Source organism: Kroppenstedtia sanguinis, from assembly GCF_050433445.1.
In the GTDB taxonomy this organism is placed as follows: domain Bacteria; phylum Bacillota; class Bacilli; order Thermoactinomycetales; family DSM-45169; genus Kroppenstedtia; species Kroppenstedtia sanguinis.
On the sequence record NZ_JBNPXF010000021.1, the window covers coordinates 1 to 57,671 of the forward strand.

Below are 57,671 nucleotides of genomic sequence, written 5' to 3' on the forward strand. Positions count from 1 at the left end.
AAAAATTGGGCGACCTTTCCCCTGTAGAGCATCGGGAAAAAGTCGCCGCATAACCGTTCTTTTTTTCATTGTCTACTTGACGGGGTCAAGACCAAAGAGCCGGTCTTTCCCCGGCTTTTTTTATTTCACTTATGGGCAGAATCTCCCCATGGCCTCGGCAACGATCCCAGCCATGATCAGGCCAAGAAAACTCCATCCCCATACTCCCTCTCTGTTGGGGGCTAAGCACCACGCAATGCTTCTAGGGGAAGCCTTTTATGCGCAGATTATACCAATTACTGCTTCCGACCGGCAAAAACCAGGCGTGTTGATTAGCCGTACTTTAGGTAGGAAATCAGGTCGGGATGGTGGGACGGCTACGATCTCTTGCAAAGAGCGCAAAGGCTCTTCACCGGCCCACCATCCCCGTCCCCTCAAGCGATATTTTACAACGGGGGCAATGGGAAGAGCGAAAGGATCCTTTCGTTCTCATCATCCACTTTAGGGTTCACCAACAGCCCTGACAAAAACCTTTTGCAACGATATTCTTGCAAACAAATGAAATAATGCCTCGCCGCCTGATGTGTCATAATAAACGAGTAACACAGATGCCTAAAAAGGGGGTGCAACGGCTGTGAATCGTCGCCAAAAAAAATTAATCCTTTTACTTTTAAATGAAACCGATTACAAAAGAGCCAAATATTATGCGGATGCGTTGGGTTATTCTGAGCGTACCATCTATAGCGATTTACAGGAAATCGAGCACATTGTACAATCCATGGGGTTTAAATTAGATCGCAAACCGGGTGTTGGCACAAAATTGATCGTCGATCGTCAAGACCGCTTGAATATCTTAAGCCGAGTCAATATGAAGCCGGAGACTTTTGATCCATATTCAACCGAAGAGCGCCAAAAACGGATCGCACTTCGGTTACTCCATCAAAATCATCCTCTATCCATGCAGAAATTTGCGGAGGAATATTTTGTAAGCAAAACAGCAATCGCAAAGGATATGGACAAAATTGGGCAAAATTTGCTGAACTATCATCTAAAGTTGGTCCGCAACCATCAAGGGGTTTACGTCGAGGGGCTTGAAAGAAACCGACGACAAGCCATTGCCGCATTTATTGCAACCATACTGGATCTTCAACAAACCCAGCCTCTTTCAAAAAAAAGGGACCGTTTGGACACCACCACCAAGCAGCGTCTAAGTGAATTTTTTTCAACTGAAATGGTCGCGGGCGTTCTACAACTCATTAACGACATTGAACGGGAAAATAACCTCGCTATCAACGATCTTTACTATCAAAACGTTGTCACGCATATGTTGATTTTAATTAAACGGGTCATGCAAGATCGACATGCCGATTTTTCCTTTCTGGAACAACAATCTGTTGAACCAAAGGTTGAGAATATCGCAGGACAACTAATCCGTAACATCCATCGTATCTTTAACTATTCCATCACAGCAGCTGAAGCGAAGTACCTCGCGCTTTATCTCTTCCATTGCAGCGAACGGAACAGATATCTTACAAGTGAAGTGGAACTGAATTCGCTTACCATCCATCAAACCATTCGAGAGATGATTGATGCTTTTTCGAAAGTGATGGAGATCGACTTACGCGAGGATACTGAGTTACAAAATGGCTTGAAATTGCATATAGAGCCGATGTTGCAACGCTTGAAAATTGGATTGAATTTAAATAATCCCATGCTCATGGCCATTAAATCGCGTTACCACTCTATTTTCGGTATGACTTGGTTGATTTCGATTTTTATAGAAAACCAATTTCATGTCCAATTAAATGAGGATGAAGTTGGATTCATTACCCTGCACTTTTTGGCAGCCATTGAACGTCGGATTTACGATCAACCTAAACGGGTGGTGATTGTTTGTTACGATGGGATTGGCACATCGCAATTTTTAGCAAACCGAATGAAAAATCGTATCCCTGAAATACAAGTTGTCGATGTCATTCCTTTAACCCAGTTGGGAAAAATCGATTTGAGGGAAATCGATTTTATTATTACGACAGTGCCCATGGAATCTGAACAAAAACCCATTGTAACCGTTTCACCGATTTTAGATGAACAAGACATCGTTAAAATCAATCAAACCATTTTCGGGTTAAAAAACAAGCCTAATGAACGACGATCGATCGACACCCAGGCACCTTCCATATTATCGCAAATGCTGGATCCTGATTTAATCTTTGCTCAAGAGAAAACTCGTAACAAACGGGAGATTCTACATTTTATTTGTGAAGCCCTTCATACCAGGGCTTTTGTCGATCCGGACTATGAGGATTCCGTTTTTGAGCGGGAGGCGCGTGCCCCCACTTCAGTCGGGAATGGCATTGCAATTCCACACGGTACGGAAACCTATATTCATAAGCCGCACCTTGTGATCTATACAAGCAAACACCCAGTAGATTGGGGGTCTGAAGATGTTTCACTCATTTTTCTTATTGCAGTAAAAACGACAGGCAGCATCGACTTTCGACTTGCACTGAGGGAACTGTATCGTATTTTTGAAAATACGGATCTCCTTCAGGCGCTGAAGAAAGCACAGGATCCGCATCACATTTATCAACTGATCCACCATTCAACTGGTTAAATCATGGGTTCATCCCTACCTGTCACTTGGGTTGGACTCTTACTGATTGGCACACAGAAAAAGGGAGGAAATGGACCATGGAACTATCTGAAGACCATATTTTTCTGAACATCGAGGCCCGCAATAAAAAAAATGCATTGAAAAATATTGCGGAATTCGCGGAACAGGCGGGGGTTGTTACAAGTAAAAAAGCCTACTTCACAGGCTTATGGCAACGAGAAAAGGAAGCCACAACCGGTTTTGGAAACGGCTTTGCGATTCCACACGCAAAGATTAAAGAAGTGGTTAAACCAGCGGTTTTTGTTGTGAAATTTACGGATGGTATTGATTGGAAGGCTTTAGATGATCAGTTCGTTCATGTTGCGATCGCATTAGCCGTGCCGGAACAGGAGGCGGGGACTGAACATCTGAAGCTACTCTCACAAATCTCGCGGCGCTTAATCCATGATGACTTTCGTGACAGATTAATGAATAGTACCACCAAGCGAGAAATAGCGGCATTGTTTCAAAGGGCATAGACCACGACAAAACAAGACAAGGGGAGACCATCATGGGAAGAAATCTGGTTGCCATCACGAACTGTCCGGCGGGGATCGCCCACACCTATATGTCGGCAGAGGCCTTGCAAACGGAGGCTTCAAAACGGGGAGATACGATTAAAGTAGAAACACAAGGATCCATCGGGATCGAAAATGAGTTAACAAAAGAAGATATCGCTCAAGCCGATTTTGTCATCGTCGCCACTGGCCGGGGAGTGTCAGCGGATGATATGAAACGTTTTGACGGTAAAAGGGTTTTAATTGTCGACGTATCCGATGTTTTAAAAAACGTCGCAAACATCTTGGATCGGCTTCAGCAGGATGTTCCAGTTTATCATGCGACAGGTGACGGCCAACAAACCGACCCCTCTTCAGATACGGGAAAAAGGGGAATCTCAGGGGTCTTCCAACATTTAATGAATGGCGTTTCCTTCATGATTCCTTTTGTCACCGCAGCTGGGATCTTAATGGCGATATCAGCGGCATTGGTTGGCGGGGGCAAAACCGTACCGGGGTCTTTTCCCTATTTACTTGAGCAAGTCGGCGTGATTGGCTTTGCCTTAATGATCCCGATCCTCGCCGGCTATACCGCTTATTCAATTGCCGATAAACCCGCTCTGGCACCGGCCATGATCGGCGCGTGGCTCGCTAATCAGGCGGATATACTTGGCACAAAAGGCGGCGCTGGATTTTTAGGAGCTATCTTGGTCGGCCTACTCGTCGGTTACTTTGTCAAATACTTTAAGCGACTAAAATTGCCAAAGTCTCTCCATCCATTAATGTCGTTCTTAATTATACCTGCCGTCACCACTTTACTGATCTCGATTGTCGTTTTTTATGTCGTCGGACCGGTCATTTCTGGGCTGATGCTGGGACTTACGCACTTTTTAAGTTCTATTCCTTCTTCCAGTCTGGCAGTGATCTGCGCAGTAATCGGTATGATGATTGCCTTTGATATGGGCGGACCCATTAACAAAACCGCTTACCTGTTCGCCTTAGGATTAATTCCGGAAGGGAATGCCTACTTGTTTGGTACGGTTGCTTTAGTAACGGTGATTCCCCCTGCCGCCCTGGGAATCGCGACATTCATCGCTCCAAAGCTTTTTAAAACCGATGAAATCGCAAATGGAAAATCCGCCGGCATCGTTGGGCTTTTCGGCATCACGGAACCGGCCATCCCGTACGCAGTCAATGATCCGATCCCTGTCATCAGTGCCCAGATGATTGCAGGTGCGCTTACCGGTGCTTTAGGTGCAATGGCTCATATCACCAGAATCGCGCCAGGGGCGGGTATTCTTGATCCTATTGTCGGGATTGTCAAACCTCCTTTTACCTATTATCTCGTATTAATCATCGGCATTGTGATCAATCTGATCCTCGTTATTCTATTTAAAAAGATGCGCAAGAACCGTATGGAAAGAAAGGCGGCCCAAGCCAATGAACTATAATTTTGATGAACTGATTGACCGTTCGAAAACCAATGCGCGTAAATGGTCCAAGGATATCCTGATCAAGGAATTTCAAACTACTGATATACTCCCAATGTGGATCGCTGATATGGATTTTGCCTGCCCACCACCGGTTATAGAGGCAATGCAAGCGGTAGTGGACCAGCGTATTTATGGGTACACCTATGTCCCGGATACGTATTACCAGGCAATTACGGATTGGAATTTACGTCGTCATCAATGGACCATCGAAAAAGATTGGATTACACTCACACATGGCACCGTCAGCACACTCCACTATATCGTTCAAGCGTTTTGTCAACCGGGTGACAAAGTTATCGTCCAAACGCCAGGTTATCAACCTTTTCAACGTGCTGTTGAACGGCATCGATGTGAATTGGTCACCAATCCATTGATGCTAGAAAATGGTCGGTATACATTAGACTTGAATGATTTAGAGGCAAAGGCTAAGGATCCCGCGGTCAAATTAATGATATTCTGCAATCCGCACAACCCGACCGGCCGCGTCTGGACAGCAGAGGAGTTATTAGAGGTGGGCCGGATTTGTTTGGAAAACGATGTATTGATCGTATCCGATGAAATTCATAAAGACCTCTGTTTATATGGCCATCAACCGACTTCTTTTGCCAGCCTGTCCCATTCGATTGCGGATCATTGTCTGATATGTGTCTCACCGAACAAAGCATTTAATTTTGGCGGCTTAAAATCATCTTATACCGTGATCCCAAACGCTGATCTTCGCGCACGACTGCAAAAACAGCTGGCCACTCATTCCATTACCTCACCCAATGTGTTTGCGGTTCCCGCGCTCATCGCTGCCTATACACGTTGTGATGATTGGCTTGATCAGTTAACTGCCTATATCGAGAAAAATATTGATCTGGTTCGTAACTTTATAAACACCTCTCTGCCCAACGTTACCCTGATCCATCCAGAGGCCACCTATCTCGCCTGGCTCGATTTTAGGGCGGTTGGATTAAGCCATCATCAATTACAAAAGCTCCTTATTCATGAAGGAAGGCTCGCTCTCGAAAGTGGCAATGATTTTATTGCCGACGGCGAAGGGTTTGCTCGAATGAATCTTGGCTGTCCACGCGCGATTGTCGAAGAAGCTTTACAGAGATTATCCCAGTGTCTGTCAAAAATCTAGAGTGTGTCTGGTAATTCGCGTTTAAGGAAAGACGGTCCCCTCCGGTTTTGAAAAGCAAGATCCCTCTCAAAAGCGGGGAGGAAGCATCGGAGGAAGGGTGGGGTTTCACATGGAATGACTTGGTCTCGCAGAAATCCTAATCTGGTGAGGGGAAGTCTCGTTAAAATAACGAAGAACCATCCAGATGAAGTTGAAGATTCCTTAGATGATAATCAAGAGAGACGGATGGATAATAACCTCTTTGCCACAACAAAAGGACCGTCCCGGTTGGGAACGGACCTTTTTAATAAGGAGTTAGCGCTTGTTCATTTCATTGGGATGCGCACCTCTGCGAGCGTTGCGGTCGAGAGCATCGATCGCCTTCATTTCCGTTGCGGTCAGCTCAAAATCGAAGACATTAAAGTTTTCTTCGATCCGGGAGGGTGTCACCGACTTCGGAATGACAATCGTGTTGTTTTGCAGATGCCAACGCAAAATCACCTGGGCATTGGTTTTGCCATGGGCGGCGGCGATCTTTTGAATCTCTTCGTCTTGAAGCACCTCGCCCCCCTGATCCAGCGGGCTCCACGCCTCTACAAAGATATCGTGCTCAGCACAAAACTTCTTCAACTCCTTTTGCGCCAAGTAGGGATGACATTCCACCTGGTTGAGCACCGGCTTGACCTCACACTCATCCAGCAGCCGCTGCAAATGCTCCACTTCAAAGTTACAAACCCCGATCGCTTTCACCCGACCCTCTTTATAAAGCTTTTCCATCGCTTTATATGTATCCACATATTCATCATATTGGGGAGTCGGCCAGTGGATCAAATACAGGTCCGCATAGTCGATTCCCAGACGATTTAAGCTTTCATCATATGCCTTCAAGGTATTCTCATAACCTTGATCGCTGTTCCAAACCTTCGTCGTGACAAAGAGGTTTTCCCGGGGAATACCGGATTCTTTGATCGCCTTGCCGACACCGGTCTCATTTTTATAAATCATGGCCGTATCGATGGAGGTATAGCCCACTTCCAGTGCTTTGGCCACGGCTGCGGTCACTTGCTCGTCTTCCACTTGCCAAACGCCGAAGCCGAGTTGGGGCATTTTCAAACCATTGTTCAGTGTAACCAGATTCACCATCAAACAGCTCCTTTTTAAAAACTTCGACCCAAAAACAGTATATCACACCCCCCCTTCCCAGATTCAATCCTCTTTTGATACAGTTCAGGCCTCCCATTTTAGCCGGAAAACCCTGCGCTAATCCACGAATTGATGTCCACTCTCAGAGAAGTAACGGACCACTCAAGAATCTTACGAAGTGGGCCCCGTCGCCACCGGATTCTGCTCATAGCTGATCCAGTCACTCCAGCTGCCGGCGTAGAGGCGTGCCTCCGGGATGCCGGCGGCGTAGAGAGCCAGCAGGTTGGCACAGGCGGTGACACCGGAACCACAATAGACGATAGGCTGCTTCCCCGAGGCGAAGGCCCACTCTTTTTTCAACTCGGCAGGAGTTTTCCAACGCCCATCCTTCCCCAAATTCTCCTTCCAGAAACGGTTGACCGCACCTGGGATGTGACCCGCCTGGGCATCGATCGGTTCCGTTTTCCCTTCATAACGGGCGGGTTCACGGGAGTCGATCAACAGACCCTTCCACGCTTTCACTTCCTCCATTCCGACCTGAAACTGTTCTTGCCGATGTGGGACAAAGCGTGTGGGTTCCCGCCGGGGGACTTCGTCACTCACGGGATACCCCAACTCGGTCCACGCCCCATAGCCGCCGTTAAGGACGAACACTTCCCCATGCCCGAGATATCGCAACATCCACCAGAGGCGGGCTGCCATCATCCCTCCTTGGTCATCATAGGCGATGACGGTCCGGCGGTGATCGATCCCCAAGGCTCCCAGTCGCTCCGCCAATCGCTCCTCATCAGGTAGAGGGTGACGTCCCCCATGAGTCCCCACGGGAGCGGATAAATCCTGTTCCAGGTGCAAATACAGCGCCCCTGGTATATGACCCTTTCGATACGCCTCTTCCCCGGCTTCTGGGCGGGCCAAGTCGAACCGGCAGTCCACCACCACCAGCCCGGAATCCTGTAGATGTTCAACTAACCATTCAGGAGTGACCAACGGATTCCTGTTCATATCATGCACCTCCAAGATGGGTTTACGAATTCCCCTTCACTCTCTCCACCTGAAGCAAGATCAGATTCTCTTACAATGACTACTACCCTTTACCTTTATCTCAGCTTATCATCGTCTTCGCCTTAAATCTTTCCCTCTCTAACTCTTACTCAACTCAATTCCTTCCTAGTTTTTTAGCTGTGTGCAAAAAAAGTTCTCCACCCTCTCCGTACTTCTTAGAGGGAAGGAACTCCTCCTTTCTTATCTCTTTTTGATGAATATAGCCATAAAACTAAGGCACAACATAGTAATTAATAAGTACAGCCAAATATAATCTATCGGAACTGATTCATGGCCCATCATCGTATAAATTGCCAGAATAACAACACCGATGATTGCACTCACCGTAATGATTCGCAACGCAAAAACTTGAAACAACTGAATCACCCGTTCGTCCACTTCAGGCAATTGAGATTTCTTCATCTTTCTCTGTTTCACAAAAAAAGTGATCAGCGCAACACCAATGATTAAAACAAAAAGACTCAAAGGAGGATCCATATTATTCGTTCTCCTCGGTCAAATGAAAAATTTCCTCTACCGGCTGACCGAAATAGTTAGCAAACTTTAAGGCTAATTCTAAGCTGGGATTATATCGGTTTCGTTCGATGGCAATTATTGTTTGCCGTGTCACCTGTAGCTCCTTCGCCAATTGATCTTGAGTTATCCCCCGTTTTTTACGGATCTCTCGAACTAAGTTAGTAACCATTATCGTCTCCTTAAGTGTAAAGGTCACTTTACAAAAAAGGATACTATATATTCACACGGTTGTAAAGATAACTTTACATTTCAGTTCAAAAAAAGCGGGGATCTGCCCCACTTGTCCTTTCATTCCGCCTTTTCTTCCCCTCCTCATCCAAAACAAACTACGATTCCCAAAGTCGGTACACCATATATTTCTATTTACTTCAGATCTTATCCACCAATTGTTACAGCGCCTCCAAACATTTTCGCTGTTTCCAATTGCCATCACTCAACTTACTATGTAGCAGAACAGGGCAGCTGCTCCTGCAAACAGCCAACTGCTAAGAATCAATACCCGGGCTGTCTCCTGGATGTGGCGCGGCTTCTTTGGATACAAGGGATCCCCCAGGGTAGCTATGTGGGAGAGCACTCCACGATATCGGTTCTCCCCTCCCAGCTGAATCCCCAACCCCCCTGCCAGCAAGGACTCTGTGATGCCACTGTTGGGACTGGGGTGCTTTGAGGCATCCCGTCGCCACATGTGCCAGGCTTGTCGGGGGGAGTGACCTGTCAGGGCGAGGGCTAATAGCACAGGTGGAATCGTGAGGCGGGCCGGCACCCAGTTGGCCAGGTCGTCCAGCCGAGCAGAAGCCCAGCCCAGATCCCGGTACCGTTCATCCTTGTATCCCACCATGGAGTCCAGGGTGTTGACCGCCCGGTAGGCCAATGCCAACGGCGCCCCACCCAAAGCAGCAAAGAAAAGAGGCGATGTGACAGCGTCCACGATATTTTCTGCTACCGTCTCCACCGCTCCCCGCACCACTTCCGGTTCCTCTAAATGGTCGGTATCTCGTCCGACCACGAAGGAGAGTGCTCTGCGGGCCCCCGGCAAATCCCCTGCTTCCAATGCGTGAAGAATCTCTCGACCTGCCTCCGCTAACCCCTTGACAGCGATCGTGGTGGAGATCAGCCACACCTCCAATACGCGGGCCGCCCACCAGGAGAAAGATTCCACTGTAGCCAATAGAAAATAAGAGACCCCATAGACCGTTCCCACTACCACCAAGGGCAGGAGACAACCCAGCAGGCGGATTCGCCACCCTTCCCGAAGTTCCGCCATTCCCCGGCGCAGGATTCTTTCCACCTGGGTGATCCCCCATCCCATCCCTACCACCGGATGAGGAAAATGTCGCGGGTCCCCCACCCAACGGTCCACGACGCAAGCCAACAGTAAAATGAGCGCCGGGATCATCTCCGCTGACGCTCCCGAAGCACCGTTTCTCGAATCGCTTCCCGAACTGCCTGCCCCACGACCTGTCCCAGAGGACTGACCGCTCCGGCATAGGCATGTACGTATTTCTCTCTTCTCCGTTGGGTGGAAGCAATCATCACCGCATCCGTCGTGGTCCCCGTGGCAGACCGCCCCTCCCCGTCCCTTACATCCAGTTCTTGAAGCGCCGCTGCTTTCGCCTCGGTAACGGTGATCACCGTATTCACCAGCGCTCCCTCTGTCAATTCGCCATCCACTACCAGGAGGATATTGATCGTCCCTGGGTCTGGATGATCCATGAAAACTGGACCCGGCCATCCCATCCTCGCTGCATTGCTGACACCGGCGGTCACGATGGCTGCCACCTGTACCAGGGGATCCCCCATTTGAATCACGGAGGCGTTCTCCATCCGGGCGGCGGTCAGCAGGGTGGGCGTCTGTTCCGGGTCATATCCATTAGCCACCAACCAACCGCGGGTCTCCTCCACTGGGTCCCCTTCCCGATAATCCTTATCCACATGGCGATTTACCAGGGTTCGCCAGCATCCCCTCCCCCCTCCCACGGAGGCGCTGGAGAGCACTGCCAGCGGTGTGGTAGAGGAAAGGCTGAGATGGCTATCTTCGATATGAAGAAACAGATTCCCTTCGTTAAACAGATGGCGCCTGACCGCCTTCATCTCTTTTCCCCCTTTCTTCGGTTCCCCTTTTTTTCTTCAGTTCCCTTAGGAAAACCTCCCGCCACTTCGGCGGTTCCCAGGTGACCGCCAGGATGCCGCCGTGGGGGAGGGAACGCTCCCAGAACCTGCTGGGATCCCCCTCCAAATGGTGGGAGATAAACCAACGAATCGGCCCCCCGTGGCTGACGGCCACCGTCACATCCCCAGAGCCCAATTCCAAGGGGATGCGGTCCAACCAACGTTGCAACCGGGACTCCATCTCAGCCCCTGTTTCTCCTCCTGGTGGGGAAACCCGGTGTGGATGAGCCAGCCAACGCTGTAACTGCTCTGGAGCCTGGGCGTGGATTTCATCATAGGTGAAACCCTCCCACTCGCCAAAGGAAAGCTCCCGCAAATGGGAGGTCGGTTCCACCTCCGCTTCGGGAAATTGGGTCAGCAACGGCTCTGCTGTCTGACGGCAGCGGAGCAGGTCACTGGTCCAGATCCGTCGGACCTGCAGGCCGGACAAGGCTTCCGCCGCCTCTTCCGCTTGTTCTCTACCCACCTGATTCAGAGCCGGATCTGACCAGCCACAATAACGCCGCTCCCGGTTAGCCTGGGTTTCCCCATGGCGAAGCCAGACTAAAATCAACTCGACACCCCCGTCAGCAATAACCACAGCAAAAGAATTCCTGCCTCTGTTGCCTCCACCAAAGCTCCATAAAGATCTCCTGTCCATCCTCCCAGCCGTTTCCAGGCCAGTCGGGCCCAGAGGAGAACCCACACCAGCGGGATCACAAAAAACCACAATCCCTGGAATCCAGCGATCCCCACGGCCACCAAGAGAGTCAACAGCGTGGCTCCCGCTAGGGAGATCAGAGTAAGTCCCTCTCGCAAGCCCTTTCCGATCCCATCCTGGGTCAGGTAAGGAAAAAAGCGGATCGCAAGCAATAGCGCCCACCGTCCAAACATTGGAGCCATCAACAGAGGAATCCACAGTGGATCGGGAGTCGAAGCTAGTACCGACGCCTTTAGCAATAAGAGGAGGATCGCAGCGATCACTCCCATGGCACCCACCCGGCTGTCTTTCATAATTTCCAGGGTGCGTTCCCGTGAGCGGTAAGAACCGAATCCGTCCGCCACGTCCATCCACCCGTCCAGATGTAGACCCCCAGTCAGCCAGACCCAGAGTCCAAGGAGCAACACGCCTCGCACCCCGGCAGGAAACCAAGACGCCACCGCCAGATCGAAACCCGCCAGCACACCGCCGATCACCAGGCCCACGACGGGATAATAACGGACACTGCGAGACCACCCACCCGGATGAGACCCCCGCGGTACAGGAATGCGGGTCAGAAAGGAGAGAGCTGTAAAAAAAGCGTTCATCCCTTCACCTTCCAGGGCACCCCGGACACCACCATCCAGACTTCCTCCGCCCGTCGCGCCGTCTGTTGATTGATACTTCCCAGTGTATCCTGGAAAAGCCGGCCCAAGGGAGTCATCGCCACTCCACCCAGACCTGTTTCAGAGGTAACCAGCACCGCCTCTCCTTCCTTCAACACTTCCAAAACTCTCTCCATCTCCTCTTCCATTTCTTTTACCACCGCGTCCCGCCTTTCTTCGCCATCTTCTTCTGGAAGTTGCATCAGACGATTGGCCACCCAGGTGGAAAGGCAGTCCACCAGGATTCCATCCCTTTCTGGCCCCTTGCTGAGAGCCTGGGTCAGATGCAACGGCTCCTCCACCAGTCCCCATTCCCTCGGCCGACGTTCCCGGTGACGTTGCACCCGCGCCTGCATTTCTTTATCAGTCACGACCCCTGTGGCCACATACAGAACCCGCTGGCCCATTTCTTTTGCCAAATCCTCGGCAAAACGACTCTTCCCGGAACGTACGCCCCCTGTCACCAGCCGGATCATCGCGGGGCCCTCCCTGGAGAGGAAAGGATCTCCGCCAAAGCAGTCAACAACTGCTGATTCTCCTCCCGACTGCGCAGGGCCACCCGGACATAGCAACCGTCCAACCCAGGGAAAGTGGAGGCATCCCGGATCATGATTCCCCGCTTCCCCAATTCTCCCTGCAACCAAAGGGACGGCGATTCCGCCCCCGCCAGGGATCCCTCCAAACGGAGCAAAAAGTAATTAACCTTTCCCGGGAGCACCTCTACCTGCGGGAACAAACGAAGTCCCTCTAGCAAAAAAGGGCGTTCCCTCGCTAGCCAGGCCCAGGTTTTCTCCTCAAATTCCCGGTCCTGAAGTGCTGCCTCCCCCGCCAGCTGAGCCAGACCATTCACACTCCAAGGGGTCTGCCAGCGCCGCAATCGGTGGATCCACTCCTCAGAGGCCACAGCATAGCCCAACCGCAACCCTGGCAATGCATAAAATTTGGTCATAGACCGAAACAAGATCGTCGTCGGAAACTTCCGCAACTGCGGAAGCAGGCTGATCTCCCCCGACTCCATCAGAAAATCGAGGAAGGCCTCATCCACCGCCAACACCGTTTTCCACCGAGCGGCTTCTTCGGCGGCAGTAGCCAGATCCTCCAGCGATAACAGGGTGCCTGAGGGATTATTGGGATAGCCCACCCAAGCCAGATCCACCTCCCGAATCCAGTCCAACAGCTCTTCCCGCCCAGGGAGAAACCCTCTTTTCCAATCGGTCTGCAACGGGGAGATCTGCAGACCCCGTTTGCGAGCCGCCTGTTCGTATTCAGTGAAGGAGGGATGGATCACCCCCACTCGCCGGGGAGCAGCCGCGGAATAAATGTTGTGGATCAACTCCGCGCCGCCATTTCCAACCAAGACTTCCTCTGGCCTCACCTGTAACCGCTGGGCCAGCAGATGGGTCAGCCGTCGACAGGCGGGGTCAGGATACCGGGAGATCAACGGCAGCTCCGTCTCCGACACCGCTTTTTGCAAGGACTCCACCACGCTAGGCGGCGGGCCGAGAGGATTGATATTGGCACTGAAATCCAGAAAGGAGTCCGGCTCTTTGCCAAACCGCTCCCCGGCAGTCCACCGATCCCCTCCGTGACCGTAGCGTTCTAGTCCGTCCATCACATCACTTCCTCTCCTCCCTAATAAAAAGACACTCCACCTGGAAAAGTGTTCGAGGGGTGAACGTCGAACTTTCCCGCCTCCCCCCTCACTCCATTTTTCACAATCCCAACTCGGAAAAGGTGGCCATCTCCTGAGCCGCCGTCACAGCCGCATCAAACAGGGGAAAAGCGAGTACCGCGCCGCTTCCTTCTCCCAGCCGCATCCCGGCAGTGATCAGCGGTTGCAGACCCAGCTCTTCCAGCAATAGACCGTGGGCAGGTTCCACCGACAGATGGGAGGCAAACAGATAGGGCTGTACTTGTGGAGCTATCCGAATAGCCACCAAAGCAGCTACAGTGGAGATCACCCCGTCCAACACCACCGGCAGGCGTTGGCGGGCCGCTCCCAGCATCAAACCCGCCATCGCCCCCACTTCCAGTCCCCCTACCTTAGCCAAGACATCCAGGGGATCCCTTGGATCTGGACGATTCACCTCCAGACTGCGGCGGATCACTTCTTGCTTTCGCTTCAGACCGGTATCATCCAGACCCGTCCCTCGACCGGTCACCCGCTCCACCGACTCCCCAGTCAAAACGCTGGCCACCGCAGCGGCAGCAGTGGTATTACCGATCCCCATCTCTCCTGTGGCTACCAGTTGCATTCCTTCTTTCTTCAAGCCTTCGGCGGTTTCCAAGCCGATATGTATGGATTTCAAAGCCTCTTCCTGGCTCATCGCAGGCCCTTGGGTCATATTGACCGTTCCCCGACGCACCTTCCGCTCGATCACTCCATCGGGCACACCTTCCAAGCGGCTACCCACATCCACCACGATCACTCGGGCTCCGAAACGACGGGCCCACACGTGAACCGCCGCCTTGCCCCAGCTGAAATTCTGCATCATGAGTCCAGTCACTTCTACCGGATAAGCACTGACTCCCTCTGCAGTCACCCCGTGATCCCCGCAGAAGACCACCACCCCCTTATTCTCGATGGAAGGCTGGGCTTGACCTGTAATCCCTGCCAGTCGTACTAGAATCGTCTCCAGCTCTCCCAGTGCACCCTGGGGCTTCGTCAGCTGATCGATATGCTCCCTGGCTTTCTGCTCTTCCTCGACATTCACTGATGGAATCCCTTCTGTCCACTCTTTCAACTTCTCAAATCCCGACAACGGAATTCTCCTTTCTCGATCCACACTCTTCCTTATTGTACCTCTTCCGCTCCTCCCCGGACAGGCAAGGGTTACATTTCCCTCACTAATGCCCCTCTAAGCAACCTTGATCCTGTTTTTCAGCAAGGGGGGGCTGGATGGTGGGGCGGCTCCGATCTCTTGCAAAGAGCGCAAAGGCGAATCAAATCCCACCATCCTAGCCCATCTGTGGTTTTCCACACAATGTTCGCAGAGGGGTAGATCACACAAAAGACACGTGCTTCTGCAGAAGCCACGTGCCATGATAGACCATCTTTTGTATGTAATCCACCACCACAGTTGATAATTAAATCGCGTAATTGGAAAACTCTCCATCCATGATTCCACAAAATCATGGAGCGGAATCAAAGCATTTTTCGAAACACATGGCTGACCCGGTCATACCCCATCCGCTCCTCATAGAATCGGTGGGCATCCCGGCGGGCCAGGCCGGAGGTGAGTGCCACCGATCCGCATCCTTGACTGCGACCCCAATCTTCCACATAAGTAAGCAGACGTTCCCCACAGCCCTGGGACCGCTGGTCCGAGCGAGTCACCAGATCATGAACGAACAGATGCTTTCCATAGTAGAGAGTGGCCCGAATCGTCACACCCGTCACGGCCAGGATTTCCCCGGCTTCTTCCAGGGCGAATAGACGGTAACCCTCCCTCCTCATCTCTTGTACCAGATGGAGAAAAGACTCCAGCTCCAGATGGGTCCGAAGTTCCTTCATGACCGGATATGCCCGGCGCCATTCCACTTCTGTCGTCAGTTCCTTGATGCTCATTCGATCTCCTTCTCTGAGTTTTTTGAGAATCATGCATAGAACCCCTGCATCAGGAAATCCTTTCCTTCAAGGAGGGATTCCAGATGGATGCAAAGAAAACGGGCAAGCCTAAACCCGATACCCAGAGGTTAGACGGACCGGACCTTGAGGGCTCCTTGTCCGCCATTAAAAATCAACACAAAACCCGGGTGACAAAACATCCTCACACGGTGGATGAAGACTCACTTCCCCCTGGTGCACAAGATCTGCGCGATTTCAAGGAATGACCTCGGAGGTGTCGTAAAACCCTTGCCGAGGGGGCGGGCCTGTGTGACCCTCCCCGATCTCTTACCAAAAACACCAAGGCAGGCGTGTTGATTAGCTATATTGTAGGAAATCAGGTCGGGATGGTGGGACGATGGAGAGCCTTTGCGCTCTTTGCAAGAGATCGGAGCCGCCCCACTATCCCCGTCCCCTCAAGCCATATTTTACGATGGAGACAATGGAAGAACGAAAGGATCGTTTCGTTCCCATCATCCACTTTATGGTTCATCAACAGCCCTGACACCAAGGATCTTTGCCCGTCACACAGGCCTTCCCTTTTTTTTCACATGAGTGGACCCCCGGTGATCGTGGTTGAATCCCACTCCGAGAAAAAGGCCCTTCTTCTGAAGGGGCCTGTTCGTTTACAGAGTCAAATCCGTATTATTGGCCTGTTTCAGCAGGTGTAACCACTCTTTCTTTTCCGAGTCATTCAGAGTGTAAGCGTTCAGATACATCACCATGTAAATTCCGTCATCTGTAGCAAAAAAGCGGGCTAATCCTTCGATATCCTCTTCAGCCGGATCACTGATCTTCAATCCTACCAACTGATCTTCCCGGTCTTGGGAGAGGACCTCCCACTCCAGAGATCCCTCACTCTCCTCTTCCATGCCCTCTTTCATCAACATGGCCGTTTGGGAGACGGTGGCTTCCTCCTGCAATCCTGGAAAATAATGGACACCTAACATTTCCTCAGCTTGATCCGGAGATTCCCCATCCGGTGTAAACGCTGTAAACTCATGTTCCTCATCTTCGCTTTCATAGCTCGCCTTTTTCCAGTCTTGATCATCTGCCAGGATCGTGATCTTACTGACTTCCAACTCTTTTCCTTTAATCAGAGGATCCGTCCCCTCCGCATTGGTGGGAGCTTGCGGCTCAGGTTCTACCTCAGTAGAATCATCTTCATCCGGCTGTTTCTCTTTTTTCTCTTTCTTTTGCTGTTCAGCCAACTGCTCTTGGCTAAGATCCATCCATTCCTTGGCCACCAGAGAACAACCGCTACTGAGAAGCAGTGCGGAGACCGAGATCATCACAGCGAACCATCTGAATGGCAATCCAAACACCTCTTTAGCATAATAAGAATTCCCATCTCTATCCTATTGATTTTTCCTTCATCCGTCACTAGGAAGAAAGGTCTATATCAGCTTACCATCAGCCAAGTAAAAACCGCCACCCCTATGGAGTGGCGGTTGATCCTGTAGATCATCATTGGGTGGCAGTAAACTGTTCTTCTTCCGTCGATCCCTTGAGTGCGGTGGTGGAAGAGGTGCCACCGGAGATCACCATGGAGACGGCATCGAAATATCCAGTTCCCACTTCCCGCTGGTGACGGGTGGCGGTATAACCGATGGCTTCATTGGAGAATTCCCGCTCCTGAAGTTGGGAGTAGGCCGCCATCCCCTGATCTTTGTAGCCGTGGGCCAATTCAAACATGCTGTGGTTGAGGGAGTGAAAGCCAGCCAGCGTGATGAACTGGAATTTATAGCCCATCTCACCCAGCTGATGTTGAAAACTGGCGATCGTATCGTCATCCAAATGTTTCTTCCAGTTGAAGGAGGGAGAGCAGTTGTAGGCCAACATCTTACCTGGGAATTTCTCGTGGATCGCTTCTGCGAAACGGCGGGCTTCCTCCAAGTCTGGAGTGGAGGTCTCGCACCAGATCAGATCGGCATGAGGGGCATAAGCCAGCCCTCTGGCGATCGCCGTCTCCAGACCGGCTCGCTGCCGGAAGAATCCTTCCGCAGTCCGCTCTCCAGTGAGGAATTTGTGATCCCGTGGATCGACGTCACTGGTGATCATTTCTGCGGCATTGGCATCGGTGCGGGCCACCAGGAGAGTGGGGACGCCCATCACATCCGCTGCCAGGCGAGCGGAAACCAGGTTGCGAATCGCTTGCGAGGTGGGAATCAGTACTTTCCCCCCCAAATGGCCGCACTTTTTCTCCGAAGCGAGTTGATCTTCAAAATGAACCCCTGCCGCCCCGGCTTCGATCATGGCTTTCATCAGTTCAAATACATTGAGCGTTCCGCCAAATCCAGCCTCGGCGTCAGCCACGATCGGTGCAAACCAATCCCGTTGGGCGCCGCCTTCCGCATGTTCGACCTGATCCGCCCGTTGCAAGGCTTGGTTGATGCGTTTCACCACATGGGGCACACTGTTAGCCGGATACAAACTTTGGTCCGGATACATCTGTCCCGCCAGGTTGGCATCGGCGGCTACTTGCCAGCCCGAGAGATAGATCGCCTTCAGACCGGCTCTCACTTGTTGCACTGCTTGGTTTCCGGTCAGAGCACCCAAGGCTTTCACATGGTGCTCTTCATGAAGCAACTTCCACAGTTTTTCCGCACCGCGACGGGCCAGCGTATGCTCAATCTGAAGCGATCCTCTGAGCTTCAGCACATCCTCTGCACTGTAGGGGCGTTCAATCCCTTGCCAGCGAGATTCCTTCTCCCAGACTTCCTTCAGCTTTTTAACTTCTTCCTGGTAGCTCATACTCCATCTCTCCTTTTCTCAGTTATCATCAGATTGTTCTGCTAGATCAGATCCGTTCGTACCCTGGCAAAGTCAAAAACTCAACGAATTCTTCCGAAACGATCAGCTTATCAAAAAGTTCTTTCGCCTCTTGGAAGCGGCCAGCAGCAAATTGCTCTTCACCGATTTCTGCCTCGATTTTGGTCAGCTCTTCCTCCACGGTTTGTCGGAACAGTTCCACCGTTACCTGGCGGCCATCTGTCAACTTTCCTTCAGGGTGGCGAATCCATTGCCAGATCTGGGCACGGGAGATCTCCGCTGTCGCCGCGTCCTCCATCAGATGGTTGATCCCTACGGCACCGTATCCCCGCAGCCAAGCTTCGATGTACTTCAGCCCGACATTCACATTTTGGCGTAATCCCCCTTCGGTGATCGGTCCTTTGGGAACCTCCTGGAGATCGGCGGCAGTCACTTCTACATCCTCGCGCTTTTTGCCGATCTGATTTTTCTGCAACATGTGTCTATCATAGACTTCCATGGCGACTGGCACCAGGGCCGGATGAGCCACCCAGCTCCCGTCATGACCATCCAACGCCTCCCGCTCTTTGTCTGCTCGAACCTGGGCGAGAGCGGCTTCATTCTTTTCCGGATCGTTCTTCACCGGAATTTGCGCCGCCATCCCACCGATACAGGGAGCCTCCCGCTTGTGACAGGTCTTCACCGCCAACAAAGTGTATGCTCGCATAAAAGGCACCGTCATTGTCACCAAGGATCGATCAGGCAGAATCACTTCCGGATGACGGGAGAAACGCTTGATAAAGCTGAAAATGTAATCCCAGCGACCACAGTTGAGACCTGCTGAGTGTGTCCGCAGTTCATACAAAATTTCCTCCATCTCAAAGGCGGCAGTGATCGTTTCAACCAATACCGTCGCCTTGATGCTTCCCTGGGCGATCTTCAGCTCTTTCTGCGCAAAGACGAAAAGATCATTCCACAGACGGGCTTCCAGATGGCTTTCCAATTTCGGAAGATAGAAATAAGGTCCGGATCCTTTTTTCAACAAGTTTTTTGCGTTGTGATAGAAGTAGAGTCCAAAATCGAAAAAGCCTCCTGGAACCCGTCGGCCATCCACTGTGACATGCTTCTCATCCAAGTGAAGTCCTCTAGGGCGAATCATCAGCACCGCCGTCTTTTCCTTCAACTCATACCTTTTTCCCCGCGGATCTGAAAAATCGATGTCTCTGTTGATCGCATCCCTCATATAAATCTGTCCCTGGATGCAATTCTCCCAGGTGGGAGTATTGGCATCTTCAAAGTCTGCCATAAAAACCTTGGCCCCAGAGTTGAGGGCATGGATCACCATCTTCCGATCAGAAGCGGGACCGGTAATTTCCACCCGTCGATCCCGCAGATCATGAGGAAGGGGATCGATCGACCAAGAACTGTTTCGAATCTCTTCCGTCTCCTTCAGAAAATCCAGTTTCTCTCCTGCGTGAAGTTTTTTTTGCCGCTGTTCCCTGTTATGCAACAGTTCGTCTCGGCGATCCCTGAAATTCCGGGTAAGTTTCGCTACAAATTCCAACGCCCCGGGAGTCAGAATCTCCTTGAATTCCTCGGTCATCCTTCCCTCGATCTTCACATTCCCCGGAATGGAATGCGTTTGTGCGTTCACGGGAGTCACTCCTTTTTGGATCAATTTCTGTTGGGATACAGATTCACTAACTTGTGATGTATTATATAACAGAGCATTGGAAATTGACAAGACTTTTTCCCTTTTTGGCAAAAAAACTGGCTCATCTTTGATTTTATTCGCCTTCTGTTATATAACATAGGGAATCAATCCTTTCAATGGGGCACCAAAAAAACAGAACCTGCCCAGGAGCCCAGAAAAAAGCCGTCCCCGTGAAGGGACGGCGATCGGCTGCTATTTTTTGTTATGCTCGTTCATTGCGATGATCCTCGCTTCAGACCCCTTCTGTCTCGTCGGCCATGGGCACCTCAAACAAATCTAACAAGAAGATAAAGACCGGAATACCGAGAATCAATCCCCAAACACCGTATAAATGCTCCGATGCGATCAGAATCGACAAGGTGAAAAAGATAGGCAGATGGGTTTTGGAGGACATAAATTTCGGATTGAGAAAATAAGCCTCAAAGGCGTGCAGAACCAAGATCATTAAGATGACATACACCACTTTGACCATCCCGCCGATTTTAAAGGCAATCACGCAGAGTGGGATCAAGGAGATGATCACCCCAGCGACAGGGATGAGACCCAATAGGAAAATCATCACCCCCAGAACGATCAAATGGGGAAAACCCATCAACCATAGCATCAGCGTAGATAAGAGACTGTTTACCGATGCAATCATAAATTGTACTTCAATCACTTTGCCGAAAGAATGGATGAATTTCCTTCCGAATCTCTCCAACTCCTGAAAAACCCATCCTGCTTTACTCAATTTCATATTGGAGATAAAACGGCGCACTTTTTCTTTCTCCAACAAGAAGAAAAAGCTGAGAATCACTGCGATGAAAAAGTTGAGACCCCATTTCCCCATATCGGAGATCCGTTGCACGAGAAAGTCCAGACCCTGGTTGATATATCGGGCCAAATCCATTTCCTGCAGAGAGCCCATCACATATTTGAACATGTGATCATCAGCAGTGAAAGCCGGCTTTTTATAAAATGAAATCAGCTGTTGAACTAGCTCCTGCAGCTCGGCCACCAATTTTGGAATATAGTAATAGATCGCAATGGACATCACTGTCAGCAAGAGCACGTATAACCCCACAGCGACTACTTTTTGACCCACCCGGAGGACATTCTGAAACCTTCTCGACAGATAGGTACTGAAACGGTTCATCAAATAGGCGATAATAAACGTGATTAGCATGATATTCAGCATGCTTCTGAACGTCAAAAGGAAGAGAACTACGATCACTAAGACCAAAAACCTTCTGAAACCCTGGTTTTGAAATAACTCCTTTAATGCGGTCATTCAATGACAGTCCCCTTTTTACTTTTATCCAAATCCGTTATATCTATCCTTATGATCAGGTAATAACAAAAAAGCACAAAGATCTTCTATCACCAAGTTAAACCCGCCTTTCTAATGGTATCAAATCCTGAGTCACTTCACATCAAAAAAAAGAATCCCCGCAACCATTTCAGGAATTCAGAATTGATTCATGGGTTGCTGGGGAAATTTCCGTATATATCTAATTTCAGAGCTGTTGATTAACCACAAAGTGGATGATGGAGACGAAACGATCCTTTCGCTCTTCCCATTGCCCCCCATCGTAAAACATCGCTTGAGGGGACGGGGAGGGGGGACGGCTACGATCTCTTGCAAAGGCTCTTCACCGTCCCACCACCCTGACCTTATTTCCTGCCTAAAATAGGGCGAATCAACACGCCTGATCTAATTTATACCCCTTCTCTGTCCACCTCCTAAATCCAAAAATGGAAACAGAGGCCCTTCTCCTGGCGCATTGCCAGCAGAGATTCCGCTAGGGTGACTTTCCGCTAGGGTTTTAGGCCGATCGCTTTTTCCATTTGTCCACGAGCTTCAGAAATAGTTCACCCACGAGAACCAGCACAAGAGACAAAATAGAGTCATTCACAATCCTGTCTAAATCTACATCCCTTCTTTGTCCAACTCCTGAATCCAAAAACGGAAACAAGCGCCTCCTCCCGGTGCATTGCCAGCGGAGATTCCGCCATGGTGTCTTTCTACCAGGGTTTTGACGATATACATACCGAGACCCGCATGGCCTTGATCCGGCGAACTGGCCCGATCCCCTCGATAAAATTTATCAAACAAGAAACGAAGATCCTTTTCCGACAAGCCCGAACCGGAATCGATCATCTCCATTTCCAGACTTTCCTCCTTCACTACCGCCCGCCATATTACCTCGCCTCCTGCAGGGGTGTACCGCATGGCGTTGGCCATCAGATTGTCCAGCACTTGGGACAAACGTTGTTCATCCAGATTGAGAAAGCGTGGCTGCCTCCGTTCATCCCGGAACTCCGTCTGTAGCCGAATCCCTTTTCCCCCACACAGAGTGGCGTATTCATCGCGTTTCTGTTCCAGAAAGGGAATCACATCCACCGGGCCCGCGCGCAGGATAAATGTGGGTAACTCCAGACGAGTCGCTTCCTGCATCTCTTCCAGCAATTGGATCGCTCGATCGGCGTTTGATCGAATCGTCTCCGCATACCGGCGACTCCGCTCTCCATGAACCCCCGGCTTGGACAACTGTTCTGCATGACCTTGAATCAACGTCAAGGGAGTGAACAGATCGTGGGCGATGGCGGCCACCATTTCCCGGCGGGATTGTTCGATACGCCATTGCTTTTCCAAGGAGGAACGGAGAGCAGAACGCATCCTCTCAAAAGCGGTACCGATGGCTGCCAACTCCCGGGAGCCGCCTACCTGTCCCAGAGAAAAATCAAGATCTGATTTCTCTATTTTTTCTGCTGCTTCCATGAGCTGGTGGACGGCAGGAGTCAGCCTTTTCTCCAATCTCCGTCCGAACAGAAATGTAAAGGCTGCGAGGCAGACAAAAGGAACCGCCATAAATATCCCTGTAAAAGCGATGGTGTAAGGCCTTTTGCCAGGGTTGCTTCCCTCCAAGGATAAGGGATAGCGCAGGATCAACACCCCTTGTAGCCCTTCTCTGGAATCCATCAGTGGAGAAGTTACATAGATATTCTCGTCCCTTTGATCAGACCGGTTGAGGTTGCGGATCAGTTCCCCCTTCCGTGGAACTTCCTCCTTGGACAAGGTGCCGTAACCGGATCCTCCTGTCAGAGGCACCACCCGATACCGAATTCCTTCATGGGGAATCACCTCTTCCAGCCGGGAACGCAACGCCGGATCGAGGAGAGCCGCCCCTTCCTGATCCGCCCTCTGCAAGATCGACGGGATTTTTTTCTCATAGTGGTTAACCGGCTGAAACAGTCGGGTCACGATGAAAAAAAAGCCCGCCCACAAAATCAGGGAGGCCAGGGCACTCAGTAGGAGAATCCACAGCGCCTGGGTGATAAACTGCCTCCGGAAGGGCATGGGGGCGCCTATCACCTTTTTTCCCATCGATAACCGATCCCCCAGACAGTAGAGATATAGGGAGTCAACGGGTCCACGGCGGCTAGCTTCGCCCGAATCTTTTTGATGTGTTCTGTCACCGTAGCCTCAGATCCTTCTCCAAAACCCCACACCCCTTCATAGATTTGCTCCCTGGAAAAGACCTGCCCCGCATGCATCGCCAGAAAACGGATCACCTCAAATTCCTTGGCCGTCATCGAGATCTTCCGATTCTCGTAACTCACCTCACAAGCTTTTAAGTCGATCACCAGCCGCCCGAAGCGGAGCACCGTCTTCTCCAAGTCAGGGGAACGCAATTCCCGTCGCAGGTGGGCGGCCACCCGGGCCACCAATTCCTCCAGACTGAAGGGTTTGGTTATATAATCATCGCCGCCTGCAGCCAGCCCTTCGATCCGATCTTCCACCTCCCGGCGGGCGCTCAAAAACAGGATCGGGCAGGAGACGGAATCTCGGATCCATCGGCACACCTGGATTCCGTCCAATCCAGGCATCATGATGTCCAGTAGGATTAAATCCGGTTTTCGGTCCAGCAGGTTCCATACACTCTCGCTGTCAGTAGCTGTCAGTACCTGATATCCTTCGTCTTCTAGTGCCTCCCGGATCATGGACACCATCGCCTGTTCATCATCCACCACCAGAATGATCTCCCCCATCCTCCTCCCCCTTCACCCTTTGAAATCCCGTCGCGTCCAAATCAGAAAACTGAGAGCCCAACTGATAATCCCCCAGCCCAGAGCCAACCCGATAAAATCGGCTTCTGGATGGGATGCCAACTGTTTGAAGATCGAATCCGAACCCCCTAATAAAAATTCCATCTCTTCGGAAACATAGATCCCACCGATCAGAAATGCGATCACCCCGACGTAGGTGAAGACCGCATTGGGCATGCAGAGACTGATCAGCTGAGCCACTCCACTCACTGTCACCAGGATCAATAAGCCCAAGGAGTAATATTGCACAATATATCCTATGGCACCTGCAAAACCAAAGGTCTCCGTCTTGTAAAAGGTAGTGGTGTTCACTTCCGGCATCACTCCCATTCCCAACAGGATTCCCGTCCCCATCGTAATCAGAAGCAAGGACGCCATCACCATTCCCTGCACTGTCCACTTCGCTACCCATATCCGCCACCGGGATAGGGGGCGAATCAACGCCATCCGCAACGCCCCGGAGCGAACTTCTCCGTTGAAACTGTCGATCGCCAACAGCGGAACCAGGATGAACACCAGGAAAAAGGAAAGCTCGCGAAATAGGAAGGGGGCCGTATTGAGAGAGTTGAGGTGAACATCATGAGCCGGATCATAAAATGAGATCTTGAATACCGATAAAAACCAACAACTCAGCAATAGCAGCCCCAGGTAGCCAAAGAGCAAGACCTTCGTCTTCTTTCTCGCCCACATCCGTTGCCATTCACTTTGCATGATCCTGATCATCATTTCAATCCTCCTCAGTTCCATTGATCCTGTCTGGAAAACCACAGGTAAGCGGGGGATCCAAATAAACAGGTGTACCCCGCCAGCACTCCGATTAACCAACCGGCCCGCTGCGGTTGATCTGCCAGCAAGTTCACGATTCCTTCCCATTGAATCATTGGAAGGGAGGAGTAATAGAGTTGAAAAAACTGCTCCTCACTGAACCAAGGGCGAAAATAGCCTGCCAGTTCAGGATAAAAAAAAGAAAGGAGGAGAAAGGCCATCCCCGCTCCCAGGGTGCCGGTCACCGTCCGGCACAAGCTTGCCGCCAGTAGGAGAAAACTGGCAAAGGCGACCAATGTGAGAAAGGAGAGGCCATAATATTGAAGGTTATATCCAAACCCTTCCCACAAGCCCACTGGCTCCGCTCGGAAAAAGAGGGGATAGGTGTCCGTATGGGGCAAGAGCCAATACCCGGCCAAATAACTGAACCCCAAAAAAATCAGCATGAGCAACGCCACCGTTCCCAACAACACCCCGACTTTCGCCCACCAGAGCTGGGAAAATGTTCGCACTCGCAACAACACCATCCGCAGCTGTCCCGACCGAATCTCTTCTGTCCAGAGGGTAGCCACCAGGGCCATCAGAATCAGGTTGAACAGAGTCAATAACATCTCCGCCATCGCCAATACCGGAAAGTTGCCAACCACCGCGTATTGAGGCTCCGCAGAAGAAACCCCCTGGTTGGCCCCTTCATAATAGGTTGCAGCCGCGAAAGCCGCTACAGGGAGTCCCCCCACAATTCCCCAGAGAAGTTTTCGTTTCCACAGACGTTTCCATTCCGCTTGCAATAGACGGATCATCCACTCACCAACTCCACAAAAGCTTCTTCCAAATCCCTGGCGGACCTAGACAGATCTTCGGTCTCTCCCTGCCAGACCACCCTTCCCTCCTTAAGCACCACCAACCTTCTACAGATGCGTTGGATCTCATCTAACAAATGGCTGGAGACCAAAAAGGTGATCCCCGCCTCTTGATTCAGCTTCAAAATCAGCTCTCGCAATTGTCGCATCCCGATGGGGTCCAACCCGTTGGCCGGTTCATCCAGAATGATCATCTCTGGATCACCCAGCAGTGCCTGGGCAATCCCCAACCGTTGCTTCATGCCCAAGGAATAGGTTTCCACCTTGTCATCCCCTCGCTTGGACAGATCCACCACCTGTAGCACTTCCTCCACACGGGAGGATATCTTTTTTCTGGGCAGACCCGGATCGAGAAGTGCCAAGTTGCTCAGGTTCTCCCGTCCGCTCATATAGGGGAAAAAGACCGGGTTTTCCACAATCGCCCCAATCTTGCCCAAGGCCTGACCCCGCTCCCTGTGCACCTCCACCTCCGCCACGCGGATCCAGCCCGAGGTAGGGCGGATCAATCCTGTCATCAGCCGGATCAGAGTAGTTTTGCCAGCCCCGTTGGGACCCAATAAACCACAGATTTCCCCGGATGGAACTGTAAAGTCGACCTGGTCCAACAAGGTGCGACCCCGAACTTTTTTGCACAATCCACTCACTTCCAACATCGTTTCCATGCTCATCCCTCCTCACATCTCAATGTAGCAACCCTTTCTAAAGGATTTATAAACAAAAAAAAGTTCCGCTGAACCCTCATAGTCCAGCCGAATCCAACACATTTTGTGATAATATTGAATCGACTTCCCCTTCGGGGAGAATATGACAGAACAGGACTGATTCAATGTTTGGTAAAGTAGCATCCGATGTACTCGGATTGAGCGACATTGGCTCCGTAATCCAACCCCATGATTATGACAAAGTGGATGCAGACGATTATGTATTGCATGAATATGGGGAGAAAATTTTTTTCCTGATCAAATCCAAAGCAGATGAATACTGCTTTACCAACCGAGCCCTCATCCACTTGGACGGAACCAGTGCCACCAACAAAAAGCGCACCCTGCGCCGTTACGACTACTTCAGACACCCGATCTCCCATGTCGTATTGGAAACCGCCGGCACCGTCGACTTGGATGTAGAAATCAAATTCGTCATCGGTCCCCAAGAATATTCCATCGACGTTCATAAAAAGCACCTGGAAGATCTGAAGGATCTCTACAAATCCCTGCTTAAAATCGAGGAAATCACCGCAGAAAACCAGGTATTGATGGATTATGGAAAAGAGAGCCTGCAATTAGCATCGCAAACCTTGAGCCAAGTCCGCAGCCTCGACGGATCCCTGCCTGAGCAATTCAACGAATTGAATCAGAACGCTTTTTCCTGGTTGGCGAACCTTCAAAAACAATATGTGCTCAAAGATTTCGGCTTTATCTTTGAGCGCTTCATCAATCATTGATCCAGCCCGATCCCTGGAAATCGCGAGCTCCTGAGTTTCAGGAGTTTCCAGGATCCTTCGACTGTAGAGATGGACCCGATTATGCTATACTCTTGGTTAAAGTGAACATCGGATCCCGCTCCGAAGACAGAAAGGGTGTTTAAAAAAATGGAAATGATGGATGCCAATCAGATTATTGAATTTATCCGAACCAGCGAGAAGGAAACACCAGTCAAGGTACATATCAAAGGGAATCTTGACGGAATCGACTTCGGAGAGAAAGTCCACGCCTTCATCACGGGAAATGTGGGAGTCCTGTTTGGAGATTGGGGAGAAGTAGAACCGATCTTGGAGACTCACAAAGATCGGATTGAAGACCTGGTGGTAGAAAACGATCGTCGCAATTCTGCCATCCCCCTTCTGGATCTGAAACAGATCCACGCCCGCATCGAACCCGGTGCCATCATCCGGGATCAGGTGGAAATCGGAAAAAATGCGGTGATCATGATGGGCGCCTCCATCAATATCGGAGCCGTCATCGGGGAAGGCACAATGATCGATATGAACGTCGTCGTTGGAGGTCGGGGGACCATCGGCAACAACTGCCACATCGGCGCCGGAGCTGTCATCGCCGGTGTGGTCGAACCTCCATCCGCCCAACCCGTCATCATCGAAGATGATGTCGTCGTCGGAGCCAATGCCGTCATCCTGGAAGGGGTGCGCGTGGGCCAAGGTTCCGTGGTAGCCGCCGGTGCCATTGTAGTGGAGGATGTACCGGCAAACAGCGTCGTAGCCGGTACCCCCGCCCGGGTGATCAAGACCATCGATGAAAAAACCCGCTCCAAAACCGAAATCAAACAGGAATTGCGCCAGCTTTGAATTACCGGGGCCGTCTGCGGGCGGCCCTTCTTTTTACTTCCAGTAAACTCGAAGGTGAGGGAGAGGCCACGATGACCGACTGGCTGGAACTGGACCGACGCTACTTGATGCCCACTTACCATCGGTTGCCCATCGCCATCACTCAGGCGAAGGGCAACTACCTGTACGACACAGAGGGAAAATCCTACCTGGACCTATTCACAGGATTGGCCGTCAACATCCTCGGCCATTCCCACCCGACACTGTTGAAAGCCCTTCATGAGCAAGGCGATCGCTTCCTCCACCTCTCCAACAAATTTCTCAATCCCCCTGCCATCCGTTTGGCACAGCGTCTCAGTGACCACAGCATCCAGGGACAAGTCTTTTTTGTCAACTCCGGGGCGGAAGCGACAGAAGCAGCCGTCAAGCTGGTCCACAAATGGTCTAAGAAACAGGAAGACGGAAAAAATGGATTTGTAGTGATGAAAAAAAGCTTCCATGGACGCACCCTGGGAGCGGTGCGACTCACCCGACAGCCCGGTGTCTATCAAGATTTCCCGCAACCGGAATTCCCGGTCTATGAAGTGGAACCCAACCGGATCGAAGAGCTGCACCAGATCTGTGCGGAGGAGAAGCCGGCAGCCCTGCTGGCGGAACCCATCCTCGGCTCCGGCGGGGTGCAACCCCTGGATCTCAGCTACCTGCAAGAGATGGCCCGCCTCTGCCGGGAACAGGGCATGCTCCTGATCATGGACGAGATCCAGACCGGAGTGGGACGGACCGGAACCCTGTTCGCTTATCAGCAGGCCGGGCTGAAGCCGGATCTGATCCTCTTTGCCAAAGGGGTGGGCGGCGGTCTCCCCCTGGGCGGGATCATCGCCGGCGACAGACTGAAGGACCTCTTTCGACCGGGAGACCACGGCACCACCTTCGCTCCCTCCCCCTTGAGTGCTGCCTTGGGCAACGCCGTCCTCGATGTTCTGTTTGATCAGGGGCAACTGGAACAAGGTAGAGAAAACGCTCAATATCTATGGAAACAACTAGAGGAACTTCAGAATCGTTTTCCTGCAGTAATCGGAGAGATCCGCGGACGGGGAATGATGATCGGGATCGATACCATGCTTACACCAGAGCAAGCGGCCCAGTTACAGCTGGATCTGCTCCAGGACGGTGTATTGATCGATATCACCCAACAGACGATCCTTCGCCTCCTGCCCCCCCTCACCCTAGCCCCGGAGGAGACCGCAAGATTTATGCAAAAGTTGCAATCCAGACTGCAACCCATCTTGACTTAAAGGAGGGAAATGAGTCCATGAACCGCATTCTGCACCCCTTTGTGGAAGTTCGCCGCCAACTTCACCGCATCCCGGAGTTGGGATTTGCCGAATTTAAAACGCAGAGTTTTATTTTGGAGTTTCTGTCTCGCTTCCCCTCCGACAGGCTGGAAGTGAAAACTTGGCGTACCGGGGTGCTGGCCAAGGTGAAGGGGACTCGCCCCCGCCGCACTCTCGCTTGGCGTACCGACATCGACGGCCTGCCCATCGAGGAGGAGACCGGGCTGGACTTCGCCTCGGAACATTCCGGCCGTATGCATGCCTGCGGCCATGATCTGCACATGGCGATCGCTCTGGGAATCCTGCACCACTTTGTGGAACACCCAGTCCGAGAGGATCTCTTGTTTCTGTTTCAACCCGCAGAGGAGGGACCTGGGGGCGCCTGGCCCATGCTACAGAGTGAAGAGTTTCAATCCTGGAAACCGGATCAGATCTTCGGACTTCACATCGGACCCGAATATCCAGTAGGAACTATCGCCACACGACCGGGAATTCTGTTCGCCAATACTTCGGAACTGTATATCGACCTGATCGGAGTGAGCGGCCACGCCTCCTTGCCCCATCGCTCCAATGACATGGTGATCGCCGCCTCTCAGCTGGCGATGCAATTGCAGACGATAATTTCCCGCAACATCGACCCACTGGATGCCGCCATCCTCACCCTGGGCAAGGTAACTATCGGCACCAAACAAAATATCATCCCTGGTCAAGCCCGGCTGGAGGGCACAATCCGCACTTTGTCCATGGACTCCATGGAACAGATTAAAAACCGCATACAGGCCCTGGTCCGTGGAATTGAGACCGGTTTTGCCTGTGAAGCCCACATCGACTGGGGAGCCAACTACTGTCAGGTGGAGAACGAAGAGAGCCTGACTCGAGAATTTATGGACTGGGCTAACAGGGAAGGGGGGGTTCACGTAGTGGAATGTCGGGAAGCGATGGCCGGAGAAGACTTCGGCTACTTCCTGCGAGAGATTCCCGGCATGATGTTCTGGCTAGGCGTCGACAGCCCCCATGGCCTGCATCATCCCTCCCTACTCCCCGACGAAGGGGCGATCCCGACAGCGATCGACCTGATAACCCAGTACCTTACTTGGAAAGCCGACTGTTAACGAGAAAGAGACGGTATATAGCCGTCTCTTTTTCCGTCTACCCGGATAGACACACCTGTTACAACACCGGTGTTCATATCCGCTTCAGACATACACAACGAAACGAAACTCGTCAGCCTCAAGCGATTTTTTGTTGCCTCATTCATTCATGGGATTTTCGCAACCTCTCCAGATGGACCAATCCTTCTGATGAGGATGTGAGGGATTACCAACAGCAACACTATGGAGATGTAAAGGCCAATGGTATAGCTGGTAGCATAATCGAAACCGAATCCCTGATGGAAAAGAGAAGTGATGAGGTGAATCAACAGGTTTGTAAAACAAAAGGCGTAACTTCGGATCATCCAGTTCCGGTGCCGGATCATTCGTTTCTTTTTGATTTGGATGAGCGCCGTAATGGTGATCAGTGGCCATACCATATTCAGCAAATTGAACCCGATACTGCTGATTTTTCCTCCGGTGGCGTAAGGCGCCATATATCCGGAAGTCAGCACAACAAGGAGCACGGACACCATATAGACGTAGCCGTTGATGCGATGGAGCTTGCGGCTTTTTTCAAAAAACCGTTTGGAAAAGTTGAACAGCCCCGACGCCATGGCTATACATGCAAATGCCACATGAACGTACATCACGTTTAACCAGACTGGGAGATTCAACTCGCGCTTAAGTCCGGTTTTATGGCTTAAAAATCCCTCGGCTGCAGGGTCGAACACGAAATTTTTCGCCAAGGCGTAAAGGATAAACAGAATGCTTACACCCGCCAAAAGTCCGTATAATGTTTTCCGTTTCTTCATGTGATCCAACACTCCCGCGGCCCCAAAATTATTACCCATACACCATTCCGGGTCAGGAGACCCGTTTTCCTGTTAATTTGGATGCCGGCAGTATACCTGCTTTGGCGATTCCGGTCATTTGATCACCGTCGGCGGCAACTTCGAATTTCAGATTTAAGCGCATGGGTTTCGTGATTCGAAGCGACCAGGTAAGTTTGTTGTCCCGAAGCACGGGGTTCATCAATTCGACCGTTTCGTCTCCTTGTGTTGCCGTACCTTGGATCATTCCATCACTTGACGCGATCGAGAGCTTGACTTCCAGTTTCCCGACGGGTGTGGCGATGGTCGTATCCCAATCTCCGTCAAAGGCCGATGCCTGTGTGATTTTGTGATCCATGGTGCCGTCATTCGTCGCCGCCAGGTCTGCCGCGATGTTCGGTTCGTCGCCCCGCAATATTTTATCAGTGCCGGGTGCCATTCCGGATTCCCGCCAAACCGTTCCCCTCCGTTCAAATTCGAACAACTCCTCCACCGCGTGTGCTATCCGCGGTCCTAGCTCACGTTCCACCAGGTACAGAGCCACATCGAGTCCCGAAGTTACACCGCCACCGGTCACCAGATTGCCGTCATCCACGATCCGTGCCGGGATGGGAATGGCTCCGGTTGCTCCAAGTAAATCCATGCCCAGATGGTTCGTTACCGCCGGTCTCCCTTCCAACAATCCTCCCATGGCCAGCATCAGAGAACCGCCACATACCGTGGCGACTACGGTATTTTTTTGGCGGAAAGCCTCCGCAACCAAACCTGCCAATTCGGTATTCATGGCTCGGCCTAGAATAGCCGGGATCGTGTTCGGACCCTCTCCTTCAATCTCACCGGATGCACCCGGCACGAGAATGATGCCCCCACGTTCCGGGTCGAGTCTGCCGTCCGCTTCAATTTTCAACCCGTTGATGCCGCTGGGAACGGGCCTCGGCCCTTCGGCGGTGACGAATTCCACTTTTAATGCGTTTTCAGCATTCATGGCGGCGGCGCAAAATACCTCGTATGGTGCAATGGCATCCAGCAAGTCGAAGCCATCAAAAAGCACGATTTGAACTGATAACATCGATAGTTCCCCCTTATCCCAAGTACCGTCCGTGCTCACAATGGAATCATAACCATTGAATATCTCAAAGGAAGTTGTAAAAAGGTCACAAAACAATAAACAATGCATCACAAACCACAAGGTTTCATTTGACCTTGAAGAAAAATGATAAACTAGGAGTTAAAGGTGGGATATTCATGAGTGCAGTAAATACGATCCTCGTTGTAGACGATGACCCAAGTATCGTTGACCTGTTGAGAGATTTTTTGGAGAACGAAAACTTTCGCGTGATCACCGCTTGCGATTCCGCTCAAGCTTGGGCCGTATTTGAACAGAGTACCATCCATTGCATGATTCTGGACATCATGATGCCGGGACAAAACGGGTTTGAGTTATGCCGCCGGATTCGGTCAAAGAGCAACGTTCCGATCCTTTTCTTGAGTGCTCGCAGCGATGATGTAGACAAGATTCGAGGGCTGACCCTCGGTGGCGATGACTATATCGTCAAAACCGCTTCACCTGGAGAGATTATTGCCAGAGTAAAAGCCGTATTGCGGCGTTCCCCTTCCCAGCAACAAATGGAAGAAAGGATCCTAGATTATGGCCGCATCAAGGTCAATCTGTCCACAAGAGAAGTCGTAGTGGAAGAAAAGAAGGTAGTGCTCACACCGAAGGAATATGAGCTGTTGCGATTATTTGCCGAACATCCAAGACATGTTTTTTCATACGAACAATTACTTGCAAAATTTTGGGATGGGGTGGGCGATAAGCATACGATTCGGGTTCATCTCAGTCGGCTTCGCGAGAAAATCGAATCGGATCCAAACCATCCACAACACCTAGTCAATGTATGGGGAGTAGGATATCGCTTTGAGGGGATCAAATGAGGACCATCCGCATTCGCACTTTTACCATGCTTTGTTTTCTCTTTATACTTCAAATGCCATGGCTCTCTTTTGTCACAGCGCACTTTATGGAAACAAATACGCTCAGCTTAGCAAAAAGTCCGCCACAAAATGAGACCCTGCAAAGACATTTGAGCGAGGCGATTCACCTGATCGAAACCAACCCGGACAAATGGAAGGATTCAAATTGGCAAAACCAATTGGATACCCAATTGCAAAAATCGCAGATGGGTGTGGCTATTCGATCTGCGTCAAATCAGGAAATTTTTCAGTCCGACCCGGAGCGCCGTGGCGCCTTGTCGTCAACGGAACAGTTCTCCGTCATCGAAGATGGTCATTTGCTGGGAAGGGTTACTCTTTATCTGCCAAAATCCAATACAGTTCAATGGATTTCGTCCTTTGCCGGACTGCTGCTCGCTTTCTTTGTCGTCGGTATTGAAATGAGACGGTTCCTGCTCAAGCCCCTCGAGAAGATGAGCTTTGCAGCCAGACAAATTGCTTCAGGGGATTGGGAGGTGCAGTACCCCTCGTCCAGAATCACGGAAATCGCCGAAGTACGCGATGGGTTTGAAGTGATGGTGAAGGGACTGCAAAAATCCTATCGGAAACAGGCGGAATTGGAAGAAGACCGTAGATTCATGATTGCCGCTGTCGCACATGATTTACGGACGCCGTTGTTCGCCTTGCGAGGTTATTTGGAGGGTCTGGAACAAGGGATTGCTCAAACACCGGAGAAAACAGCAAAATATTTGAGGGTTTGTAAGGAAAAAACGGCGCAATTGGATCGGCTGGTAGAAGACCTTTTCACATTTACGAAAATGGAGTACTTGGATACGAAATTGAACAACCAGACCGTTGATCTTAAACTCATACTTCAGAAGTCGATTGACAATTTAGACCCGCTGGCCCGACAAAAACATATCTCGATCTCAAACCATTCTGCAGAGGATTGCATCATTAACGGAGACACTCACTTATTGGAGCGCGCCATAAATAATTTGCTGGATAATGCCATCAGACACACACCCACCGATGGTGAAATTGTGGTCCAATGCTATAAAGAGGGCAACAAGGTAAAGTTTACGATCCATGATACAGGCCCAGGCTTCTCCTCGGAAGAACTGCAACGGGTTTTTGAACCCCTATATCGTGGCGAAATCTCCCGAAGTCGATCCACTGGAGGGAGTGGACTGGGGTTAACTATTTCACAAAGAATTATTAGGAAACACAGAGGCGATCTTTATATAAATAGCCATTCAGGGGAGGGAGCCATGCTGACAGGTTGGATCCCTGCAACAGAGCGAACTTAATATCAGTTCCCTCCAAACGATTTCAGTATTAACAGACGTGTTGATTAGCGATATTTTACGATGGGGTCAGTGGGAAGAGCAAAAGGATCGTTTTGTTGGTTAATCAACAGACTTGCAGTATCAAATATTGTTTAGTTGAATCATGACCAGGTCAATCGCGAAGATGCGAGTGAGAACTGCAAAAGAGTCACCTTCAAAAACAGAGGTGACTCTTTTGCATGATCGCCGTCGTGATTCCATCCTTTTCGACAACCTCGAAAAAATAAAAATGCTTGCTCAACCTACAACAAGGGATAGATCCTCAACAGATGGAATACAGGTTAGCAAGAGGAGGAAGGAGGTCATCCGCGTGATTCTATTTCTTTCCATCGTAACCCTTGTCTCCGGACTCGCCTATCTGTGGCTCGCCGTGTACAAAGACCGGCAACTGTGGAAACTTCTTTTGAAGCCGGGAACGATGATCTGGATCATCCTGCTGGCTGTCGTCGGAGTGGTAAAGGAACCTGGAAGCTACGGTTGGCTGATCCTGATCGGCCTTCTGTTTTCCCTCGTCGGGGATTTCTTTCTGATGTTGCCATGGGGTCGGTTCATCCAAGGGCTCTTCTCTTTTTTCTGCGCTCATCTCTGCTATGTCGCTGCGTTCTTCCTCGAAATGAAAAAGAATTCGGGGGGGATCGGAATCACCCTGGCGCTGATCTTACTCGGCGGGGTTGTTTTTTATTTTCTCCGGTCCGGGATCCAGGAAGAGGGTGGGAGAAGATTGCAATGGGCTGTCATCGCCTACATATTGGTGATCTCCCTGATGGTCTGGTCAGCCTGGTTCACCGGTTCATCTTGGATTTTCGCCGGAGCTTTGCTCTTCTATCTCTCCGATGCCATCCTCGGCTGGAACCGGTTTGTTCATCCCTTCCCCCGGGGTGACTTCGGGGTGATGAGCACTTATTTTGCCGCTCAATACCTGTTAGCATTAAGTGTTGGGATTTGATATGATAAGTTGCTTGTACTGATCCCGGTCCCAAACGGCTTCTCCCCGGTCCAAACCGGGGAGAAGCCGTTTGTCTATCCTTATAGTCGAATCAGCTTGAGTGACTAACTAGGAACAAAATCCATACGAAATACGGTTATTGACAATTCATATGCAAAGTATTAATATGTAAATCGTTCTCATGCGTATTATTCGTTATCCGAAATATATCGAAAGATGGTGTCCCTGATGAAAGAAGATCAGATCAACGAGTTGATCTATCTGTTGAGATTGAGTGGACGCACATTTCGACAGCGGGCGTTTTCGGAGGTGAAAAAATATAATCTCACCGTTCCTCAAAGCATCGTGTTGCAAGTCCTCTCCTTTGAAGGAAAGCAACCCCTTGCCGGATTAAGTGAAGAAACGGGGATGTCGACCAGTACCCTCAGCGGGATCGTGGATCGGCTGGAAGGTATGGGGTATGTAAACAGACAGCGGGATCAAGCCGATCGCCGGGTGGTATGGATCGATCTGACTCTAGAGGGAAAATCCTTCGTTAAAAAGGTTCACGCTCTCAATCCCCACTTTCTCAGATCCCAGCTGCTTCGTCTTCCTCCCGAAGACATCCAGTTACTGATTCTGCAACTTCGCAAGTTTATCACAGTTTTGGAGGAAAATGAAACTCCATCGAAAGGAGAGGAATCATGAGGCGTTCTTTCGTATGGGGCTCGATCCTGGCGCTTTTTCTGCTCGCAGGGATCGGCGGTGGTATCTATTACGGATACCAACAGCTGAACTATGTTTCCTCGGACATCGCTCAGGTGAGCGCCCCCAGCACCACCATCACCGCAGACACCACCGGCAGGTTGGACTGGAAGGTTCACAGCGGAGACGTGGTTCAAGCGGACGAGGTGATCGGAAGCCTGTCTCCGATTCCATCCCTATCCGCTGCCCCGTCTCCTTTATCAAGTTCAGGAAAATCCAATCCATCTGGGGGCTCCCCGGACCAGGAAATCAAATCCCCAATCCGTGGAACCATTCTGGAGAGCATTCCGGCTTCCAAAGGGATCACCACCGGTGAAATGCCTTTGGCCATGATCGCGGACCTCTCCAAGCTCCACATCTTAGCTTACGTGGATGAATCCGACATTGCCGAGGTCAAAAAAGGACAGCAGGCAGAGATCCACCTCGACGCCGAACCTGGGATCACCTTCCAAGGAAAGGTGGACCGTATCGGGAACCAAGCCGGTAAACCGGGATCTGATGCTTCCAGCACAGGCAGCACCAAGGAGGTCCAGCGGGTCCCCGTTTATATCGACGTGGATTTCCAGGATCACGAGGTCGTTTATGGCATGAATGCTGTCGTTAAAATACACAAATCTTGACAGGAGTGGAGACACTGATGAAAACCTCACGATTAATCATCTTGAACATCGTGTTGGCCTTGGTCATTGTGGCAGCCGGAATCGGCGGTTACTACTACTACTACCAACAATCCAACTATGTAAAGACCGATGATGCCCGGGTCGAAGGAGAATTGACCCCACTGGTGTCGGAAGTGCCAGGAAAACTGGACAGCTGGAAAGCGAAGGAAGGCACCACTTTCAAAAAAGGGGATGTCATCGGCAAAATCAAGACTGCTGAGGGGCAAACTCTGGAGATCAAAGCCCCTGCAGATGGAACCGTCATTCAGGATAAAGCACAAAAGGGACAAATGGTGACCCCCGGACAACCGATGGGCAACCTGGTCGACCTGAATAATTTATATATCCTCTCTAATATTGAGGAGACCGATTACCAGGATGTGAAAAAGGGAGCCGATGTGAAGATCAAAGTGGATGCTGCTCCCGACCTCACCATTGAAGGGAAAGTGAAGCAACGGGGATTGGCGACGGCTTCCACCTTCTCCATGATGCCACAACAAAATTCCAGCGGCGATTATACCAAAGTGGTCCAGCGCATTCCGGTGAAAATTTCCATGGATTCCTACCCGGACAATCTGGTTCCCGGGATGAATGCCACGATTGAAATCTCCAAATGACGACATGGAAGTCCATTACCCACAGAGAGGAGGGCCATGATGTCATCATCTGACAACAACAGTGATAACATAAAAATCACTCCTTATATCCCTTTGCTAAGCATCTGCATGATGGGAATGTTCTTGGCCATTGTCAACCAGACCGTACTCAATGTGGCCATCCCTCGTATAATCAATGATTTTGGCGTCACAGCCAACACCGCACAATGGCTGGTGACTGGCTACATGCTGGTCAATGGTGTCTTAATCCCCATCTCCGCCTTTTTGATGGAGACCTTTGGCACTCGAAAATTGTTTACATTTTCCCTCCTTCTGTTTACCGTAGGCTCTCTGATCTGCGGAATGTCCCCCAACTTTCCGATCATGTTGGTTGGACGGTTGATTCAAGCCGCCGGAGCCGGGGTGATGATGCCCCTGGTCATGAACTTAATTCTGATCATTTTCCCTCCGGAAATCCGGGGCCGCGGCATGGGGATCCTGGGATTAGGAATGATCTTCGCCCCGGCGGTGGGGCCCACACTGTCAGGTTGGCTCCTGCAGTATTATTCCTGGCGGGTCCTCTTTTACGGCATGTTCGTATTGACTGTAGTAGTCACCATCCTGGCTTTTCTCCTCGTGCGGGACATCGGCAAATTGCGAAAACCCCCCGTGGATTTGTATGGGATGATCACCTCCGTGATCGGGTTTGGCGCCGTCTTGTATGGGATCAGTGAAGCAGGCTCCCAAGGCTGGAGCAGTCCGGCGGTGGTTGTCAGTTTAGTTCTAGGGATTTTTTCCTTGATTCTGTTTATACATCGCCAATTGCAACAGGAAGATCCTTTGCTGAACTTCCGGGTGTTTAAATATGATATGTTCACATTGACTACCGTAATCAATGCCATCATCACCCTGGCCATGTTCGCCGGTATGTTCCTGTTGCCGATCTATCTGCAAAACCTACGGGGCTTCACCCCTCTGGAATCAGGGATTCTGATGTTGCCCGGTGCCTTGATCATGGGGATCATGTCTCCTATCTCCGGCTTTATGTTTGATCGAATCGGGCCACGTCCCCTGGCCATTGTGGGACTGACAATTACCGGAATCACCACTTGGGAGTTGACCCAACTCACACTGGAGACGAGCTACACCTCAGTGATTTGGATCTATACGATTCGCTCCCTGGGCATGTCCCTGTTGATGATGCCGATTATGACGGCAGGCTTGAATCAATTGCCAGAGCATCTGAACAGTCATGGCAATGCGATGAGCAACACGATTCGCCAAATGGCCGGTTCCATGGGAACGGCCCTGCTCACCACGATCTACACCAATCGGATGGGTGCGCATCTAGCCCATCGCAGCGAGGAAATGAATCTGTTCAATTCGGGCTTCGCCCAGTCCTTTCAGGAAGGGGCCGCCAAACTTTCCGAGGCGATGGGCGTCCCCCTGGCTCAAGCCCAAGAGCTTTTCTCCAGCATGCTGTTCGGGGAAGCGAGCAAGCAGGCCGCTGTCTCTGGCATCAATGACGCCTTTGTCTGGGCTGTAGCCTTCATATGCATCGGTTTCGTTCTCTGTCTGTTCGTGCGTGATGTTCGCAAGGATGGGAAAAAATTAAAACCCCTGCCTCAGACAACTGCAGAAAATTGAGCCCATCCCCCGAAGCAAGACTTCGGGGGATTTTTCTTTGAAGAGGATTTGTATAGATGTACTGTAGCTTCAACACACAAAAACACCGGGCTGTATACGCCCGGTGTTTGGTATCCATTTCGATTTTCAACTTTACTTAAAATCGTTGTACACTTTATTCAACAAGGTCCCGTTTCGATCGGAGCTCAACTCCCAAAACATCGCTCCTGCCAACCCTTTGGATTTGATGTAATCGGTTTTATACCCGATGGATTCCATGTCATCATAGGAGATGAAGGTTTGGGTTGTGGGATTGTACAAATAGGGAACTTTGGCCTGGTCATTCCAGTGACGGGTGTATCCGTTCTTATCGATATAATCCTTCTCCAAGTGGGAAAAGTCGAAGACTCCCTCTTCCCACGTCCCCTCTGACGGTCCGGAACAGTTCTGATACAGGCCGTGATCCGCCCCCCCACATCCCGTCCATCCCCGTCCGTAAAAAGGCATGCCCAAAACCAACTTATCCTTGGGAACACCTGCGTTCAAGTGACCTTCCACGGCAGCATCCACGTGGAAGGAGTTCGCATTGGGAGAGGGATCTTTTGGATCCAAGTAAAGTGGCGCATTGTTACCGCTGGTACTCTCCCAGCCTCCGTGGAAATCATAGGTCATGATATTGATCCAATCCAGTTGAGCTTGGACTTGATCCAATTCCGTATTTTTCACATAGTCAGGACTGGCTCCCGATGCGATGGTCAGCAGGTACTTCTTTCCGTCTTGATTCCCGGCTTCGTCCAATTTCTGCCTCACCTTTTGCAACAGGAGGGTAAAGTTTTGTTTATCCTCCGGACGTCCGTCCACCTCACCGCCTGCCACCGGGTACTCCCAATCCAGGTCCACGCCGTCAAACCCCCACTCTCGGATAAAGCGCACCGCACTGTCGGCAAATTTGTTCCGAGAAGCATCCGTCAGGGCCGCATCGGAGAAGTTATTGGACCAGGTCCACCCTCCCACCGAAATCAATGTTTTCAAATGAGGATGTTTTTCCTTCAATTTGTTTAACTGATTGAAGTTTCCCCGTTTGCATCCCGGTTCCCAACAATCACCCGGAAATGCCTTCTCCGTATCTGCATACTCATCCCCTACCACCACTTCTCCATTGGCGATATTGGCAAAAGCATAGTTGATGTGGGTGATCTTTTCCCCATCGATATCCGCCACTTGAAAGTCGCGGTCATGGGTGGCCCAACTGGGGTAATAAGCGATTACCTTGCGATCCAACTGCGCATTTGCGTGATCCGATGCGGAAGCATCCACTGGTAAACCCGAATATAACGTAACCGAAAGCAACAAGGTCAAACCGAGAGTGAGCACTTTGAACGACACACTTCGTTTGGAGGACACCATCCAACACTCCTTTATCCATGTGTGTATTTCAAAAAACTCCACCCCCTGATCAGGGGCAATATAAATTACATTCGAGAATGATTGCGAATAATCCTTCTATTTAGAAAATATCTAGTCCCATTGAAAAAAACTGTTGCACAATTAAAGTGGAGGTGGGATTTAATCAGGGAATGATTCGCGATCATCGATCCGTTTTCGGAAACCGAAGGGTTTTCTGAGCAGTTTAGTGGTCTCTAGAAGCGTTGTGAAAAAATTGCCACAAGAGCGCCTGTGCCTCGTCAGAACTTGGGTGCCGACATGTGAAACCTCATCCCGTTCAACTCAGAATCTGGCTGATTAAAAAAAGCAGCAAAGGAACACCTGAAGCTTGAAACTCAAATGTCCCTTTGCCGCGATATTTTCATTCCGATCGTTTTGCTGATTTTACAAGAGGATTTTGCTGGCTCCTGGCTTCAACTGTTGTACCCGCCTCAAGTACGCGGTAACATTGCGATCCTCCTCCAGCGGGTACTCGTAATGGAACCATTCCGCCACTTCCTTCGATGTCTGGCGGAATAAATCTAATGTGGCGAACAACGCTTGCCACACTTCGCCGTATGTTCCGCCTGGATAAGTAGTCATCAGTGCTTGCCAGATCGGCTTGGGTAAGTACTTTTCCAAATATTTTCCGTTTTTCCCGGTACTGAGCGAAAAGTCCGTGTCGATCCCCACCTTCCATTCCAGCATCTGCATCCCCATCGGTCGGACATACATATTCAAATGGTCCATTGCATAAGTGATTTCTTGTCGCCACAACCCCTTGGCCACATAGGTGGATACCCACCAAAACTCATTGCAACAATCGGCGTACATCGCTGCGGATGGACGCTTGACCCAGTAATCTTGATCCGTTGGCTCCGGGAGCTTCGGGAGGGCGTGATCCTTATCCAGCAACACCACAGACAGTTTGTCACCGCGATTCCAATCCTCTTTTTTCTCGATGGGACAAAGGGTGAGATCGATCCGATTGCCATCTGCAAACAACATCAAATATGAGAAATTTCCATCCAAATCAGGAGGGAATAGCTCCATATCTTCCGGCGTTTGCATGATGATCCGGCTGCCAAAGCAGTTGATCCAGTCTGGATCTTCGATCAAAGAATTCATGTCCGTAACCAAAAACACGATGTCAAAATCCTGAAACAGATCTTTTGGAGCACGAGGATTCGTCCGTGACCCGTTCATCCCGACAGCCCGGACTCGCTCATCCTTTCTGGTGTAGTCTAAAATCAACTCCATCATCTCTTGTTCGCTTCTCATCTTGGCTTCAACCTCCCATATTTTTATATCCCGGTATTTATTAGATGGAAGGTGGCCCGCGAATGGGTATGAAGCCAGATTTTTTTCTTGAAAAGGGTTACAGGTGATCCAACAGGATTTTCATCCGTCTTCTCCTTCTCCTGAATTCTGTGGTTAAATTATATCAGAACAGGGCTGTTGATGAACCATAAAGTGGATGATGGGAACGAAACGACCCTTTCCCTCTTCCCATTGCCCCCCATCGTAAAATATGGCTTGAGGGGACGGGGAGGGTAGGAGGGCTACGATCTCTTGCAAAGAGTGCACAACCTACCTTTATGGATATGAAAACCGCTTCCTGATTACTCCTCGATATGACTTTCCAATTCCATGTATTTTTGTTGAAGCTGTTCCAGTTGATCATCCGTTGCTTCCCAATATTGGCGTTGGTGACACTCCAACAACGTTTCAATCATTTCGTGATAAGCAAAGCGGTTGTTCGCTTCCATCTGCTTACTACGCTCCTCATCTGCGACGTACGTCTCGTGTAACGCTGAGAAGACCCAGTTCTCCACTTGGTTTGTCGTCGCTGCAATTCCGAGTATATTTTCAAACCGCTGCGCGATCTTCTGTGCCCCATGGTGCGGATGCTCCAGTAAAGCATCGATCCACTTTGGATTGAGCAAACGGGTACGCACGCCACGGTTGATGGATTGTCCGGCTTCTTCGGTCAGGATCGTTTCACTTGTCGTATCTGTAATATACACCTCCGGTTTCTTCCCCTTCACCACTTCGATTGATTTGGAAAAACCGCCGAAAAAACTATAGTAGTCATCCAAATCAATCAGTTCATACTCATGATTGCTTCTGAGCTGTGATACGATGTCCACCGCCTCCAGATGGGCGTCCAACAATTGCTCCATTTCCTGTCCGTGGTAGTTGCTACTATATACATAGCGGGTGTGCCTTTTGTACATCTCGCCAAGTTGTGCCTCGTCAGACCAATTTTTTGTTTCGATCAGTTTAGAGACGCCTGTACCGTATTCGCCTTCAGGAGGACCAAATATTCTTGCGCAGGCAAGATCCCTGGCCTTCTCTTGGGAGTATCCTTCATCTCGTAATTTTGTGTACAGTCTGTTCGTCTGACCTTTGAAATAATTGTCTTCCTCCGGCTCATCCAGCAACGCAATTCGCTTAAAGAGCTCATGCAGATCTTCGATGACGTTGGGAAACATATCTCGGAAAATGCCAGAAATATTTACGACGACATTCAAGCGGGGACGTTGCAACTGGTTCATGGGAATAATGTCATACACCCTGCGAAAGTCACTCGGTTTCGGAGCGAGGCGAGCCCCTAAGTAGTATAATATTTGGCCGATGGTTTCCCCACGTGTACGAGCTGTCTCCATTCCCCACATCACCACAGCCGTCGTCTCCGGATAATTCCCCGTCTGTGAACGATAAAGCTCCACGGTACGCTTCGCGATCTCCGCGCCGCGCTCGATTGCCGATGGACTGGGTACCTCCCGTGGGTCCAACTGGTACATATTTTTCCCCGTTGGCAATATTTCCGGGGAGCGGATGACATCACCGGCCAATTTTGCCGGGATATACTTCCCGTTCAACCCATGTAAAAGTGTATCCATTTCTTCGTTATGCAAGGTTGCTTCACAGGCGCGCTTGCCAAAGGACAATGTCTGCTCAAACAGACCTCTGAGATCACTGTTCACATCCGGTATTTTGCCGGATTCCACATAAAGCTCCACTGCGCGAGCGGCCAAGTCATCCAATTTAGCCAACTGTTCAGTGTCATGGTCCGCAAGTAAGCGATCGTAATCCCATCCTTCCACATACGCAAATAAGCGACGTAAAGACTGCGCTTCCGCTCGGTCGTGCCGCAATACAAATATCATGTGTTTAACGGCATCTTCCTTAGAGAATCCTTGTCCAAGCACGTGCAGCCCATGAGGAATGAGGGAGCGATTGAGCCGGTACAATTCGGCTTCAACATCGTCAAGCTTTGTACTATTTAACTTCAGTTGCGAAGCGATTGCTTGCATTTGTGCCCAAATATGCGGACAGCGTTCCGGGTCCAATTGCTTCGCTTCGCGGTATTCGTGGAGAAGCTTATTTAGATGGTCATAGTCACCATACAGTCCCCCTTCAGCAAATGGAGGAGCTTGGTAACTGATTAACGTGGCGTGAGAACGCCGTTTGGCAATCATCCCTTCAGAGGCGTTACCGACATAGTAATAGTACAAATGCGGAACATCTCCGATAAACTGATCAGGGAAACAATCGGCGGACATTCCTGTTTCTTTGCCTGGTAAAAATTCAAGAGTCCCATGAGTGCCAACGTGTATGATCGCGTCAGCGGCAAATTGTTCACGCACCCATTTGTAAAAAGCGGCGTATTGGTGAGGCGGAGGCAGTTGATGATCGTGATACACTTTTTCCGGCTGTTCATGAATGCCGCGAGTCGGCTGTAAACCGATAAACACATTGCCGCTTATGAAACCCGGGATGAGAAACTGTTCTCCTTCAGTCATCACAGTTCCCGGTTCCGTTCCCCACTGGGAAACCACCTCTTTACGCCAACTTTTCATGGCTAATTCCCGGATATAGTCCGTTGAATCATACCGAATCAGGTTCGTTGTGGATAGATCATCGATCCATTTGCCCGAATTCACCAGTTGCCCCTGGATTAATTGATCCCGCAACTGATCAGCGGAATACGCGTCGACTTGATACCCTGCTTGTTTCAACTCTGTGAGTAAACGTGAGACCGATGCAAAAGTGTCTAAAAATGAGCCGCCGAATACATTTCCTTCTCCCGGAGGGTAATCGTAACCGATCAGTGCAATTCTTTTTTCAGCATTCTTTTTTTGCTGAAGAGAGAGCCATTTTTCAATGCGAGCGATAAGAAGATCGACTCGCTCCTCTATAAGCTCAAGTTCCTTGAATCCGATCTGGTAGTTCGGGTCAAACCCTTTGGGTTGAATAGCAGCAACGGGGTAGGTTTCAATATTGCCGTCCAATTCCGGCAACACCACATGAACCAGGAAATCTGAGGGTGGTAGACCGCTTGCTTGCTCCCAGTCCTCTTTTTCTACTCGGGAGAGGAAGAAGGGATGTAAAACAGGAACGTCCAGTTGTTCCAAGATATTTACCGCACTTTGTTTCCCGTGGCCTCTCGGCCCCATACCCAAGCGGAAGCCTAGAAAGTTCACAATGAGATTCACCCGGTAGCCCGGCTGTTGCAATAATTCTTGTAATCGCTTCGTATCCACTTGCATTGTGCTCGTGAAGCCGATGGGCAACACATTGGCGATCGGTCTGATTTTACGGGCAATCTCCGCGACGACCCCCGATGTCGCAACACGCGAATTGTACGCTAAGTAAAATACAGCCACCACCGGTTTGTTCGCCTCGAAATGCGTATCGTCAGCATATGCTTCTACACTGTCGTAGAATCGCTTGCTGTCCGGATCGATAATTCCCAACCCTTCGTATTCTGTAGGCTTTGCCGGCGCAGGGAAATCAATATTTCCGTATGTACGCCCGAGAAAGTAGATCAGTTGTTGCCAATTGAAGATACCCGATGCTTTCCAGTAGGCAACAATTTCCTCGTAATGGCTCAAAGCGCGTTTCTTTTCAGCGATCTGGGCAGCAGATAGGTGCACCCCTGCAGGCTCGCATAATGTAAGCTTTTGCGTCTGGTAATCATTCATGATTTCCCAGCCGCGTAACGGACCCAACTTGACATACTTTTGAAGATGGGATCCGTTTAACATGAACGAGACTTGGTTCATTCCGTACGTACTGCACCTCTCTGCCATTTGATCGATCGTTGCTTCTTCTGCTCCGTGGGGATCGTAAAGGAAAAAGTCTGCTGTTTGCGCCGCCTGCGCAAAACGTTCCCATTCTCCTTCAGATAAGGCATGTTCAATATTAAATAGCGAGATACTGAACTGTTCCCTTTGTTCCACAGACAACTGTTGATGAGCCGTTGCGATATTCGATAATGTCGAGTAAGATGTCGTGGCTACGATCAGATGCATATATGCAACTCCTTTGCAAATCAAACTTACCTATTGAAGAATACCCGTACTGTGTCTGCGATGCTTGAACTGGTCAGGTCGTCTAAGCGGCAATAGTGGGCATGCATCGCATGGGCTAGCGTTTCGGCTAGGTGCAGTTTCACAAAGCTTTGTTCCGTGTCGATGATTAATGACTGTATCCCCGCAGCATATATGCGTTTCCCCACCTCCTGGCTCTGGGAGATCGCATCCTGTACGGCAGAATCTGGACTCAGTCCGACATTCGCCTTTCCATCCGTTAATACAATCATGAATGGCAAAATTTCCGAGTCACGTCGCATCGCTTGGCATAACAATTCGTAACCCTTTTTTAATCCGTGGGCCAAGGGTGTCTTCCCTCCGGTTGGTAACTCGCGCAATTGTTTTTCAGCTAAATCCATACTGCGCGTGATCGGCAACACCTCGTTTGCACCTGCTTGCCGGAAAGTAACCATTCCCACCCGATCCCGCTTTTGATACGCATCTTGCAGTAAGGAAAAGATGGCTCCCTTCACAGCTTTCATCCGCTTTCCGGCTGCCATCGAACGGCTGCCATCCACCACGAATAACAGTGTGGCACCTGTCCGTTTTTCTCGAACCTTATACCGCAAGTCCTCCTTCGTAATGTGCCATACTGTCTTTCCAATGGAGCGTCGCATCTTCTGGTAAGGTGCCGCCGTACGTAATGTCGCATCCACTGCTATATTTGCCTCTGGCCCCTTCACTGTGGAGTATTTTACATAACGCCCCTGGTTCGTTCCCGATTGAGTCGTACTCCTTTTTCCCGATCCGCTACGGGCAGTGTTGCCACTTGTATTGGCAAACCATTTGTTGATCTGTATGCTTTGTCCGATACTTTCCACGGTTTCATGAATTGGATCCGGAGATTGCTGAGGGTGATCAAGTGGCTGCATGTCAGAGAAAGAGGGGCTTCGTTGGGACTCTTCACCTTTGTTAAGCTCGGCAGCTTCCGGTCCATGGGAAGCAGAACTTTCAGGAAGTGGGTCACTGTTTGGAGGATGCGATTCTGCTTTGTTCTGCTTTGTTTCATTCGGTTTCTCCTCTGATTCCCCTTTCTCCGTAGAATCACGTCTCACCCGGTGCAAAAGAACCAACTCGGCGGCCTGTCGTATATCACGCGCTTCCACCTGACTCCGCTTGTCCAAAGCCGCGATGGCTCTCGCCGCCTCCACTAGATAGTACTCTCCTCGGTGGCCGGCACACCTCGCCTCAGTCGATGTCAAGACCGCCAGTTGCAGCATCTCCTGGCTCACCTTCATATGGGAAAGAAACGCCTTCGCCTCTGTAATGGCTCCCCGTACTTTTCTCATCTCTTCATCCCAATAGGCTATAAAATCGCGGGGGCTTTGCTCATAAGCAATCACATGACCTGCGACTTGCCGGCGATAATCCACATCCGTTAAACTCGGCATGGAAATCACCATGCTGAAGCGGTCTAACAAATGGGGCGCTAACTCCCCTTCTTCCGGATTCATCACTGCAACCAGCAACCCCGCAACCGGATACGAAGCTGAGCCCCCTTCCCGTTCAATGGTATACTCTCCGGCTTCAACAGCTGTTACGATGGCGTGGACAGCGCCCTCATTCATTAGATGGATATCATCCACAGTTAAAATATGGCGATGTGCTTCCGCAAGCAATCCCGGTTGCAGCCACTTCTCCCCTGTGTCGAGCAGATGTTCCACATCCATACTGCCTAATAGACGGTCTTCTGTAACATGAAGCGGAACATTTACACATCGTTTCCACGGGAGCAAGGTGGCTAAACTACGGGCTAACACCGTTTTTCCCGTCCCGCTCGGTCCGGACAACAGTAGACTGTGCAGTCGTTCATTTACGGCTAACATCATGAGTGCTTGCTTTGCCTGATCTTGACCGACTACAGCACAAAAGGGAAACGTGGGGTTGAGGTTCTGGAAAGTCTGTGCTGGCATCATACCTTTACATCGCTCACTTCAGCAATGGCTTGTTCAATGCTCGCGTCAAAGTTCCTGTTTTCAAAGGGCGTTTGGCGCAGACGGTGGGGTAAAACAAGGGATGCGGCCTGCTCCATATCCTGGGGCGACACATTCTTTCTTCCATTCCAAGCAGCAAGGGTCTGTGCGGTTTTCATCATCATAATGTCGGCACGGTGACTGTGAATTCCCAGACGGACCGAGATCCGGGCTACAACGGCAAGCATCTCCTCCGTGATTTCAACGTCGGATAGCATCTCTTTGGCTTGCTCAATTTGCCTGACTAACCTCAACTGCCTCGGTGCATACTCGCGACAAAACGTCTCCGGATCCGCCTCGTAGGCGAGACGGCGCTGAATAACTTTCATGCGTTGCTGGACATCTGGCTCCCCGGTTACCTCCACTGATAAAGCAAACCGATCCGACAGTTGGGGACGCAAGTCGCCTTCCTCCGGATTCATCGTGCCTACCAAAACAAACTTCGCCGAATGGGTGAACGAGATTCCTTCCCGCTCCACCGTATTCACTCCCATCGCTGCAGCATCCAACAGCACATCTACCAGGTGGTCTTCCAGTAAATTGATTTCATCTACGTACAAAATATGACCATCTGCTTGGGCCAGCAGCCCAGGTTCAAACTTCTTTTCCCCATGCTTCATCACGTGCTCTATATCGAGTGTCCCGACGACGCGATCTTCTGTTGCACTGACCGGCAAGTTGACAACCTGCAGGCCGTCCAACAAATCGGCTAACGCCCGCACGGCGGTTGATTTCGCAGTCCCTTTTTCACCGCGGATGAGTACTCCGCCCAGTTTGGGATTGATCACGTTTAACAATAAAGCCTGCTTCATCTTATCCTGACCGACAATCGCAGTGAAAGGGTACACAGACCGGGATGATGTTGTCATTTGCTTGGTACGCCCTCTTTCCGTTTCGAACTGGACCTTTTTATGATCAATCTGAACTCCCCATCCTCCGGGTCCGTATAGATTTGTGCATCCACGTGAAACACCTCATTTAACATCCGTGGTGTCATCACCTCATGGGGTGGACCTTTGGCATACAGCCTCCCTTGATCCATGACCAAAATTTCATCGGAGTAAGCAGCCGCGTGGTTCATGTCATGCAAAACCATCAGGACGGACACACCGTGTTCGCGGTTGAGTTTTTTCACAACCTCCATGACTTCCAGTTGGTGGGACAAGTCCAAATAGGTCGTCGGTTCGTCGAGGAACAAGATTTGCGGCTGCTGGGCAAGGGCCATCGCAATCCACACACGCTGCCGTTCCCCGCCTGATAAAAGCGAAACGTTTTGCTCAGCCAAATGTTGAATATTCGTTTGTTCCATCGCCCACCCGATGATCTGCTCATCGTCTGCGTTCATTTTTTGCAGAAATGACTTGTGCGGTGAGCGTCCGTAAGAGACGAGCTGCTTGACAGCCACATCTACCTCTTCCGCTCCTTGAGTCAAAAAAGACATGGCACGCGCCACCTTTTTTGGCGAGATCTCGTACACATTCATCCCGCCAAGTAACACTTCACCTGATTTCGGCTTTAATTGCCGCACTAACATTTTTAACAACGTGCTTTTTCCGCTTCCATTCGGTCCGATAATGCTGTAGATCTTTCCTTTTGCAATCGTCATATTCAGGTCTGCAATCACCGTTTTATTTTGGAACCGTTGCACCAAACCTTTCGCCGAAAGTAAGCTCACATCGCTCTCCTCCGTAACAAATATAGAAAAAACGGTGCCCCTACTGCACCCATCATGACACCCACCGGAATTTCAATCGGTGCAAACATGAGGCGTGCCAACGTATCGCAAAATGTGATCACCACAACTCCTAACATGGCCGAGGCGGGGATCAGTACCCGATAGTCATTGCCGACCAACAACCGCGCCGCGTGAGGGACGATCAATCCGACGAAACCAAGCAAACCGGCCACACTTACGGCACTTGCCGCAAGTAACGTCGCTGTCGCCGTCATGACGAGTCGAATGACTTCCACCCGTGTCCCCAAGCTTTTCGCTGTCGTATCGCCAAGCATTAAAATATTCATCTTCTGCGACCCTAACCCTGCAATCAGCAAACCGAGAATCGTATAAGGGAGAATCGTTTCTAGATGGGGCCAGCTTCTTGCCGACAGACTGCCAGCCAAAAAGTCAATCGTGCCCGTCAAACGATCACTGTAAAAGGTTAGCAACGTGGAGATCCCCGCACCGAAAAAAGCAGATACGGCTACACCGGCCAAAATAATGCGAGTCGGAACCACACCGTTTTTCCAGGCGAGCACATAAACGATGAGAGCGGCACCCGATGCACCGATAAACGCAACGGGAATTAACAAGTGGGGCAGATGTGGGAACAGGATTAATACGGTCATGCCGAGCAGACCTGCCCCGCTCGATACACCAATAATGTGCGGATCGGCGAGGGGATTTCGCATCACACCTTGGAGCAATGCACCCGACACAGCCAAATTGGCTCCCACTAAAGCGGCGACCAACGTTCGCGGCAACCGAATATTCCAGATGATGTCCCCCATACCTCCCACTTGACTGTGAAAAAACAAATAACTCCAAACCTCTTTGAGCGATAGGGTGACTGCACCTGCGGAAACGCTGTACAGCATCGTCACCAATGCACTTGTGGAAAACAACACGAGCACACTCATCTTCCAACTACGTCGATCTCGTAAGGATTTACTTTTTTCCATCGTCAAAAATATCCGGATATACGATTTTGGCCATATGTAGCATCGATTGATCGTAAGCCAAACCGGGATTCGTTAAGTACCTTGCAGATGGAATCACCCTGACCCTGCCTTGCTGCACCGCTTTTAATGAAGCCCAGGCAGGATTGCCTTCCAGTTCCTTTTTGATTTTCTTCTCCCCTTGTTCTTGCGCCCCGTGAATCGTGATGAACACATAATCCGGCTGTGCCTCCACGAGTGCCTCCATACTGTACGGCACGGATGTTTGACTGCCATCTGGTTTAGGATTCATAGGTTTGGCCAGATTATCCATGCGCAATAACTCTCCGATCTCCAATGCTGTCGTATTCGCACGCTGAATGGACACGTTTGAGGGAGTCACATTCAAGACGACGAATGAAGGGCCGGATTTCGGTAATTTCGCGGAAATATCCTCCATCTTGCCTTCCGTCTCTTTCAGCCTTTGCTTCGCCTTTCCCTCGTTCCCCGTTATTTGTCCCAACAAGGCTGCTTTCTCTTTCACATCGTTAAACGAACGCATTTGCATTAAGGCGAAGGGGATCTCATTTCTTTTCATCAAGTCAGACAGTTTCCCATGAAATGACGGGGTGCCGATGACGAAATCCGGATTTAACGCCACCAATTTCTCCACATTAATTTGGTTAATCGTTCCAACCTCCGGTAGATCTTGTGCTGCCTTCGGAACCGGAGAAGAGTATGTGCTCATACGCCCGACCGCTTCCCCTTCCAGGTCATACAGCAACGTTAAAAATTCCGGAGAGAGCACGACAATACGCTTCGGTTGCTCCTTGAGTGTGACGGTTTTACCTGTGTCATCCCGAAATTTTAAAAACGGTGCAGATGTTGTTTTCCCTTCATCGCCTTGGGCTGTCGGATCTGGTGACTGACCGCAAGCCGTAACGACTAGAGTGATTAACAAAACCAGCGTGACCACGAATCGCCTGTATCGCATCCTTTTTAGCTCCCCCTGATGTATATCGTAATCTTTACGTTTTGAATCGTATCCTATTCTTTTTTGAAAGTCAAATCACAATCACAGATTTATGTATCAGATATAGGTTACAGTAGGGGATTTAACTCTGATTCCATCGTATATACCAAATCAAACCCCTTAAAAATCAATGGATGAACAAGTGGATACGCTTCGGAATCAATGTCGTTCTCCACTTGACGTTTGTTTCTGAAGTGAATAATATGTAGAAAGTAAATCGTAATCGTTACTTTTTATACATAATTTTTCATCGCTGGGACGCTCATTTAAAGACAAAAAAAACGTGTCTGTGTGACATAATCAAAGTCACTCAGACACGTGGATTCAGGCTCTCTCCCCTCATGTCGGGGAGAAACTTCAAGCACATTTGATGTTATCCGATACTGCCTTCCATTTCCATCTTGATCAGGCGGTTCATTTCCACGGCATATTCCATGGGAAGTTCCTTGGTGAAGGGTTCGATGAAGCCCATCACGATCATCTGGGTAGCTTCCTCTTCAGAGAGACCGCGGCTCATCAGGTAGAAGAGCTGTTCCTCCGACACCTTGGAAACCGTAGCCTCGTGCTCCAAGGTGATATCATCTGTCTTGATCTCGTTGTAAGGGATCGTATCGGAGGTGGACTGGTCATCCAGGATCAGCGTGTCACACTCCACCTTGGCCTTGGAGCCCTGTGCTTTTTTCCCGAAGCTGGATAGACCGCGGTAGGTCACTTTCCCACCATGCTTACTGATCGATTTGGACACGATGGTGGAGGTGCAGTTGGGAGCGAGAGCCGTCACCTTGGCTCCAGCATCTTGGTGTTGCCCTTTGCCCGCCACGGCGATGGAGAGCACATCTGCTTTGGCGCCCTCTCCTTTCATGATCACGGCGGGGTATTTCATGGTCAGTTTCGAACCGATGTTACCATCCACCCACTCCATATGGGCTCCTTTTTCGGCAACGGCTCGCTTGGTCACCAGGTTGTAGACGTTGGGAGCCCAGTTCTGGATGGTGGTGTAACGGCAACGGGCGTGATCCTTGACCACAATTTCCACCACGGCGCTGTGCAGGGAATCGGTGCTGTAGATCGGTGCCGTACATCCTTCCACGTAATGTACGAAAGATTCTTCATCGGCGATGATCAGCGTCCGCTCAAATTGGCCCATGTTTTGGGAGTTGATGCGGAAATAAGCTTGCAGCGGAACATCGCACTTCACCCCTTTGGGAATATAGATGAAGCTCCCACCGCTCCAAACCGCGCTGTTCAGAGCCGCAAATTTGTTATCTGTGGGGGGTACGATGGTGCCGAAGTATTCCTTTACCAGTTCCGGATACTCTTTGACGGCGGTATCCGTATCGCAGAAGATAACCCCTTGATCTTCCAGTTCCTTCTGCATGTTTTGGTAAACCACTTCCGATTCGTACTGAGCTGAGACCCCAGCCAGGAATTTCTGTTCCGCTTCGGGAATCCCCAAGCGGTCAAAAGTCCGCTTGATCTCCTCCGGAACTTCGTCCCAGGTGCGTCCCTGCCGTTCCGACGGTTTTACATAGTAAGTGATATCATCGAAATTCAGATCATCCAGCTTGCCCGGTAACAGAGAAAACCACTTGGAGTTTTCTGAGCTCGGCATCGGCATCTTGTAAAACTGTTCCAGCGACTTCAGACGGAAATCCAACATCCACTGCGGTTCATCCTTCATCCGGGAAATCTCTTCCACAATCTCCCGGGTCAATCCACGCTTCGAACGAAAAACCGAAACATCTTTATCATGAAACCCGTATTGATACTCCGAAGAAATATCGGGCAGTTCCTTCGCCATATTCATTCCCTCCTGTTCAGGGTGGAATCAGCCTTGATCCGCTGCTTCCCTCGCCCCTTTCTCCAGGGCCTTCCATGCCAGCGTCGCACATTTAATGCGGGCCGGGAATTTGGAGATACCCTGGAGGGCTTCAATATCTTCCAGTGGAAACTCCTCCGAATCCACCTCTTTGCCTTGCACCATACCGGAAAAGAGATCTGCCAGGTGCAACGCTTCTTCCAGGGTGAGTCCTTTGACGGCTTCCGTCATCATCGAAGCCGACGCCATACTGATCGAGCAGCCCTCACCCAGGAATTTTGCCTCTCGGATCTTCCCTTCATCCACATCCATCTGAATGGAGATTCGATCCCCACAGGTGGGATTATTCAAATCCACCGTGACTGCACTCTCTTCGATCCGGCCACGGTTTCTCGGTTTCTGGTAGTGATCCATGATCACTCTTCGATACAGATCATCCAAGGACATCGCCGAAAAACTCCTTCGTCTTTTGTACACCTTTCACCAGACGATCGATGTCTTCCTCATCATTATAGATGTGGAAACTGGCTCGGACTGTCGCCGGTACATCCAACCACCGCATCAACGGTTGGCAACAATGGTGTCCGGCTCGAACGGCGATCCCTTCAGAGTCAAGCACTGTGGCCACATCATGAGGATGGATTCCCTGGACATTAAAGGTGACCAATCCGATCCGGTCCTCCTGTGGCCCGTAAACTTCCAACCCCTCCATATTTCCCAGTACCTGTTGGGCATAAGCGGCCAGCTGGCGGTCGTGTTTTTCCACTTCCGCCATCCCGATTTCCTCCAGGTAATCGATCGCGGCACCCAGGCCGATCGCTGCCGCGATCACCGGAGTTCCCCCTTCAAACTTCCAGGGGAGCTCCTTCCACGTCGACTCATACAGACCGACGTCATCAATCATTTCGCCGCCGAACTCAACCGGCTCCATCTGCTCCAGCCACCGTTCCTTGCCGTAGAGGACACCGACCCCTGTCGGTCCCAACATCTTGTGACCTGAAAAAGCCAGGAAATCGCAATCCAGTTCCTGCACGTCCACTTTCATATGGGGGACACTCTGAGCTCCGTCCACCATGAGCACACCACCGTGGCGATGCACCATTTGGGCCAATTCCTTGATGGGAAAAATAGTTCCCAGAACATTGGACACCTGAGCGATGGCCACCAGTTTCGTCCGTTCGCTAATCATCTCGTCGGCTTTAGCCAGATCCAGTCTCCCATCCGATTCAAGGGGAAAGTATTTCAACTGGGCCCCTGTCACCTGGGCCACTTGTTGCCACGGGATCAAATTGCTGTGATGTTCCGAAGGAGAGATCAGGATCTCATCTCCCTCGGACAGATTTTTACGAGCGTAACTGGCGGCGACGAAGTTGATGGCGGTGGTGGTTCCTCTGGTGAAGATAATCTCTTGGGTGGAAGCGGCATGGATAAAGCGACGCACTTTCTCCCGAGCCCCTTCGTATTCTTCCGTGGCCCGATTCCCCAGAGTGTGAACTCCCCGGTGTACATTGGAATTATTTTTCTTATAATACTCTTCCACCGCTTCGATCACTTGAAACGGTTTCTGAGAGGTAGCTGAACTGTCAAGATAAACCAACGGATGTCCATTGATCTCCTGGTTCAGAATGGGAAAGTCTTTCGCATATCGACTCATCAGCCCAATTTCCTTTCAATCACACTGCTGATCTGTTCGCGCAGGGACTCAAAGGGAATCGTATCCAAGACCGGACCGACAAAACCGAAGATGAGCAGACGTTCCGCTTCCTGACGGGTGAGTCCCCGGGACATCAGGTAGAACATCTGGATCGGATCGATCCGGCCCACACTGGCCGCATGACCCGCTTGCACATCATTTTCATCGATCAGAAGGATCGGGTTGGCATCCCCACGGGCTTCCCCGCTGAGCATCAACACTTTTTCCGCCTGAACGCCGTTGGCCTTATGGGCGCCCTTTTCAATCTGGGTGATCCCGTTTAGGATCGTCTGTGCCTGATCCTTCATCACACCCCGTATCGTAATGTCGCTCTCGGTGTAGGTGTCCCCATGATTCACTGTAGCCGTGATATTGGAACGCTGATCACCGGAGCCGACAGTGATACCCTTGATGCGCACATTGCCACCGGATCCATTCATATTTGTGGTGTTGTCGGAGAGGGTTCTGCCTGAGTTCAGATCACCGACGATCCACTCCAGATCCGCATCCCGCCCCACTGCTGTCCGTCGGTAGGCGGTCTCTGTCACGCCAGAGCTGTGGGTGTGGAGAGATGCAATCCGCACCCGGCTGTTGTCGCCAGCAAACACTTCTACCGCTCCATTGATAACCGCCTCGGTGTCAGCATCGGAGATGAAGTTGGCCACCACATTGACATCACTGCCTGCCTCCGCTACCACCAACAGATGGGGGAAGGATCCAATTCCGCTTCCTTGCGTCCAGAAGAGAGCTTGGAAAGGAATCTCCACGGCCACATTTTTGGGCACATACAGGAAAAGCCCTCCACTGACCCATGCTGCGTGAAGAGCGGTCAGTTTATGCTCTTGGGGCTGAATCCCCTCTGTCATAAAGTATTTCCGGACCTGCTCTCCGTGATTGCGAACCGCAGTGGGCAGGTCGGTGAAGACAACTCCCTTGGCCGCTAGTTCCTCAGGCAACCGGCAATAGACCGGACTCGAATTTTTCTGGATAAACAGATTGTCTGTAATACCTCCGGAGATATAGGAACGGATCTCCTCCGGCAATTCTTCCGGTGAAGCCACTTTATCTTCCTTTTGGATCGGCTGGAAGTCGGTGAAATTCCAGCGGTCAATCCGTGTCTTTTGCGGTTTGGGGAGCGGAAGTTGGTCCGCCTGCTCCCACGCGCTCAGGCGACGTTGGAGCATCCAATCCGGTTCTTGCTGGGACTGAGAGAGTTGGATGATGGTTTCGCGATTAAATCCTTGTCTGGTATCCACATTCATCATGACTCCCCCTCCCTCACGACTGGCTCTCGACGGTTTCGTCTTCGATGCCCAACTCTTCCTTCACCCAGTCATAACCTTCCGCTTCCAGACGTTCCGCCAACTCCGGTCCACCGGATTTTACGATTCGTCCCTTCATAACCACATGAACAAAATCCGGTTTGACATAATTCAGCAGACGTTGGTAGTGAGTGATGATCAGGAAGCCGGCTTGGGGATCACGCATGGAGTTGACCCCATCTGCCACCACTTTGAGGGCATCGATATCCAAACCAGAGTCGATTTCGTCCAGAATGGTGATGCGCGGTTCCAGCATCATCATCTGGAGGATTTCGTTCCGCTTCTTCTCACCGCCGGAGAAGCCTTCATTCAGATAACGGTTGGCAAAGGATTCATCGATCTCCAGTTGGTCCATCTTTTTATCCAGCTGTTTCATAAATTTCATGATGGACAACTCATTGCCCTCACCCCGACGGGCATTCACGGCACTACGCAAAAAATCGGAGTTGGTCACACCGCTGATCTCGCTGGGATACTGCATGGCGAGGTACAATCCCTTACGAGCACGTTCGTCCACTTCCATCTCCAGGAGATCTTCCCCGTCCAGGCTGACGCTTCCCCCGGTCACTTCATAGCGGGGATGACCCATCAGCGCCTGGGCCAAGGTGCTCTTCCCGGTTCCATTGGGGCCCATGATGGCGTGAATCTCGCCGCCCTTCACTTCCAGGTTCACACCTTTGAGGATCTCCTTCTCCTCGATGGAAACGTGCAGATCGTTTATTGTGAGTTTAGGTGTTGTCGGCATTCTGCATTCCTCCATAGTCTGATCTAGCTCACCATTTATGCTAAACAAACGGGCCCAAAGGACCCTGTTTGCAGGTGGCAGGGGTGGATGATACGATTTGGAGTAAATGTGAGTAGATGCGGCAGATCCGCTTCCCTCACACCTGGCAACAAAATACTTTGAGTTGACTTCATTTTGAAAGTCATTCTCAATTTGTTCTCATTTCATTCTATCTCAGTTACTTAGGGGATTCAACCTCACAGTGTACTAAAATCATTTATGAAAACGCTAAGTTTCGGGGAGGGGCAGGTTTCACATGGATCGCCCTTGGATCGCAAAATCCCTGATACCGAAATGAATCCCTAGAACGATGGAGATCACTGCACAGGAGGGGTCCGATGAAGGCCAAACCCATCCGTTGCATCCAATGTTTCAAACAGCGTCCAGGAGGTCGGTGTTCCTATTGCCCCCTTCACCCCCAAAA

Annotated in this window: 51 protein-coding genes and 1 pseudogene; 16 read left to right on the forward strand and 36 right to left on the reverse strand. The window is 50.6% G+C overall.

Annotated elements, in window-relative coordinates; all coding sequences use genetic code 11:
- Positions 1-613 precede the first annotated feature (613 nt).
- The 4 genes from JOD24_RS12365 to JOD24_RS12380 all read left to right on the forward strand — a co-directional run bounded on the left by JOD24_RS12365 (position 614) and on the right by JOD24_RS12380 (position 5,754).
- The gene (locus JOD24_RS12365) at positions 614-2,596 is read left to right on the forward strand and encodes a BglG family transcription antiterminator (protein ID WP_380164286.1); all 1,983 of its coding nucleotides are present in this window, start codon (positions 614-616) and stop codon (positions 2,594-2,596) included.
- A gap of 77 nt (positions 2,597-2,673) precedes the next feature.
- Positions 2,674-3,114: a PTS sugar transporter subunit IIA gene (locus JOD24_RS12370; RefSeq protein ID WP_380164288.1), complete on the forward strand. Its 441-nt coding sequence runs from the start codon at positions 2,674-2,676 to the stop codon at positions 3,112-3,114.
- Between the two features lie 32 nt (positions 3,115-3,146).
- On the forward strand, positions 3,147-4,583 hold the full coding sequence (locus tag JOD24_RS12375; protein ID WP_429247004.1) for a fructose-specific PTS transporter subunit EIIC: 1,437 nt from the start codon (positions 3,147-3,149) through the stop codon (positions 4,581-4,583).
- The gene (locus tag JOD24_RS12380) at positions 4,573-5,754 is read left to right on the forward strand and encodes a MalY/PatB family protein (protein WP_380164292.1); all 1,182 of its coding nucleotides are present in this window, start codon (positions 4,573-4,575) and stop codon (positions 5,752-5,754) included. The genes JOD24_RS12375 and JOD24_RS12380 overlap by 11 nt, the downstream gene beginning before the upstream one ends.
- A 294-nt stretch (positions 5,755-6,048) precedes the next feature.
- On the opposite strand, the gene JOD24_RS12385 is transcribed toward JOD24_RS12380, so the two are convergent.
- The 12 genes from JOD24_RS12385 to JOD24_RS12440 form a co-directional block, all read right to left on the reverse strand.
- Entirely contained in the window at positions 6,049-6,873 is an 825-nt protein-coding gene (locus JOD24_RS12385; RefSeq protein WP_380164604.1) for an aldo/keto reductase, read from the reverse strand.
- Between the two features lie 174 nt (positions 6,874-7,047).
- Positions 7,048-7,878, reverse strand: a complete 831-nt coding sequence (locus tag JOD24_RS12390; RefSeq protein ID WP_380164294.1) for a sulfurtransferase — start codon at positions 7,876-7,878, stop codon at positions 7,048-7,050.
- A 240-nt stretch (positions 7,879-8,118) separates the two neighbouring features.
- Entirely contained in the window at positions 8,119-8,415 is a 297-nt protein-coding gene (locus tag JOD24_RS12395) for a hypothetical protein (RefSeq protein WP_380164296.1), read from the reverse strand.
- Position 8,416: 1 nt separating this feature from the next.
- Entirely contained in the window at positions 8,417-8,623 is a 207-nt protein-coding gene (locus JOD24_RS12400) for a helix-turn-helix transcriptional regulator (RefSeq protein WP_380164298.1), read from the reverse strand.
- A 264-nt stretch (positions 8,624-8,887) separates the two neighbouring features.
- On the reverse strand, positions 8,888-9,850 hold the full coding sequence (gene cbiB, locus JOD24_RS12405) for an adenosylcobinamide-phosphate synthase CbiB (protein WP_380164300.1): 963 nt from the start codon (positions 9,848-9,850) through the stop codon (positions 8,888-8,890).
- Positions 9,847-10,545: an adenosylcobinamide amidohydrolase gene (locus JOD24_RS12410; RefSeq protein WP_429247005.1), complete on the reverse strand. Its 699-nt coding sequence runs from the start codon at positions 10,543-10,545 to the stop codon at positions 9,847-9,849. Before JOD24_RS12410 ends, cbiB begins: the two co-directional genes overlap by 4 nt.
- Positions 10,517-11,176 carry a histidine phosphatase family protein gene (locus tag JOD24_RS12415; RefSeq protein ID WP_380164304.1) on the reverse strand — a complete coding sequence of 220 codons (660 nt, stop codon included), beginning with the start codon at positions 11,174-11,176 and terminating at the stop codon, positions 10,517-10,519. The genes JOD24_RS12410 and JOD24_RS12415 overlap by 29 nt, the downstream gene beginning before the upstream one ends.
- Positions 11,173-11,910: an adenosylcobinamide-GDP ribazoletransferase gene (cobS, locus tag JOD24_RS12420; RefSeq protein WP_380164306.1), complete on the reverse strand. Its 738-nt coding sequence runs from the start codon at positions 11,908-11,910 to the stop codon at positions 11,173-11,175. Before cobS ends, JOD24_RS12415 begins: the two co-directional genes overlap by 4 nt.
- Positions 11,907-12,443, reverse strand: a complete 537-nt coding sequence (gene cobU / locus JOD24_RS12425) for a bifunctional adenosylcobinamide kinase/adenosylcobinamide-phosphate guanylyltransferase (RefSeq protein WP_380164308.1) — start codon at positions 12,441-12,443, stop codon at positions 11,907-11,909. Before cobU ends, cobS begins: the two co-directional genes overlap by 4 nt.
- Positions 12,440-13,579, reverse strand: a complete 1,140-nt coding sequence (gene cobD / locus JOD24_RS12430; RefSeq protein ID WP_380164606.1) for a threonine-phosphate decarboxylase CobD — start codon at positions 13,577-13,579, stop codon at positions 12,440-12,442. The genes cobU and cobD overlap by 4 nt, the downstream gene beginning before the upstream one ends.
- Before the next feature lie 100 nt (positions 13,580-13,679).
- Positions 13,680-14,729 carry a nicotinate-nucleotide--dimethylbenzimidazole phosphoribosyltransferase gene (cobT, locus tag JOD24_RS12435; protein WP_380164310.1) on the reverse strand — a complete coding sequence of 350 codons (1,050 nt, stop codon included), beginning with the start codon at positions 14,727-14,729 and terminating at the stop codon, positions 13,680-13,682.
- Positions 14,730-15,112: 383 nt separating this feature from the next.
- Entirely contained in the window at positions 15,113-15,535 is a 423-nt protein-coding gene (locus tag JOD24_RS12440) for a GNAT family N-acetyltransferase (RefSeq protein ID WP_429247006.1), read from the reverse strand.
- An 83-nt stretch (positions 15,536-15,618) separates the two neighbouring features.
- Here JOD24_RS12440 and JOD24_RS12445 point away from each other — a divergent pair, with 83 nt between their 5' ends.
- Positions 15,619-15,801 (forward strand): hypothetical protein, encoded by a 183-nt coding sequence (locus JOD24_RS12445; RefSeq protein ID WP_380164314.1) that lies wholly within the window; start codon positions 15,619-15,621, stop codon positions 15,799-15,801.
- A gap of 399 nt (positions 15,802-16,200) precedes the next feature.
- Here JOD24_RS12445 and JOD24_RS12450 read toward each other — a convergent pair whose 3' ends face one another.
- The 9 genes from JOD24_RS12450 to JOD24_RS12490 form a co-directional block, all read right to left on the reverse strand.
- Positions 16,201-16,890 (reverse strand): hypothetical protein, encoded by a 690-nt coding sequence (locus JOD24_RS12450; protein WP_380164316.1) that lies wholly within the window; start codon positions 16,888-16,890, stop codon positions 16,201-16,203.
- Positions 16,891-17,041: 151 nt separating this feature from the next.
- Positions 17,042-18,328, reverse strand: a complete 1,287-nt coding sequence (gene aceA / locus JOD24_RS12455; RefSeq protein ID WP_429247007.1) for an isocitrate lyase — start codon at positions 18,326-18,328, stop codon at positions 17,042-17,044.
- A 46-nt stretch (positions 18,329-18,374) separates the two neighbouring features.
- Positions 18,375-19,979 carry a malate synthase A gene (gene aceB, locus JOD24_RS12460; RefSeq protein ID WP_429247008.1) on the reverse strand — a complete coding sequence of 535 codons (1,605 nt, stop codon included), beginning with the start codon at positions 19,977-19,979 and terminating at the stop codon, positions 18,375-18,377.
- A gap of 292 nt (positions 19,980-20,271) precedes the next feature.
- Positions 20,272-21,309, reverse strand: a complete 1,038-nt coding sequence (locus JOD24_RS12465) for an AI-2E family transporter (protein ID WP_380164322.1) — start codon at positions 21,307-21,309, stop codon at positions 20,272-20,274.
- Between the two features lie 639 nt (positions 21,310-21,948).
- A complete protein-coding gene (locus JOD24_RS12470) occupies positions 21,949-23,406 on the reverse strand; it encodes a sensor histidine kinase (RefSeq protein ID WP_429247009.1) in 1,458 nt (485 codons plus the stop codon).
- Positions 23,391-24,071, reverse strand: a complete 681-nt coding sequence (locus JOD24_RS12475) for a response regulator transcription factor (protein WP_380164330.1) — start codon at positions 24,069-24,071, stop codon at positions 23,391-23,393. Before JOD24_RS12475 ends, JOD24_RS12470 begins: the two co-directional genes overlap by 16 nt.
- Positions 24,072-24,083: 12 nt before the next feature.
- Positions 24,084-24,854: an ABC transporter permease gene (locus JOD24_RS12480; protein ID WP_429247010.1), complete on the reverse strand. Its 771-nt coding sequence runs from the start codon at positions 24,852-24,854 to the stop codon at positions 24,084-24,086.
- An 11-nt stretch (positions 24,855-24,865) separates the two neighbouring features.
- Positions 24,866-25,693, reverse strand: a complete 828-nt coding sequence (locus JOD24_RS12485) for an ABC transporter permease (protein WP_429247011.1) — start codon at positions 25,691-25,693, stop codon at positions 24,866-24,868.
- The gene (locus tag JOD24_RS12490) at positions 25,690-26,421 is read right to left on the reverse strand and encodes an ABC transporter ATP-binding protein (RefSeq protein ID WP_429247012.1); all 732 of its coding nucleotides are present in this window, start codon (positions 26,419-26,421) and stop codon (positions 25,690-25,692) included. The genes JOD24_RS12485 and JOD24_RS12490 overlap by 4 nt, the downstream gene beginning before the upstream one ends.
- Positions 26,422-26,579: 158 nt before the next feature.
- On the opposite strand from JOD24_RS12490, the gene JOD24_RS12495 reads away from it, so the two are divergent.
- The 4 genes from JOD24_RS12495 (at position 26,580) to JOD24_RS12510 (ending at position 30,477) form a co-directional block, all read left to right on the forward strand.
- Positions 26,580-27,194 (forward strand): PH domain-containing protein, encoded by a 615-nt coding sequence (locus JOD24_RS12495; protein WP_380164338.1) that lies wholly within the window; start codon positions 26,580-26,582, stop codon positions 27,192-27,194.
- 147 nt (positions 27,195-27,341) lie between these two features.
- The gene (dapD, locus tag JOD24_RS12500; protein ID WP_380164340.1) at positions 27,342-28,052 is read left to right on the forward strand and encodes a 2,3,4,5-tetrahydropyridine-2,6-dicarboxylate N-acetyltransferase; all 711 of its coding nucleotides are present in this window, start codon (positions 27,342-27,344) and stop codon (positions 28,050-28,052) included.
- A gap of 71 nt (positions 28,053-28,123) precedes the next feature.
- On the forward strand, positions 28,124-29,326 hold the full coding sequence (locus JOD24_RS12505; protein WP_429247013.1) for an aspartate aminotransferase family protein: 1,203 nt from the start codon (positions 28,124-28,126) through the stop codon (positions 29,324-29,326).
- Between the two features lie 17 nt (positions 29,327-29,343).
- Positions 29,344-30,477: an N-acetyldiaminopimelate deacetylase gene (locus JOD24_RS12510; protein WP_380164344.1), complete on the forward strand. Its 1,134-nt coding sequence runs from the start codon at positions 29,344-29,346 to the stop codon at positions 30,475-30,477.
- A gap of 146 nt (positions 30,478-30,623) precedes the next feature.
- Here JOD24_RS12510 and JOD24_RS12515 read toward each other — a convergent pair whose 3' ends face one another.
- Both JOD24_RS12515 and JOD24_RS12520 read right to left on the reverse strand, forming a co-directional pair.
- Positions 30,624-31,271, reverse strand: a complete 648-nt coding sequence (locus tag JOD24_RS12515; protein ID WP_380164346.1) for a DUF2306 domain-containing protein — start codon at positions 31,269-31,271, stop codon at positions 30,624-30,626.
- Between the two features lie 52 nt (positions 31,272-31,323).
- Positions 31,324-32,358 (reverse strand): DJ-1/PfpI family protein, encoded by a 1,035-nt coding sequence (locus tag JOD24_RS12520; protein ID WP_380164348.1) that lies wholly within the window; start codon positions 32,356-32,358, stop codon positions 31,324-31,326.
- 176 nt (positions 32,359-32,534) lie between these two features.
- Between JOD24_RS12520 and JOD24_RS12525 the strand changes: the two genes are divergently transcribed.
- The 7 genes from JOD24_RS12525 to JOD24_RS12555 all read left to right on the forward strand — a co-directional run bounded on the left by JOD24_RS12525 (position 32,535) and on the right by JOD24_RS12555 (position 39,183).
- The gene (locus JOD24_RS12525) at positions 32,535-33,224 is read left to right on the forward strand and encodes a response regulator transcription factor (protein WP_380164350.1); all 690 of its coding nucleotides are present in this window, start codon (positions 32,535-32,537) and stop codon (positions 33,222-33,224) included.
- Positions 33,221-34,552, forward strand: a complete 1,332-nt coding sequence (locus JOD24_RS12530) for a sensor histidine kinase (protein ID WP_380164352.1) — start codon at positions 33,221-33,223, stop codon at positions 34,550-34,552. The genes JOD24_RS12525 and JOD24_RS12530 overlap by 4 nt, the downstream gene beginning before the upstream one ends.
- A gap of 349 nt (positions 34,553-34,901) precedes the next feature.
- Complete coding sequence (locus JOD24_RS12535) at positions 34,902-35,537, forward strand: lysoplasmalogenase (RefSeq protein WP_429247014.1); 636 nt, start codon at positions 34,902-34,904, stop codon at positions 35,535-35,537.
- 228 nt (positions 35,538-35,765) lie between these two features.
- Positions 35,766-36,224 carry a MarR family winged helix-turn-helix transcriptional regulator gene (locus JOD24_RS12540; protein ID WP_380164356.1) on the forward strand — a complete coding sequence of 153 codons (459 nt, stop codon included), beginning with the start codon at positions 35,766-35,768 and terminating at the stop codon, positions 36,222-36,224.
- Positions 36,221-36,901, forward strand: coding sequence for an HlyD family secretion protein (locus tag JOD24_RS12545; RefSeq protein WP_380164358.1), 681 nt, complete (start codon positions 36,221-36,223; stop codon positions 36,899-36,901). Before JOD24_RS12540 ends, JOD24_RS12545 begins: the two co-directional genes overlap by 4 nt.
- 17 nt (positions 36,902-36,918) lie before the next feature.
- On the forward strand, positions 36,919-37,557 hold the full coding sequence (locus JOD24_RS12550) for a biotin/lipoyl-containing protein (RefSeq protein WP_380164360.1): 639 nt from the start codon (positions 36,919-36,921) through the stop codon (positions 37,555-37,557).
- A gap of 39 nt (positions 37,558-37,596) precedes the next feature.
- Complete coding sequence (locus tag JOD24_RS12555) at positions 37,597-39,183, forward strand: DHA2 family efflux MFS transporter permease subunit (RefSeq protein ID WP_429247015.1); 1,587 nt, start codon at positions 37,597-37,599, stop codon at positions 39,181-39,183.
- A gap of 141 nt (positions 39,184-39,324) precedes the next feature.
- On the opposite strand, the pseudogene JOD24_RS12560 reads toward JOD24_RS12555, so the two are convergent.
- The 13 genes and pseudogenes from JOD24_RS12560 to sufC all read right to left on the reverse strand — a co-directional run.
- A pseudogene (locus tag JOD24_RS12560) lies at positions 39,325-40,569 on the reverse strand (glycoside hydrolase family 18 protein); the annotation flags it as partial.
- Positions 40,570-40,992: 423 nt separating this feature from the next.
- The gene (locus JOD24_RS12565; RefSeq protein WP_429247016.1) at positions 40,993-41,868 is read right to left on the reverse strand and encodes an aminoglycoside 6-adenylyltransferase; all 876 of its coding nucleotides are present in this window, start codon (positions 41,866-41,868) and stop codon (positions 40,993-40,995) included.
- A gap of 341 nt (positions 41,869-42,209) precedes the next feature.
- A complete protein-coding gene (gene bchH, locus JOD24_RS12570) occupies positions 42,210-45,908 on the reverse strand; it encodes a magnesium chelatase subunit H (RefSeq protein ID WP_429247017.1) in 3,699 nt (1,232 codons plus the stop codon).
- 26 nt (positions 45,909-45,934) lie between these two features.
- Entirely contained in the window at positions 45,935-47,884 is a 1,950-nt protein-coding gene (locus JOD24_RS12575) for an ATP-binding protein (protein ID WP_380164372.1), read from the reverse strand.
- Positions 47,881-48,810, reverse strand: coding sequence for a magnesium chelatase ATPase subunit I (locus JOD24_RS12580; RefSeq protein ID WP_380164374.1), 930 nt, complete (start codon positions 48,808-48,810; stop codon positions 47,881-47,883). Before JOD24_RS12580 ends, JOD24_RS12575 begins: the two co-directional genes overlap by 4 nt.
- Positions 48,807-49,616 carry an ABC transporter ATP-binding protein gene (locus JOD24_RS12585; RefSeq protein WP_429247018.1) on the reverse strand — a complete coding sequence of 270 codons (810 nt, stop codon included), beginning with the start codon at positions 49,614-49,616 and terminating at the stop codon, positions 48,807-48,809. The genes JOD24_RS12580 and JOD24_RS12585 overlap by 4 nt, the downstream gene beginning before the upstream one ends.
- Positions 49,613-50,620 (reverse strand): FecCD family ABC transporter permease, encoded by a 1,008-nt coding sequence (locus JOD24_RS12590; RefSeq protein WP_380145779.1) that lies wholly within the window; start codon positions 50,618-50,620, stop codon positions 49,613-49,615. Before JOD24_RS12590 ends, JOD24_RS12585 begins: the two co-directional genes overlap by 4 nt.
- A complete protein-coding gene (locus tag JOD24_RS12595; protein ID WP_380145781.1) occupies positions 50,607-51,590 on the reverse strand; it encodes an ABC transporter substrate-binding protein in 984 nt (327 codons plus the stop codon). The genes JOD24_RS12590 and JOD24_RS12595 overlap by 14 nt, the downstream gene beginning before the upstream one ends.
- Before the next feature lie 412 nt (positions 51,591-52,002).
- The gene (gene sufB / locus JOD24_RS12600; RefSeq protein ID WP_429247019.1) at positions 52,003-53,430 is read right to left on the reverse strand and encodes a Fe-S cluster assembly protein SufB; all 1,428 of its coding nucleotides are present in this window, start codon (positions 53,428-53,430) and stop codon (positions 52,003-52,005) included.
- A 27-nt stretch (positions 53,431-53,457) separates the two neighbouring features.
- Positions 53,458-53,895 (reverse strand): Fe-S cluster assembly sulfur transfer protein SufU, encoded by a 438-nt coding sequence (gene sufU, locus JOD24_RS12605; protein WP_380164380.1) that lies wholly within the window; start codon positions 53,893-53,895, stop codon positions 53,458-53,460.
- Entirely contained in the window at positions 53,882-55,102 is a 1,221-nt protein-coding gene (locus tag JOD24_RS12610) for a cysteine desulfurase (protein ID WP_380164382.1), read from the reverse strand. Before JOD24_RS12610 ends, sufU begins: the two co-directional genes overlap by 14 nt.
- Positions 55,102-56,403, reverse strand: coding sequence for a Fe-S cluster assembly protein SufD (sufD, locus tag JOD24_RS12615; RefSeq protein WP_380164384.1), 1,302 nt, complete (start codon positions 56,401-56,403; stop codon positions 55,102-55,104). Before sufD ends, JOD24_RS12610 begins: the two co-directional genes overlap by 1 nt.
- A 16-nt stretch (positions 56,404-56,419) precedes the next feature.
- On the reverse strand, positions 56,420-57,208 hold the full coding sequence (gene sufC, locus JOD24_RS12620; protein WP_380164386.1) for a Fe-S cluster assembly ATPase SufC: 789 nt from the start codon (positions 57,206-57,208) through the stop codon (positions 56,420-56,422).
- Between the last annotated feature and the right edge of the window lie 463 nt (positions 57,209-57,671).

What these genes read in the sequence shown, in the direction of transcription:
- JOD24_RS12465 (WP_380164322.1), bottom strand. Translation starts at nt 21,309, where the DNA reads ATGACCGCATTAAAGGAGTTATTTCAAAACCAGGGTTTCAGAAGGTTT.
- JOD24_RS12475 (WP_380164330.1), bottom strand. Translation starts at nt 24,071, where the DNA reads ATGGGGGAGATCATTCTGGTGGTGGATGATGAACAGGCGATGGTGTCC.
- JOD24_RS12470 (WP_429247009.1), bottom strand. Translation starts at nt 23,406, where the DNA reads ATGGGAAAAAAGGTGATAGGCGCCCCCATGCCCTTCCGGAGGCAGTTT.
- cbiB (WP_380164300.1), bottom strand. Translation starts at nt 9,850, where the DNA reads ATGATCCCGGCGCTCATTTTACTGTTGGCTTGCGTCGTGGACCGTTGG.
- JOD24_RS12375 (WP_429247004.1), top strand. Translation starts at nt 3,147, where the DNA reads ATGGGAAGAAATCTGGTTGCCATCACGAACTGTCCGGCGGGGATCGCC.
- cobU (WP_380164308.1), bottom strand. Translation starts at nt 12,443, where the DNA reads ATGATCCGGCTGGTGACAGGGGGCGTACGTTCCGGGAAGAGTCGTTTT.
- JOD24_RS12515 (WP_380164346.1), bottom strand. Translation starts at nt 31,271, where the DNA reads ATGAAGAAACGGAAAACATTATACGGACTTTTGGCGGGTGTAAGCATT.
- dapD (WP_380164340.1), top strand. Translation starts at nt 27,342, where the DNA reads ATGGAAATGATGGATGCCAATCAGATTATTGAATTTATCCGAACCAGC.
- JOD24_RS12410 (WP_429247005.1), bottom strand. Translation starts at nt 10,545, where the DNA reads ATGAAGGCGGTCAGGCGCCATCTGTTTAACGAAGGGAATCTGTTTCTT.
- JOD24_RS12555 (WP_429247015.1), top strand. Translation starts at nt 37,597, where the DNA reads ATGTCATCATCTGACAACAACAGTGATAACATAAAAATCACTCCTTAT.
- JOD24_RS12400 (WP_380164298.1), bottom strand. Translation starts at nt 8,623, where the DNA reads ATGGTTACTAACTTAGTTCGAGAGATCCGTAAAAAACGGGGGATAACT.
- JOD24_RS12550 (WP_380164360.1), top strand. Translation starts at nt 36,919, where the DNA reads ATGAAAACCTCACGATTAATCATCTTGAACATCGTGTTGGCCTTGGTC.
- sufB (WP_429247019.1), bottom strand. Translation starts at nt 53,430, where the DNA reads ATGGCGAAGGAACTGCCCGATATTTCTTCGGAGTATCAATACGGGTTT.
- JOD24_RS12395 (WP_380164296.1), bottom strand. Translation starts at nt 8,415, where the DNA reads ATGGATCCTCCTTTGAGTCTTTTTGTTTTAATCATTGGTGTTGCGCTG.
- bchH (WP_429247017.1), bottom strand. Translation starts at nt 45,908, where the DNA reads ATGCATCTGATCGTAGCCACGACATCTTACTCGACATTATCGAATATC.
- JOD24_RS12565 (WP_429247016.1), bottom strand. Translation starts at nt 41,868, where the DNA reads ATGAGAAGCGAACAAGAGATGATGGAGTTGATTTTAGACTACACCAGA.
- JOD24_RS12505 (WP_429247013.1), top strand. Translation starts at nt 28,124, where the DNA reads ATGACCGACTGGCTGGAACTGGACCGACGCTACTTGATGCCCACTTAC.
- sufD (WP_380164384.1), bottom strand. Translation starts at nt 56,403, where the DNA reads ATGAATGTGGATACCAGACAAGGATTTAATCGCGAAACCATCATCCAA.
- JOD24_RS12445 (WP_380164314.1), top strand. Translation starts at nt 15,619, where the DNA reads ATGGATGCAAAGAAAACGGGCAAGCCTAAACCCGATACCCAGAGGTTA.
- JOD24_RS12540 (WP_380164356.1), top strand. Translation starts at nt 35,766, where the DNA reads ATGAAAGAAGATCAGATCAACGAGTTGATCTATCTGTTGAGATTGAGT.
- JOD24_RS12610 (WP_380164382.1), bottom strand. Translation starts at nt 55,102, where the DNA reads ATGAGTCGATATGCGAAAGACTTTCCCATTCTGAACCAGGAGATCAAT.
- JOD24_RS12480 (WP_429247010.1), bottom strand. Translation starts at nt 24,854, where the DNA reads ATGATGATCAGGATCATGCAAAGTGAATGGCAACGGATGTGGGCGAGA.
- JOD24_RS12490 (WP_429247012.1), bottom strand. Translation starts at nt 26,421, where the DNA reads ATGAGCATGGAAACGATGTTGGAAGTGAGTGGATTGTGCAAAAAAGTT.
- JOD24_RS12595 (WP_380145781.1), bottom strand. Translation starts at nt 51,590, where the DNA reads ATGCGATACAGGCGATTCGTGGTCACGCTGGTTTTGTTAATCACTCTA.
- sufU (WP_380164380.1), bottom strand. Translation starts at nt 53,895, where the DNA reads ATGTCCTTGGATGATCTGTATCGAAGAGTGATCATGGATCACTACCAG.
- JOD24_RS12370 (WP_380164288.1), top strand. Translation starts at nt 2,674, where the DNA reads ATGGAACTATCTGAAGACCATATTTTTCTGAACATCGAGGCCCGCAAT.
- JOD24_RS12380 (WP_380164292.1), top strand. Translation starts at nt 4,573, where the DNA reads ATGAACTATAATTTTGATGAACTGATTGACCGTTCGAAAACCAATGCG.
- JOD24_RS12495 (WP_380164338.1), top strand. Translation starts at nt 26,580, where the DNA reads ATGTTTGGTAAAGTAGCATCCGATGTACTCGGATTGAGCGACATTGGC.
- cobS (WP_380164306.1), bottom strand. Translation starts at nt 11,910, where the DNA reads ATGAACGCTTTTTTTACAGCTCTCTCCTTTCTGACCCGCATTCCTGTA.
- sufC (WP_380164386.1), bottom strand. Translation starts at nt 57,208, where the DNA reads ATGCCGACAACACCTAAACTCACAATAAACGATCTGCACGTTTCCATC.
- JOD24_RS12545 (WP_380164358.1), top strand. Translation starts at nt 36,221, where the DNA reads ATGAGGCGTTCTTTCGTATGGGGCTCGATCCTGGCGCTTTTTCTGCTC.
- JOD24_RS12580 (WP_380164374.1), bottom strand. Translation starts at nt 48,810, where the DNA reads ATGACAACATCATCCCGGTCTGTGTACCCTTTCACTGCGATTGTCGGT.
- cobD (WP_380164606.1), bottom strand. Translation starts at nt 13,579, where the DNA reads ATGGACGGACTAGAACGCTACGGTCACGGAGGGGATCGGTGGACTGCC.
- JOD24_RS12575 (WP_380164372.1), bottom strand. Translation starts at nt 47,884, where the DNA reads ATGATGCCAGCACAGACTTTCCAGAACCTCAACCCCACGTTTCCCTTT.
- JOD24_RS12530 (WP_380164352.1), top strand. Translation starts at nt 33,221, where the DNA reads ATGAGGACCATCCGCATTCGCACTTTTACCATGCTTTGTTTTCTCTTT.
- JOD24_RS12390 (WP_380164294.1), bottom strand. Translation starts at nt 7,878, where the DNA reads ATGAACAGGAATCCGTTGGTCACTCCTGAATGGTTAGTTGAACATCTA.
- JOD24_RS12520 (WP_380164348.1), bottom strand. Translation starts at nt 32,358, where the DNA reads ATGTTATCAGTTCAAATCGTGCTTTTTGATGGCTTCGACTTGCTGGAT.
- JOD24_RS12440 (WP_429247006.1), bottom strand. Translation starts at nt 15,535, where the DNA reads ATGAGCATCAAGGAACTGACGACAGAAGTGGAATGGCGCCGGGCATAT.
- JOD24_RS12510 (WP_380164344.1), top strand. Translation starts at nt 29,344, where the DNA reads ATGAACCGCATTCTGCACCCCTTTGTGGAAGTTCGCCGCCAACTTCAC.
- JOD24_RS12590 (WP_380145779.1), bottom strand. Translation starts at nt 50,620, where the DNA reads ATGGAAAAAAGTAAATCCTTACGAGATCGACGTAGTTGGAAGATGAGT.
- JOD24_RS12485 (WP_429247011.1), bottom strand. Translation starts at nt 25,693, where the DNA reads ATGATCCGTCTATTGCAAGCGGAATGGAAACGTCTGTGGAAACGAAAA.
- JOD24_RS12525 (WP_380164350.1), top strand. Translation starts at nt 32,535, where the DNA reads ATGAGTGCAGTAAATACGATCCTCGTTGTAGACGATGACCCAAGTATC.
- aceA (WP_429247007.1), bottom strand. Translation starts at nt 18,328, where the DNA reads ATGAGCTACCAGGAAGAAGTTAAAAAGCTGAAGGAAGTCTGGGAGAAG.